The sequence below is a fragment of the Sphingomonas degradans genome (genome assembly GCF_053502645.1).
Genome location: NZ_CP177172.1, coordinates 1,302,484 through 1,360,154, shown reverse-complemented (window position 1 = coordinate 1,360,154; position 57,671 = coordinate 1,302,484). Strand labels below are relative to the sequence as shown.

General features: G+C 67.8%; 45 protein-coding genes (2 of these 45 only partly in view). 24 read left to right on the top strand and 21 right to left on the bottom strand.

Features of this window, described 5'->3' with window-relative positions:
• The 4 genes from ACG3SL_RS06005 to ACG3SL_RS05990 form a co-directional block, all read left to right on the top strand.
• On the top strand, nt 1-99 hold the end of the coding sequence (locus ACG3SL_RS06005; protein WP_448664231.1) for an efflux RND transporter permease subunit. Its footprint begins 3,093 nt before the window's first position; only the last 99 of its 3,192 coding nucleotides appear in the window; the start codon falls outside the window, past its left edge; the stop codon is at nt 97-99.
• The gene (locus tag ACG3SL_RS06000) at nt 96-1,505 is read left to right on the top strand and encodes an efflux transporter outer membrane subunit (RefSeq protein WP_448664230.1); all 1,410 of its coding nucleotides are present in this window, start codon (nt 96-98) and stop codon (nt 1,503-1,505) included. The genes ACG3SL_RS06005 and ACG3SL_RS06000 overlap by 4 nt, the downstream gene beginning before the upstream one ends.
• 123 nt (nt 1,506-1,628) lie before the next feature.
• The gene (locus ACG3SL_RS05995; RefSeq protein ID WP_448664229.1) at nt 1,629-2,606 is read left to right on the top strand and encodes a bile acid:sodium symporter family protein; all 978 of its coding nucleotides are present in this window, start codon (nt 1,629-1,631) and stop codon (nt 2,604-2,606) included.
• 41 nt (nt 2,607-2,647) lie between these two features.
• On the top strand, nt 2,648-2,911 hold the full coding sequence (locus ACG3SL_RS05990) for a hypothetical protein (protein ID WP_448664228.1): 264 nt from the start codon (nt 2,648-2,650) through the stop codon (nt 2,909-2,911).
• 198 nt (nt 2,912-3,109) lie between these two features.
• Here the strand turns inward: ACG3SL_RS05990 and ACG3SL_RS05985 are convergent, their stop codons facing one another.
• A complete protein-coding gene (locus tag ACG3SL_RS05985; RefSeq protein ID WP_448664227.1) occupies nt 3,110-3,547 on the bottom strand; it encodes a MarR family winged helix-turn-helix transcriptional regulator in 438 nt (145 codons plus the stop codon).
• 93 nt (nt 3,548-3,640) lie between these two features.
• Here ACG3SL_RS05985 and ACG3SL_RS05980 point away from each other — a divergent pair, with 93 nt between their 5' ends.
• Genes ACG3SL_RS05980 through ACG3SL_RS05970 form a run of 3 tightly spaced genes read left to right on the top strand, consistent with a single transcriptional unit; the run spans nt 3,641 to nt 7,850 of the window.
• The gene (locus ACG3SL_RS05980; RefSeq protein WP_448664226.1) at nt 3,641-4,816 is read left to right on the top strand and encodes an HlyD family secretion protein; all 1,176 of its coding nucleotides are present in this window, start codon (nt 3,641-3,643) and stop codon (nt 4,814-4,816) included.
• Complete coding sequence (locus ACG3SL_RS05975; protein WP_448664225.1) at nt 4,813-6,390, top strand: MDR family MFS transporter; 1,578 nt, start codon at nt 4,813-4,815, stop codon at nt 6,388-6,390. Before ACG3SL_RS05980 ends, ACG3SL_RS05975 begins: the two co-directional genes overlap by 4 nt.
• Before the next feature lie 8 nt (nt 6,391-6,398).
• Entirely contained in the window at nt 6,399-7,850 is a 1,452-nt protein-coding gene (locus ACG3SL_RS05970; RefSeq protein WP_448664224.1) for an efflux transporter outer membrane subunit, read from the top strand.
• Between the two features lie 6 nt (nt 7,851-7,856).
• Here ACG3SL_RS05970 and ACG3SL_RS05965 read toward each other — a convergent pair whose 3' ends face one another.
• Together ACG3SL_RS05965 and ACG3SL_RS05960 are read right to left on the bottom strand one after the other, a co-directional pair.
• Nucleotides 7,857-9,191: an ATP-binding protein gene (locus tag ACG3SL_RS05965; RefSeq protein WP_448664223.1), complete on the bottom strand. Its 1,335-nt coding sequence runs from the start codon at nt 9,189-9,191 to the stop codon at nt 7,857-7,859.
• Nucleotides 9,188-9,901, bottom strand: coding sequence for a response regulator (locus tag ACG3SL_RS05960; protein ID WP_448664222.1), 714 nt, complete (start codon nt 9,899-9,901; stop codon nt 9,188-9,190). Before ACG3SL_RS05960 ends, ACG3SL_RS05965 begins: the two co-directional genes overlap by 4 nt.
• Nucleotides 9,902-10,055: 154 nt before the next feature.
• On the opposite strand from ACG3SL_RS05960, the gene ACG3SL_RS05955 reads away from it, so the two are divergent.
• The 4 genes from ACG3SL_RS05955 to ACG3SL_RS05940 all read left to right on the top strand — a co-directional run bounded on the left by ACG3SL_RS05955 (nt 10,056) and on the right by ACG3SL_RS05940 (nt 12,476).
• The gene (locus tag ACG3SL_RS05955; RefSeq protein WP_448664221.1) at nt 10,056-10,541 is read left to right on the top strand and encodes a hypothetical protein; all 486 of its coding nucleotides are present in this window, start codon (nt 10,056-10,058) and stop codon (nt 10,539-10,541) included.
• A gap of 66 nt (nt 10,542-10,607) precedes the next feature.
• The gene (locus ACG3SL_RS05950; RefSeq protein ID WP_448664220.1) at nt 10,608-11,027 is read left to right on the top strand and encodes an EF-hand domain-containing protein; all 420 of its coding nucleotides are present in this window, start codon (nt 10,608-10,610) and stop codon (nt 11,025-11,027) included.
• 15 nt (nt 11,028-11,042) lie between these two features.
• Entirely contained in the window at nt 11,043-11,945 is a 903-nt protein-coding gene (locus tag ACG3SL_RS05945; RefSeq protein ID WP_448664219.1) for an alpha/beta hydrolase family protein, read from the top strand.
• 63 nt (nt 11,946-12,008) lie between these two features.
• Complete coding sequence (locus ACG3SL_RS05940) at nt 12,009-12,476, top strand: hypothetical protein (protein ID WP_448664218.1); 468 nt, start codon at nt 12,009-12,011, stop codon at nt 12,474-12,476.
• Here the strand turns inward: ACG3SL_RS05940 and ACG3SL_RS05935 are convergent.
• From ACG3SL_RS05935 to ACG3SL_RS05925, 3 genes are all read right to left on the bottom strand, one after another.
• Nucleotides 12,471-13,850 (bottom strand): alginate export family protein, encoded by a 1,380-nt coding sequence (locus ACG3SL_RS05935; protein WP_448664217.1) that lies wholly within the window; start codon nt 13,848-13,850, stop codon nt 12,471-12,473. The two genes, ACG3SL_RS05940 and ACG3SL_RS05935, sit on opposite strands and share 6 nt — an antisense overlap.
• Nucleotides 13,851-13,960: 110 nt before the next feature.
• Nucleotides 13,961-15,172 (bottom strand): histidine-type phosphatase, encoded by a 1,212-nt coding sequence (locus ACG3SL_RS05930; protein WP_448664216.1) that lies wholly within the window; start codon nt 15,170-15,172, stop codon nt 13,961-13,963.
• Nucleotides 15,173-15,186: 14 nt separating this feature from the next.
• Nucleotides 15,187-17,778, bottom strand: coding sequence for a TonB-dependent receptor (locus ACG3SL_RS05925; RefSeq protein WP_448664215.1), 2,592 nt, complete (start codon nt 17,776-17,778; stop codon nt 15,187-15,189).
• 421 nt (nt 17,779-18,199) lie between these two features.
• Between ACG3SL_RS05925 and ACG3SL_RS05920 the strand changes: the two genes are divergently transcribed.
• Nucleotides 18,200-19,792, top strand: a complete 1,593-nt coding sequence (locus ACG3SL_RS05920) for an alpha-N-arabinofuranosidase (protein WP_448664214.1) — start codon at nt 18,200-18,202, stop codon at nt 19,790-19,792.
• A gap of 42 nt (nt 19,793-19,834) precedes the next feature.
• Here the strand turns inward: ACG3SL_RS05920 and araD1 are convergent, their stop codons facing one another.
• Nucleotides 19,835-20,827 carry an AraD1 family protein gene (gene araD1, locus ACG3SL_RS05915; RefSeq protein WP_448664213.1) on the bottom strand — a complete coding sequence of 331 codons (993 nt, stop codon included), beginning with the start codon at nt 20,825-20,827 and terminating at the stop codon, nt 19,835-19,837.
• A gap of 136 nt (nt 20,828-20,963) precedes the next feature.
• Between araD1 and ACG3SL_RS05910 the strand changes: the two genes are divergently transcribed.
• Nucleotides 20,964-21,725: a FadR/GntR family transcriptional regulator gene (locus tag ACG3SL_RS05910; protein ID WP_448664212.1), complete on the top strand. Its 762-nt coding sequence runs from the start codon at nt 20,964-20,966 to the stop codon at nt 21,723-21,725.
• 114 nt (nt 21,726-21,839) lie between these two features.
• Here ACG3SL_RS05910 and ACG3SL_RS05905 read toward each other — a convergent pair whose 3' ends face one another.
• The 5 genes from ACG3SL_RS05905 to ACG3SL_RS05885 form a co-directional block, all read right to left on the bottom strand.
• Nucleotides 21,840-23,735 (bottom strand): NPCBM/NEW2 domain-containing protein, encoded by a 1,896-nt coding sequence (locus ACG3SL_RS05905; RefSeq protein ID WP_448664211.1) that lies wholly within the window; start codon nt 23,733-23,735, stop codon nt 21,840-21,842.
• Nucleotides 23,736-23,752: 17 nt separating this feature from the next.
• Entirely contained in the window at nt 23,753-25,318 is a 1,566-nt protein-coding gene (locus ACG3SL_RS05900) for a glycoside hydrolase family 43 protein (protein WP_448664210.1), read from the bottom strand.
• Entirely contained in the window at nt 25,315-26,388 is a 1,074-nt protein-coding gene (locus ACG3SL_RS05895; protein WP_448664209.1) for an alpha/beta hydrolase, read from the bottom strand. Before ACG3SL_RS05895 ends, ACG3SL_RS05900 begins: the two co-directional genes overlap by 4 nt.
• Nucleotides 26,389-26,596: 208 nt before the next feature.
• On the bottom strand, nt 26,597-27,604 hold the full coding sequence (locus tag ACG3SL_RS05890; RefSeq protein ID WP_448665077.1) for a cupin-like domain-containing protein: 1,008 nt from the start codon (nt 27,602-27,604) through the stop codon (nt 26,597-26,599).
• A gap of 17 nt (nt 27,605-27,621) precedes the next feature.
• Nucleotides 27,622-28,311 (bottom strand): SapC family protein, encoded by a 690-nt coding sequence (locus tag ACG3SL_RS05885; protein WP_448664208.1) that lies wholly within the window; start codon nt 28,309-28,311, stop codon nt 27,622-27,624.
• Nucleotides 28,312-28,643: 332 nt separating this feature from the next.
• Here ACG3SL_RS05885 and ACG3SL_RS05880 point away from each other — a divergent pair, with 332 nt between their 5' ends.
• From ACG3SL_RS05880 to ACG3SL_RS05870, 3 genes are all read left to right on the top strand, one after another.
• The gene (locus ACG3SL_RS05880; protein WP_448664207.1) at nt 28,644-31,532 is read left to right on the top strand and encodes a TonB-dependent receptor; all 2,889 of its coding nucleotides are present in this window, start codon (nt 28,644-28,646) and stop codon (nt 31,530-31,532) included.
• A gap of 65 nt (nt 31,533-31,597) precedes the next feature.
• Nucleotides 31,598-33,142, top strand: a complete 1,545-nt coding sequence (locus tag ACG3SL_RS05875; RefSeq protein ID WP_448664206.1) for a tryptophan halogenase family protein — start codon at nt 31,598-31,600, stop codon at nt 33,140-33,142.
• A 32-nt stretch (nt 33,143-33,174) separates the two neighbouring features.
• On the top strand, nt 33,175-35,883 hold the full coding sequence (locus ACG3SL_RS05870; protein ID WP_448664205.1) for a glycoside hydrolase family 3 C-terminal domain-containing protein: 2,709 nt from the start codon (nt 33,175-33,177) through the stop codon (nt 35,881-35,883).
• Nucleotides 35,884-35,923: 40 nt separating this feature from the next.
• On the opposite strand, the gene ACG3SL_RS05865 is transcribed toward ACG3SL_RS05870, so the two are convergent.
• Nucleotides 35,924-38,281: a glycoside hydrolase family 95 protein gene (locus ACG3SL_RS05865; RefSeq protein WP_448664204.1), complete on the bottom strand. Its 2,358-nt coding sequence runs from the start codon at nt 38,279-38,281 to the stop codon at nt 35,924-35,926.
• Nucleotides 38,282-38,453: 172 nt separating this feature from the next.
• Between ACG3SL_RS05865 and ACG3SL_RS05860 the strand changes: the two genes are divergently transcribed.
• From ACG3SL_RS05860 to ACG3SL_RS05840, 5 genes are all read left to right on the top strand, one after another.
• Nucleotides 38,454-39,593, top strand: a complete 1,140-nt coding sequence (locus ACG3SL_RS05860; protein ID WP_448664203.1) for an aldose epimerase family protein — start codon at nt 38,454-38,456, stop codon at nt 39,591-39,593.
• Between the two features lie 19 nt (nt 39,594-39,612).
• Nucleotides 39,613-41,415 (top strand): IlvD/Edd family dehydratase, encoded by a 1,803-nt coding sequence (locus ACG3SL_RS05855; RefSeq protein ID WP_448664202.1) that lies wholly within the window; start codon nt 39,613-39,615, stop codon nt 41,413-41,415.
• Between the two features lie 65 nt (nt 41,416-41,480).
• Entirely contained in the window at nt 41,481-43,421 is a 1,941-nt protein-coding gene (locus ACG3SL_RS05850; protein ID WP_448664201.1) for a sialate O-acetylesterase, read from the top strand.
• Nucleotides 43,422-43,692: 271 nt separating this feature from the next.
• Nucleotides 43,693-45,777, top strand: a complete 2,085-nt coding sequence (locus ACG3SL_RS05845; RefSeq protein ID WP_448664200.1) for an outer membrane protein assembly factor BamB family protein — start codon at nt 43,693-43,695, stop codon at nt 45,775-45,777.
• Between the two features lie 26 nt (nt 45,778-45,803).
• Complete coding sequence (locus tag ACG3SL_RS05840) at nt 45,804-46,262, top strand: c-type cytochrome (RefSeq protein WP_448664199.1); 459 nt, start codon at nt 45,804-45,806, stop codon at nt 46,260-46,262.
• Nucleotides 46,263-46,307: 45 nt separating this feature from the next.
• Here ACG3SL_RS05840 and ACG3SL_RS05835 read toward each other — a convergent pair whose 3' ends face one another.
• From ACG3SL_RS05835 to ACG3SL_RS05815, 5 genes are read right to left on the bottom strand one after another with little or no spacing between them, the layout of a single operon-like run.
• A complete protein-coding gene (locus tag ACG3SL_RS05835) occupies nt 46,308-47,324 on the bottom strand; it encodes an SMP-30/gluconolactonase/LRE family protein (RefSeq protein WP_448664198.1) in 1,017 nt (338 codons plus the stop codon).
• A gap of 4 nt (nt 47,325-47,328) precedes the next feature.
• On the bottom strand, nt 47,329-47,763 hold the full coding sequence (locus tag ACG3SL_RS05830; protein WP_448664197.1) for a hypothetical protein: 435 nt from the start codon (nt 47,761-47,763) through the stop codon (nt 47,329-47,331).
• 22 nt (nt 47,764-47,785) lie between these two features.
• Nucleotides 47,786-48,097: a c-type cytochrome gene (locus ACG3SL_RS05825; RefSeq protein WP_448664196.1), complete on the bottom strand. Its 312-nt coding sequence runs from the start codon at nt 48,095-48,097 to the stop codon at nt 47,786-47,788.
• 37 nt (nt 48,098-48,134) lie between these two features.
• Nucleotides 48,135-50,036, bottom strand: coding sequence for a pyrroloquinoline quinone-dependent dehydrogenase (locus ACG3SL_RS05820; RefSeq protein WP_448664195.1), 1,902 nt, complete (start codon nt 50,034-50,036; stop codon nt 48,135-48,137).
• Nucleotides 50,036-50,956, bottom strand: coding sequence for a cupin domain-containing protein (locus ACG3SL_RS05815; RefSeq protein WP_448664194.1), 921 nt, complete (start codon nt 50,954-50,956; stop codon nt 50,036-50,038). Before ACG3SL_RS05815 ends, ACG3SL_RS05820 begins: the two co-directional genes overlap by 1 nt.
• 153 nt (nt 50,957-51,109) lie before the next feature.
• Between ACG3SL_RS05815 and ACG3SL_RS05810 the strand changes: the two genes are divergently transcribed.
• From ACG3SL_RS05810 to ACG3SL_RS05800, 3 genes are all read left to right on the top strand, one after another.
• Nucleotides 51,110-52,420: an MFS transporter gene (locus ACG3SL_RS05810; protein ID WP_448664193.1), complete on the top strand. Its 1,311-nt coding sequence runs from the start codon at nt 51,110-51,112 to the stop codon at nt 52,418-52,420.
• Between the two features lie 70 nt (nt 52,421-52,490).
• Nucleotides 52,491-53,678, top strand: coding sequence for a CaiB/BaiF CoA transferase family protein (locus ACG3SL_RS05805; protein ID WP_448664192.1), 1,188 nt, complete (start codon nt 52,491-52,493; stop codon nt 53,676-53,678).
• Nucleotides 53,675-54,457, top strand: coding sequence for an enoyl-CoA hydratase (locus ACG3SL_RS05800; RefSeq protein ID WP_448664191.1), 783 nt, complete (start codon nt 53,675-53,677; stop codon nt 54,455-54,457). The genes ACG3SL_RS05805 and ACG3SL_RS05800 overlap by 4 nt, the downstream gene beginning before the upstream one ends.
• A gap of 21 nt (nt 54,458-54,478) precedes the next feature.
• Here ACG3SL_RS05800 and ACG3SL_RS05795 read toward each other — a convergent pair whose 3' ends face one another.
• The 3 genes in view from ACG3SL_RS05795 to ACG3SL_RS05785 are tightly spaced (at most 40 nt apart) and all read right to left on the bottom strand, a layout consistent with a single transcriptional unit that may run on beyond the window.
• The gene (locus ACG3SL_RS05795) at nt 54,479-55,966 is read right to left on the bottom strand and encodes an NAD-dependent succinate-semialdehyde dehydrogenase (protein WP_448664190.1); all 1,488 of its coding nucleotides are present in this window, start codon (nt 55,964-55,966) and stop codon (nt 54,479-54,481) included.
• Nucleotides 55,967-55,992: 26 nt separating this feature from the next.
• Nucleotides 55,993-57,222: an iron-containing alcohol dehydrogenase gene (locus tag ACG3SL_RS05790; RefSeq protein WP_448664189.1), complete on the bottom strand. Its 1,230-nt coding sequence runs from the start codon at nt 57,220-57,222 to the stop codon at nt 55,993-55,995.
• Nucleotides 57,223-57,262: 40 nt separating this feature from the next.
• Nucleotides 57,263-57,671 carry the 3' portion of a c-type cytochrome gene (locus tag ACG3SL_RS05785; protein ID WP_448664188.1) on the bottom strand. Its footprint extends 17 nt past the window's final position, so the window shows 409 of its 426 coding nt (coding positions 18-426); the start codon falls outside the window, past its right edge; the stop codon is at nt 57,263-57,265.

The following is a 57,671-nucleotide window of genomic DNA, read 5'->3' as shown; positions in this document are numbered from 1 at the left end:
ATCTTCTATGTCCTGATGCGCGGCCTGGGCGCCAAGCGGAGCGCCGACAAGACGCCCCCCGCAGAGCACCAGACCGTCATCGCCGGAGAGCCCAAATGAAGCCCGTCCTGATCGCCGCCGCCTCTGCGCTGGCCCTGTCCGGGTGCGCGGTCGGCCCGAACTATGTCTCCCCCGCCGCCAAGGTGCCGGCACAAAAGCCCTTTGCCGAGGCGAATGCGCCGGGGTTCGTCCCCGACGCGCCGCCCGCGACCTGGTGGAAGCTGTTCGACGCCCCCGTCCTCGACCGGCTGGTCAACGAAGCGCTGGCGGCCAACACCGACCTGCGCGTCGCCGCCGCCAATCTGCGGCAGGCACGCGCAGTGCTCAGCGAAAGCCGGACTGCCCGGCTGCCCAGCACCACGCTGAGCGCGCAGGGCACCTATCGTCGCCTTCCCGGTGCCTCGTTCGGACAGCCCGGTGGCAGCATCGAAGGCGAGAACTATACGAGCGGGCTGGATGCCAGCTATCAAGTCGATCTGTTCGGCAAGATATCGCGCACGATAGAGGCCAGCCGCGCCGATACCGACGCGGTACAGGCAACCTATGACCTCACCCGCGTTACCGTGGTCGCCGAGACGATCCGCGCCTATTCCGACGCATGCGGCGCAGGGCGCCAGCTGGCGGTGGCGCGCGAATCGCTGCGCGTGCAGCAGGACACGTTCGACATCACGCGCCGGCTGGAACTGGGCGGTCGTGGCACCGGGTTGAACACCAGCAGCGCGGGGTCGCTGCTCGAACAGACGCGGGCGAACATCCCGACCTATGAGGCTGCACGCAAATCGGCCCTGTTCCGCCTTGCGGTTCTGACCGGCAAGCCGCCGGCGGAATTTCCCACCGACGTGGCAGAGTGCGAAACCCTGCCCCAAGTTACCTCGCCGATCCCCGTCGGCGACGGCGCGGGGCTTTTAGCCCGTCGCGCCGACGTCCGCGCCGCCGAACGCCGCCTTGCCGCGGCGACGGCGCGCGTGGGCGTGGCAACCGCCGACCTGTATCCCAACATCAGCCTCGGCGGACAGATCGGTGGCGTCGGCACATCCGCCGATCAGGTATTCAAGAAATCGGGTCTCCAGTTCAGCCTGGGGCCGTTGATTTCGTGGAGCTTCCCCAACATCACCGTCGCCCGCGCGCGCATCCGCCAGGCCGAAGCCACGGCGGAAGGCGCGCTGGCGACGTTCGACGGCACGTGGCTCACTGCGTTGCAGGACACCGAGACCGCGCTGAGCAATTACGTGGCACAGGGCCAGCGCGTGGCAACGCTGCGTTCTGCCCGCGAGCAGGGCGAGGAAGCGGCGCGGATCGCCCGGTTGCGCTATCGCGCGGGTGCGGAGAATTTCCAGGTCGTGCTCGACGCCGAACGCTCGCTGGCATCCGCCGAGGCGCTGCTCGCGGCGGCCGAGGCGCAGCGCTCCGACGCGACGGTATCCTTGTTCCTTGCGCTTGGTGGTGGCTGGCAGACTCCCGGCTGACCGCCCGCGGCGCGGGCCCCGACCAGGCCCGCGCCGCGCTCCATCAACAATATGGGCGTCTGGCGCGAACCGGCGACAGGCTATGCGTTTGCGCCGCCCGCCGGTGCGTGACAGAGGAAACGGATGATCCGCCGAATCCTTTCGATCTTCGAACCGTTCATCCTGATGCTCGTCGGCACCGTGGTGCTGGCGTCGCTGCTGCCGCCGCGCGGGGTGGGCGTCCCCATCTTCGAAACCGCCGCCGATATCGGCATCGTCGCGCTGTTCTTCCTGCACGGGGCCAAGCTGTCGCGGCAGGCGATCCTGGACGGCGCGCGCAACTGGCGCCTGCATCTGGCGGTGTTCGCCGCCACCTATATCCTGTTCCCGCTGCTGGGGCTGGGCGTGCTCAAGCTGGGCGTGCTCGATGCGTCGCTGGCGGCAGGGATGCTGTTCCTCACATTGCTGCCCTCCACGGTACAGTCGTCGATCGCGTTCACCGCCATGGCGCGGGGCAACGTTGCCGCCGCCGTGTGTAGCGCCTCGTTTTCCAACCTGGCCGGCGTCGTGCTTACCCCGCTGCTCGTCGCGCTGCTGATGCAGAGCAGCACCGGCTCGGGCGGCGGCATCTCGATCTCCGCCGTCGAGCAAATCCTGCTCCAGCTGCTGCTGCCGTTCGTCGTGGGGCATCTGTTGCGGCCGCTGATCGGCGAGTGGGTGGCGCGCAACAAGAAGCTGCTGACCTTTGTCGATCGCGGATCGATCCTGCTGGTGGTCTATACGGCATTCGGTGCGGCAGTGGTGGCCGGGTTGTGGAACCAGGTGTCGGCCGCCGATCTCGCGTTGGTTGTCGTCGCGTGCTGCGTCGTGCTGGGGATCGTGCTCGGCGCGACCTGGGGCGTCGCGAAGTGGATGCGCCTGCCGCGCGAGGACGCCGTGGTGCTGCTGTTCTGCGGATCGAAGAAGAGCCTCGCGTCGGGCGTGCCGATGGCGGGCGTATTGTTCCCGGCCAGTCAGGTGGGCCTCATCATCCTGCCGGTGATGCTGTTCCACCAGCTTCAGCTGATCGCCTGCGCGATCCTGGCAAGGCGACTGGAAAAGGCCGCGATCGCCGCGAGCTGAGGGGCTTGCCAAGCGCCGCCACCGGGCCGAGGAGGGCCGCCATGGACCTGGATGCGCTGCTCAACCATTATTTCGGAACCGACGATCCCGACGCGATCGACGATGCCGCGCTGGCGGCGGGCAAGGAGCGGCTGGGAATCGATTTCGGGGTGGAGCGCGACCCGGCCCGGCGGTTCGCGCTGTGGACGCTGATGGAGGCGCTCGGCTTTGCGCCCTCGCCGGCGGACGCCTTTCCCAAGCACCCGCAGCTCAAGCAGGCGGCGGATGAGTATCTGAGCGCGGCGTGGCGGCTGGAGCGGGAGTGACGCGCGCGCGCCCCTAGCGAAAGACCATCAACGCCACGAGGGTAATCGCCAGCGCGCTGCCGCTGGCGCAGCACAACAGGCCGAAACTACATTGGCACAGCGCAGGCTCGTATCGCTGCATGGCACCTCTCCTTGCGCCATTCTTCGATGGTCGCGGCGAAATGCTATCACAGCCGGCGCGCCGCGCAAGCTACGGGTTTACCCGCGCTGTTCCTGGTCCGTGATCGGCACGGCCAGCTTGGCGAGGATTGACTCCAGCGCCCGGCATTCGTCTTCGTCGAGCACGCCGAAAATCTGCTCGACCAGTCCCAACCGCAGCGGCTCCACGGTCGCCAGCGCCGCCCTGCCCTGATCGGTGATCGTCACACGCTTGGCCCGGCGGTCCTTCGCGTCGGGGGTGCGCAGGACGAGATGGTCGCGCTCCAGCCCGTCCAGCGCCTCCGTCACGGTGCGCGGCGCCAGATTGAAGATCTCTGCGATGTCCGCAGCCCGCGCGGGCCCCTCGCGCGCCACCAGCATCAGGATCTTGGCGCGCGCCAGCGAAGCCCCGCTCTGCGCCATACGGCGATCGAGCAAACGGTGTATCCGCAGGAAGAGCCTGCCGAATTCCTTGGCGAGATGGTCACGGTCTATCATACTTAGGTGGGCCCTCATTATATGGTATTGCATTATGCTGCAAGTGCGAGCATTTACGCCACCACAGAGCCCAAGCACAGGAACGCCGAGTCCATGTCCGAAACGGATCGTCCCAACGCGCCAGACGGCGACAACGCGACTGCCCCGAAAGAAGATGCAGCTGCGAAGCCCTCGCCGCTAAAAAATCCGCGCGTGCGGCTGATCCTGCTCGCGATCGTCATCGTGGCGCTGGTGCTCGGCGTCCTGTGGTACACGCGCTACCAGAGCTTCGGGAAATACCAGCAGGCGACGAACGACGCCTATATCCAGAGCGACGCAGTGATCGTGTCGTCCAAGGTTGGCGGGCAGGTCGAGCGCGTGTTCGTCACCGACAACCAGCAGGTGAAGGCCGGCCAGCCGCTCGCCCAGATCGACCCGCGCGACTATCGCGCCCAGACCGAACAGTTCGAAGCGCAGATCGGCGTGGCCCGCGCCAATGCCGAGGGCGTGCGCGCCCAGATCCGCGAGCAGCAGGCAGGCATCGAACAGGCCCGCGCGCAGCTGGCACAGGCGCAGAGCAGCCTCACCTTCGCCCAGGGCGAAGTCGCGCGCTATACGCCCCTCGCCGCTTCGGGCGCCGAGACGCGCGAGCGGCTGTCGCAGCTGCGCGACCAGGAGAAGCAGGCCGCGTCGCAGGTCGCCGCCGCCCGCGCCGCGCTGTCCGCGGCCGAACGCCGCGTCGGCACGCTGCAGGCGCAGATCGGCCAGGCGCAGGCCCAGGGCCGCGCCGCCGAGGCCCAGCTTTCGGCCGCGAACGTCAATCTGGGCTCGACGATCCTGCGCGCGGCGATCGACGGTCGCGTCGGCGACAAGACGGTGCAGGCGGGACAGTTCATCCAGCCCGGCGTGCGGCTGATGTCGATCGTCCCGACCCAGAAGCTGTATGTCGAGGCCAATTTCAAGGAAACCCAGGTCGCGCTGATGCGCCCGGGCCAGCCCGTGACGATCAAGGTCGATGCGCTGGACGGCGTCGAGATGCACGGCCGGGTCGAGAGCTTCTCGCCGGGCACCGGCGCGCAATTCTCGCTGCTCCCGCCGCAGAACGCGACCGGCAACTTCACCAAGATCGTCCAGCGTATTCCGGTGCGCATCGCGATCGACGCGGGGCCCGAGGCGCGCAAGCTGCTGTTGCCCGGCATGTCGGTGGACGTCAGCGTCGATACGCGCTCGGCACGCGGCGCGCGCGAACAGATCGAGCGCGAGCAGAAAGCCCGCACGGCCGGCAAATGAGCGCCGCAACCGCCCCCGCCCCTGCACGGGGCAAGCCACAGGCCGGCGCACGTCCCCAGAACGCCGATTTCGGCGCCTGGCTGGCCGTCGCGGCGGGCAGCCTGGGCGCGCTGATGGCGACGCTCGACATTTCGATCGTCAACTCCTCGCTCCCCACCATCCAGGGCGAAATCGGCGCGAGCGGGACCGAGGGGACGTGGATCGCCACCTCCTATCTGGTCGCCGAAATCGTAATCATCCCGCTCAGCGCCTGGCTGGAGCGCGTGCTGGGGCTACGCACCTTCCTGTTGATCGCAGTGACGCTGTTCACGGGCTTTTCGGTGCTGTGCGGCGTCTCGACCTCGCTGTCGATGATGATCGTCGGGCGCGTGGGTCAGGGGATCACCGGCGGCGCGCTGATCCCCACGGCGATGACGATCATCGCCACGCGCCTGCCGCCGCACCAGCAACCGATCGGCACGGCGATGTTCGGCGTCACCGCGATCCTGGGCCCGGTGCTGGGTCCGCTGATCGGCGGCTGGCTGACCGAGACGATCAGCTGGCATTATGCGTTCTTCCTCAACGTGCCGGTCAGCGCGATACTCATCACGCTGCTGCTCGTCGGCCTGCCGCACCAGAAGGCGAAGCTGTCCGAACTGCGCCAAGCCGACTGGCTGGGCATCGCCGGCCTCGCGCTGGGGCTGGGCGGGCTGACCGTGGTGCTCGAAGAGGGCCAGCGCGAGCAATGGTTCGAATCCGCGCTTATCATCCAGCTGAGCGTGATGACCGCTTTCGGCTTCATCCTGCTGCTGGCGGGACAGTTCTTCGCGCGAAAGCCCGTCATCCGTATGAAACTGCTGCTCGATCGCCAGTTCGGCAGCGTGGTGGTGATGGGGCTGGTGCTGGGCGCGGTGCTGTATGGCACCTCCTATGTGATCCCGCAGTTCCTGGCGATCATCGCCGATTACAACGCCCTTCAGGCGGGGCATGTCGTGTTGCTGGCGGGCATCCCCAGCCTGATCCTGATGCCGTTCACGCCGTTCCTGATGCGCTATATCGACATCCGCATCGCCGTGGCGTTCGGGCTGATGGTGATGGCGTATAGCTGCTGGACCGATACCGTGCTGACGGCGGACTCGACGGGCAGCGCCTTTACCGAATCCCAGCTGCTACGCGGCGTCGGCACGATCTTCGTGATGCTGTTCCTCAATCAGGCGGCGATCCGCTCGGTCCCGCCAGAGCTGGCGGGCGATGCCTCCGGCCTGTTCAACGCCGCGCGCAATATCGGCGGGTCGATCGGGCTGGCGCTGCTGGCGACGGTGCAGGACCAGCGCAGCTATTTCCACGCCCGCCGGCTGGAGGAGAGCCTGTCCGCCAATTCGGTCGGCGTACAGGATTACGTCGCCGGGCTGACCCAGCAATTCGGCAGCCAGGCCGCCGCGCTCCGCTCGCTGGGCGGCACCATCCAGCAACAGGCGCTGGTGATGACGTATAACGACATGTTCTGGCTGCTCGCGGTCGGCATCGTCGTCGTCACCCCGCTTGTCCTTTTCCTCCGCCCGCTGCCGCAAGGCGGGCCGATCGTCATGCATTGAGGAACGCCATGCGCACGCTCGCTCCCTTCGCCACGCTCGTCCTGCTCGCAGGCTGCACCGTCGGCCCCAACTATGCCGGCGCGCCCAAGCCGCTGGCGGCGGGGGACGCCCCCGCGACCTTCGCGCGCGGCGCCAATGCGACGACGGCACAGGCCCCCGTCGCCGGGCGCTGGTGGACGACGCTGGGCGACGCCCCGCTCGACGAGTTGGAGACGCGCGCCCTCGCCGCCAATCCCGGCATCGCCGTGGCGCAGGCACGGATGCGACAGGCGCGCGCGGCGGTGCGGCTGGAGCGCGCCAATGCGCTGCCCGGCGGGGCCGCGTCGGCACGCTATGTCCATGCCGAGATTCCGGGCGTGGATCTGGGCAGCCTGACCGGCTCCCGCGAGGAAGGATCGAGCAACGAGTCCCCGACCTCGCTCGACTTCTACAACCTCGGCTTCGACGCGAGCTGGGAGATCGACTTGTTCGGCGGCCAGCGGCGCACGGTCGAGGCGGCGCGCGCCAGCCTTGCCGCAGCCGAGGCCAATGTCGCCGATACGCAGGTCCAGCTGACCGCCGAAGTCGCGCAGGCCTATGTCAATCTGCGCGACCGCCAGCTGCGGCTGCAACTGGCCAAACAGGCCAGCGAGATGCAGCGCCAGATGCTGGAACTGACCCGCCAGCGCCGTGCGCAGGGCGTCGCCTCGCAACTCGAAGTCGAGCAGCTGGAGGGCCAGGTGCGCAGCACCGATGCCCAGCTGGTGCCGATTGGCGCGGAGATCGAAGCCTATCAGAACGCACTGGCGGTGCTGACCGGCGCAGCGCCGGGCACGCTGGACGCGATGCTCGCGACGCCCGGCGCGATCCCGCTGCCCCCCGCCGCGGTCGCGGTCGGCGATCCCGCCGCGCTGCTCCAGCGCCGCCCGGACATCCGCGCCGCCGAGCGCCAGCTGGCCGCCAGCACGGCGCGGATTGGCGTGGCGGAGGCGTCGCGCTTTCCCCGGCTCAGCTTCATGGGCATCCTCGGCCTGGGCGGCACCTCGCCCTCGGCGCTGACCAATCTCGACAATCTCGCCGCGCTGGCGATGCCGACGCTGCAATGGAGTTTCCTCGACTTCGGGCGCGGTGCGGCGCGCGTGCGTCAGGCCGAGGGCGCCCGCGACGAGGCGGAGGCGACCTATCGCCAGGCCGTGCTGCGCGCGTTGCAGGATGCCGAGGATTCACTGTCGCGCTTCGGACACCGGCGCGAAACGCTGGCGTCGCTGGCGCAGGTAAAGGCGGCGGCGGATCGTGCCGCCGCGCTGATGCAGCAGCGCTATGGCGCCGGCACCGCGACGCGCACCCAGGCGCTGGATGCCGAGCGCAACCGGCTGGCGGCGGAACAGAACGTCATCGCCGCGACGGCGGGGCTCACCACCGATTATGTCGCGTTGCAAAAGGCGCTGGGGCTCGGCTGGGACGCGCCCGCGCAACCCTGAAGGCCGTCAGGCGGGATAGCGCACCACGACGCGAAGCCCGCCCTCGGCCCGGTTGGCGAAGCTGAGCGACGCGCCGTCGCGCACCGCCAGCGCGCGGACGATGGCAAGGCCCAGCCCCGCCCCGCCCGCATCGCGATTGCGCGACGGGTCGATGCGCCCGAACGGCTCGCCCAGCCGGACCAGCGCCGCCTCGGGCACACCGGGGCCGTCGTCCTCGACCACCAGTTCCACACCCGCCCCGCTATCCTCGGCGCGCACCATTACGGCGGTGCCATGGCGCAGCCCGTTGTCGATCAAATTGCCCAGAATGCGGCGCAGCGAGAGCGGCGCGACGCGCACCCATAGCGGCCCCGCCGCCTCGAATGTCACCGCATCGCCCAGTTCGCGCCGGATCGCGATGGTCGCCGCGCATTCGGCGGACAGGTCGATGGCGGCTGCCTGCACAGGCGCTGCCTCTCCTTGCGCCAGGAACAGCGTGTCGTTGAGCAGCGCCGTCATCTCGTCCAGATCGCGGGCCGCCCGTTCGCGATGGAGGGGGTCGTCGATAAACTCGGCGCGCAGTCGCAGGCGGGTGAGATAGGTGCGCATGTCGTGCGCGATGGCCGCCAAAATCCGCGTGCGCTCGTCCATCAGCTCGCGGATGCGCGTCTTCATTTCGTTGAACGCCGTCGCCAGCCCCCGCACTTCGCGCGGCCCCGCCACCGGCAGGTCGGGCGCGTCCAGCGTCGCGCCAAATCCACGCACGCCCTGCGACAGCCGCACCAGCGGGCGCGTCGTCTGGCGGATGGCAAGCATCAGCGCCGCGAGCACCAGCAGCCCGCCCACCGCCCCGATCGCGGCACGCCCGCGCATATAGCTGCGGATCACGGCGGAAGGCCGGCTGGTCAGCACCAGCACGTCGCCGCCGCGCAGCGCGATCGACACCCGGACCGGCGCGAACAGCCTTCCCGGGCGCGGGCTGGTGCCAAGCAAGCGACCGAAGCGCGGCGTGCGGCCCTGCACCACCACCGCGCGCCCCGCCAGTGCGCCGGTGAAATGTGCCGCGATCCGCGCCAGCTCCGCATCCACCGGGGCAGCGCCCGCTGGCATCGCGTGCGCCAGCCGCACGGTGTAGAGCGACGCATCGAGCGCATCGACCAGCGCCGGGCGATCCGCCGCCGGCGTGCGTTCCAGCGCGGCGGCAATCGCGGCGGCCTGCCCCGGCAGCGGCAGGTTATAGGGACGCCGCGCGTCCCCCCGCGACGGGAGCGCCGTCACGGCATAGACGAGCAGCTGCAACGCGACGAAGCCGACCAGCAGCACCGCGAGGATGCGCAACGTCAGGTTCGAGGCAATGCTCATGCCCGCTCGACTCCGCAGGCCAGCTGGTAGCCGCCACCGCGCACCGTCTTGATGATCGTCGTGCCGGCGGTGTCGCCCAGCTTGCGCCGCAGTCGGCTGAGCTGCACGTCCACCGCGCGGTCGAACGGCCCGGCGCTGCGCCCGCGCGTCCAGTCGAGCAACTGGTCGCGATTGAGCACGCGCTGCGGGTGCAGGACAAACGCGAGCAACAGGTCGAACTCGCCCCCGGTCAGTTCGACGCTCTCGCCCTCGGGGCTGGTCAGCGCGCGCGCGCCGCTGTCGATCACCCAGCCGGCGAAGCGGTAGCGCTCGGGCACGGGGGTGGCGGGCAACCGGTGGCGGTCGCGCGTGCGGCGCAGGATCGCGCGCACACGGGCGATCAGCTCGCGCGGGTTGAACGGCTTGGGCAAGTAATCGTCGGCACCGATCTCCAGCCCGATGATGCGGTCGATGTCGTCGCCCTTCGCGGTGACCATCAGCACCGGCACGTCGCCCTGCGCGCGCAGGCGGCGGCACAGCGACAGCCCGTCCTCGCCCGGCAGCATGACGTCGAGCACCACCAGGTCCACCCGCTGGCGCTGGTGCAACTGGTCGAACGCCGCCGTGGTCGGGCACCCCTGCGCATCGAAGCCCTCGCGCCTGAGCAGCGCGACGACCATCGCGCGGATTTCATGGTCGTCCTCGACCACGGCGATGCAACTGCTGTCCATGCTGCCGATCTGCCCCTTCCGCGCGGCGGTGGGAAGATGGCGACGAAGGCTGTTACACTCCGTTACCGTTCGTCACCGGGGCGACGCACCCGGCTTACCGACGCGGGGCATTTGCGTTGCCAGCGGCACACGCCGCCTGTGAGGGAGTAGAAAGATGCACCACAATGTCCTTGGCCTGATCGCAATCGCAGCGGCTACCGCCGCGCTGTCCCCCGCCCTCGCCGATGCCCAGGTGCGGCGCGGCCATGTGTTGAGCGTGCAGGGTGCCGGCGGGCGCGGCTTCGTCCAGACCCGCTCGGTCAGCCGCCAGCGCGGCGCGGCGCAGGTCCATCGCAGCGTGCAAACCAACAATGGCCGCGGATACCAGACCTCGCGCAGCCACACGCTCGCCCCCGGCAGCTACGCCGCCACGCGCAGCGCCCAGACCAATGACGGGCGCGGCTATACCACCGCCCGTGCCGCCAACTGGAGCGAGGGCAGCTACACGGGCAGCCGCACGACGACCACCAATGCCGGCACCAGCTTCGGTCGCGCTACCAGCGCCGTCGCCAATGGCGATGGCACCGCCAACTATACCAGCACCGTGACCGGGCCGAAGGGAGCGGTCCGCACGGTCAGCGGCACGACAGCCCCCCGCTGATCGTGCCGGGGCGACCGCGCTGCGTTCCCCGGCGCGGTCGCCCGCCCCCCCTAAAAGGAGATTGCCATGATGAAATCGATACTCACCGCCACCCTGTTGCTCGCCACCGCCAGCCCCGCGCTGGCGCAGCGCATGGGCGGCGATCCCTTTGCCGATGCCGATGCCAATGGCGACGGCAGGATCACGCGCGCCGAATATGCCGCCAGCCGCGCCGCCCGGTTCGACAAGATGGACCGCAACAAGGACGGCGTCGTCAGCCGCGACGATTTCGGCCGGCTGCGCAAGTTCCGTCCGCAGGCCGGCGAGATGCTGGACCGCATGATCGAGGGTGCCGACGCGAATGGCGATGGCAAGGTGACGCGCGCGGAAATGGCCGCCGCGCCGATGCCGATCTTCGACGCCGCCGACGCCAACAGGGACGGCGTGGTCGATGCCACCGAACGCGCCGCCGCGCGCGATCGGATGCAGGCTGCGCGCAAGCGCTGATCGGAAAGGCCCGCCATGTTCGCCCTTGCCCTGTCGCTGCTGGCCCCGGTCACCGCCCCGGCACCCGCCGCGCCCTTCGTCACTTGCGACGCATCGTGGCACGATGCCGCGCGCAACCGCGACGTGCCCGTGCGCATCCGCATCCCGGCAGGCACCGCGAAGGTGCCGGTGATCCTGTTCAGCCATGGCCTTGGCGGGTCGCTCGACGGTGGCACGCTCTGGGCCGAGGCATGGGCCGGGGCCGGCTTCGCAGTGGTGAATCTCCAGCATCCCGGCAGCGATCGCTCGATCCTCGGCACGGGCGGGCTGCGCGCCGCCGCCAATGCGACGCAACTGATCGCGCGCGTCGACGACGTCCATTTCGCCCTCGACCAGCTCGGCCAGCGCCGCCGCGAGGGCGCGTGCGACCTGACCCGAATCGACCTGGCGCATATCGGCATGTCGGGCCACAGCTTCGGCGCGCACACGACCCAGGCGATTGCCGGCCAGCGCTTTCCCGGTGGCCGGATCGCGGCGGACAGCCGCGTTAAGGCGGCCCTCGCCTTCAGCCCCGCACCGCCCCGGCAGGGCGACGACAAGGCCGCGTTCGGCGCCATCGCCATCCCGTTCTTCTCGATCACCGGCACGGCAGACACCACCCCCGCGCTGCCCGGCGTGTCGGCCAAGGACCGCGAGCGCCCGTTCGCCGCAATGCCGCCCGGCGGCAAATATCTGATGGTGCTGGCAGGGGCGACTCATGCCACGCTCAGCGGGACCGTGCGCTTTGGCCGTGGGCCGTCGGACGCGGACCGCGATGCCGTGATCGGCGCAAGCACGCTCTTCTGGCGCTGGACGCTGCTGGGCGACACAGCCGCACGGCGCGCGCTCGACGATTATGCCGCACGCCTGCCCTCCGGCGCCCGGCTGGCGCACAAATAGGTGCATTGCGATATGGCAAAGAGTCTGTAGCTTAGGGGCAGCGTTTGAGACCGGAGGTCATCCATGCTGCCCGCCCTGCTTCTGTTGCTCCAGGCCGCACCCGAGCCCTCGCTGCCAAGGCAGTGGGCCGAATTCAGCCGGGCGGGCGCGCTCAGCCATGTCCGCGAAACCGTCGCCATCGCCACTGCCGACCGGCAGGGAGCCACGCAGTTTCGCTACAGGCTTCGCCTCACGCGCGAAACGCTTGGCAAGCCCAACGAGGTACGCTGGGCGGACAGTGCCGAGTGCCCCGCCATTCACGCGGTTATGGCGAAGATGCGCGACATCAGGATGCCCGCGCCCGCGCCCTTCGGCGTGCCCGGCGACAATGCGGTGATCGTGCTCGACGGTGTCGGCTACAGCCTCACCGCCCCGTCCTCCGACGCCGCTGGCGCGCTTACGATACGCTCCAATATGGGTTCGTCGCTGGCGGCGTGGGTCGATGCGTCGCTGTCGCAACTCGCCCCATGCTGGAAACCCGCAACGTCATAGCGTCAGCAGTACCGCAAAGCTCAGGTACAGGCTGTCCGGCGTGTGCGGCGCGTTGGGCGCGTTGCGCAGCACGCCGCGCTTCAGCAACCACGCGCCGTTGAACTCGCCGCGCAGCCGCGTCGGCACGATCCACTGGCGAAAGCGCCCCTCGATCTGGTGCCCCGCAAAGCTGCCCGAGCGCCCCGTGGCATCGCGCACGCCGGACGTGGCGAAGCTGTCGGTGCGGTCGGCGAGCCACATCAGGCGATAGGCGAGGAAGCCATCGTTGCGCTTCGACGGCGTCACTTCGGTGCGCAGCCCCAGCGTGGCGATATTCGCCCGCCCGATCGCGCTGTAAATGCCCGACGGCGCCAGGTCGGCGCGGCGCATCCCGTACAGCGTGTCGAACCGGCCATTGTCGCCGCCCGGTCCATCGCCCGAGGCATAGTCCCCCTCCACCGACAGGCGCGGCTTCCACCCGCCCGCCAGCGTATAGCCAAGGTCCGCATGGCCGAACCAGGCTGCGACCTGCTGCTCCACCGCCCCCGCCGCCGTGCCCGCACGCGCGCTGCCGAACTGGTAGATGCCCTCGACCTCATAATCCCAGGCGCGCGGCGCGGGCTCGCGCAACACACGCACATCGATATTCTGCAAATGCCGGTCGCGAGTCGCCACGCCGGGGGCATCGCGCTCCTTGAACCCGAAATAGCCTAGCTCGATGCTCGTCGCGCCGAACGCCCGGTCCTTGGTGACCATCCCGCCCCAAAGCCGGGTGTCGCCGCTCTCGCGATCCAGCGCCCAGCGATTATGGACCACGTCGTCCCGGTCTTCGGGCAGGCGCGTCTGCGGCAGGACGTAGAGCAGCGTCGCCGAAACCCCGCCCGCCAGCGTGAGGTCGGTGCGCACCCCGGTATAGCCGCTGGTGGTGTTGCGGTAATCATCGGCGGCGATCAGCCTGCGCGACCCGATATTGAGCATGAACCGCCCGACCTGCACCGTCGCGCTGCTCTTTGCGCCAAAGGGCGCGTCGAGATCGAGCGCGGCATAGGCCTGCACCGGCTCGAACGTATTGACGTCGTTGGCGCTCACCACGCCGTTGGGATCGGCGTCATACACGCGGCTGTCGTACAGCTCGCCGCCAATGCGCACCGGGCCGGCATGATACTCGGCGGCCAGCGTCGTGCGGATCGCGACCAGATCCTCATGCTCGGGAAAGCCGGGCCGCACTTGTCCCGCGATCGATTCATACCGCACCCGCACCGACGCGGAGATCGTGAGCGCGTCCGAAGCATCGTCGGGACGGGCGCCCGTTTGCGCCGCTGCCGGGGCGGCGAACAGCATCGCCGCCGCCCCGCACCAGCGCGATCGCGCCCTGCCCGTCGTCACCCGCTTCATCGAACGCCCCCACGGGCGCAACGCGCGCCCATGGCAAAGCGGGGAGCCGCCCTGCCGCAGCCCCCGCTAGTCCTTTGTGCCGGCGATGCAAGCCGCGTGCGCGGCGTCGCTCAGCGTTTCAGCGCCGCCGTGAACTGCGCCAGCGTGCAAAGACCCGGCTGTCCCAACGCCCGGCAGCCCGCGATCGGCATGACCGTGACATAGGGATCGGCACCGGTCAGCGGGGTCAGCGCACGGATCTGGTCGATCGTCTGCGCCCGGTACAGCGCGCGGACATAGAGCCGCCCGCGCGCGTCGCGCAGGCGCTCGAACACGATTGCCCCGCCCGGCGCGGGATCGTCCGCCGACAGCCCCGGCACGCTCCAGTGCAGCCCCAGCAGCCCACCCAGGCTCGCGACATTGGTGTCGTGGCCCGAGATCATGGTCACCGCGTCCCCCTCGGGCCGCGCGACTGCGTCGGCGATCAGCGGCGCGATCAGGCCCAGATTGGCCTTCGCGACCAGCCGGGGCCGGGCGAGGATGCGAAACTCCACCGCATGCAATTCCGCCAGCGCCGCGATGTCGGCGGCGCTCGCCCGGCCCCAACCGACCTGCGCCATCGGCTTGCCATCGGCATATTGCAGCAACAGGATCTGCGCCGCCGTCGATGCGCGATCCAGCGCCCCGGTCAGCTTGGGGCGCTTGTGCGGCGTCACCGGAGTCAGCCCGGTCGGCTCGCGCGATACGCCGCACGGGCCGATCGGCGCGCCATCGCACAATATCGCATCCAGCCGCGTCAGCAGCGGGCGCAGCCGCGCCTCTTCCGCCGCAAGGCCGCGCGGGCCGAGGCCGGCCAGCACGGCGCGCCGCGCGGCGGCGGGATCGAATGCCACGGCCTGTTCGTCGATCGGCGAGAAGAGGGGGTCGGGCACATCCTGCGGCTTGTGCTCGATCGGCACCACGCAATCGGGCGACAGCGTGGCGAGATAGTGCTGCGCGGTCGCGATGGTGCGCTGGTCGCTGTCCGCCACGATCCGCATCCGCGCACAGCCGCCCTGCGGCAGCACGCCGGCCGCGATCCACTGTGCCCGGTCGTAGCTGCCCAGCAGCCGCACCGCCGCCGCGCCATTGGGGGTCAGGTATCCCGGCGGCACCGGCCAGCTCGGCCACGCATCGCGCGCCGTGCCCTCGGGCATCGGCGGCGCCTTGGTCGGCGGGCGGACGCCGTGGCGCATCAGCACCACGACGCGGTCGGCCTTGAGCCCCGCCGGCGGCGCCGGTTCGCGCGCGGCCAGCGGCGCAGTGGTGGCGAGCAACGCCCCGGCAAGGATCAATCGACGCATCGGTTCCGGTCCCTCTAGAAGTGCAGCTGCGCGCCCCAGCGGAAGCTGTAGCCGTACCGCTCGCGCTCGATAAGCTGGTTCTTGCTGCCGACATAGCGCCGCCACGGCGCGTCGGTGAGGTTCAGCGCCTGGCCGAAGAAGGTCAGTTCCGGGCTGACCTGATAGCTGAGGTTGAGGTCGAGCTGGCCGTTCTTGTCGGTATACTGGTCGTCCGCCGCCGTCGCACCCAGCGTGTCGAGATAGGGCGAGCGATAGGAATAGGCGACGCGCGCGGCGATGCCGTATTTCTCATAGAACACCTGTGCCGTGCCAACGTCCTTCGATTGCAGGAACAGCGGCAAGTCGCCCGTGCGCGGCGTGGCACCGGGGATCGTCCCCTCGCCATGCCCGGTGATGTGCGCATAGTTCACCGCAAAGCCCAGTCCGCTCAGCGCGCCGGGCAGGAAGGTGAAACGCACCTGCGCGTTCGCCTCGATCCCGCGCACATAGGCGACATCGACATTGCCCGGCTGGACCACGTCGGCGCTGGCAAAGGTCTGGCCGGCAAAGGTGCCCGCGACGTTGATCCGGGTGCCGGTGTAGATCGGGTTGTCGATCCGCTTGTAGAACGCACCAACCGACAACAGCCCCTGCCCCGGCAGGTAATATTCGACCGCCGCGTCGAGGTTGACCGCCTTGTACGGGTTCAGGTCCGGGTTGCCGAGCGTCACCGTCGGGCGCGGGCTGGTGGTGGTGTCGACCGAAACATAGGGCGACAGATCAGGATAGTTGGGGCGGCCGATCGCGGTCGTCGCCGCGCCGCGCAGGACCAGCCGGTCCGCCATGTCGAAGCGCGCGTTCAGCCCGGGGAACACGTCGGTATAATCCTTCGCGCCCTCGACATTATAGCCCTGGTCCAGCGTCGATGCGGCCGTGATGAGCTTGCCCTTGGTCCGGTCGCGCGTGTGCTCGACGCGAACACCGGGCACCAGCGTCAGGCTGCCGAACTTGAGCGTCGCCATGGCATAGCCGGCATAGATCTGTTCGCGCACGTCGTAATCGTTCGCCAGGCTGTTCGCGCGCGAACTGGCGGTGTTCACCGTGACCGTGCCGGGATTGGCGGCCAGGAACGCCTCCGCCGCGTCATAATCGACGCGCGCGGGGAAGCTGTAGTCGCCATTGTAGAAGCTCTGATCGCCCAGCCGCGCGACCGACGCATAGGTGAAGGTGCGGCCGCTGGTGAGGCTGTAGGTCCGGTAATCGCGTTCGTTGGTCTTGTGCCGGTCGAGGAACTTGGCACCGACCTTGACCGAGGAATCGCTCATGCCCAGCGGCAGCGTGTAATCGATCTTGCCCTGCCACAGCGTCTCGACGGCGTTGCGGTGGTCATAGTTGACGCTGTTCAGGCCGTAAGCCGTCGGGTTCGTCCCCGGCTGCACCGTCGGAGTGAAGAAATAGGGCGTGTCGGACACGTCGTAATTGACCGTCAGCGCCGAGCCCCCGGTGCGGAAATTATACTCCGAGCGCAGCGGGTCTTCCTTCTGCGCGCGCGTCCACGCACCCGCCAGGTCGAGCGTGCCGCCCGCCAGCGCGAAGCTGCCGCCGCCCTGCACCGACTTGGTGTTGTCCTTCTCGATCCGGCGCCGCACGCGCATGCTGCCCCGGCCCTTGAACGTGCCGGTCGTCGCGGTCTGGTTGGTGAAGGCGGACTGGTTGTCGATGATGAACTGGTCGCGCGTCTCGTTATCGTCGAACTTGGAATAGGTGCCGCGCAGGAACAGCTTGGTCGTGTCGTTCGGGCGCCAGTCCAGGTTCAGCACCGCGCCCTTGCGCGTGCGGGTCAGGTTGTAATCGCGCAGCGCCGCCGTGTCGGGCAGCACATAGCTCTGGTTCGCGCCGGTGCTGGCGGCGGGCACGCGCCACGCGCTCGAACCCTGGAAATTCTCCGATTCGATCGGACGCTTGGAGTAGTTGAGCGCCAGCACCGCGCCGAACTGCTGATCGGGACCGAAGCGGCCACCGACCTGCACGTCGCCTTCATACGGATGTTTGCCGTTGAGGTGCGCCCAGCCATATTGCGCGCGGGCGTTGACGAAGAACGGCTTGGCCTGATCGAACGCCGTCAGCGTCTGGATGTTCACTTCGCCGCCGATCGCGTTGGCGTCCTGATCGGCGGTGAGCGACTTGGTGACGATCACGCCGTTGATGAGCGACGAGGGGATGTCGTCCAGCTTCACCTGACGGCCATCGGGCTCGGGCGCGGGCAGCGTCAGGCCGTTGAGCACGACATTGACCAGATTGGGGTTCACGCCGCGAATGATGACATAGCGCCCCTCGCCCTGGTCGTTCGCGACCGACAGGCCCGGCAGGCGGCGCACGGCCTCCGCCACGTTCTGGTCGGGCAGCTTGCCGACGTCGTTGGCGTAGAGCGCTTCGGTGAAGTTGTTGGCGTCGCGCTTGGCGTCGATCGCCTTGCGTTCGCCCTGCAGCGTGCCGACCACGACGATGTCACCCTGATCCTCGGCGCCGGTTGCGGGCGCGGGATCGGCGGAGACCTGTGCCGCGGCAGGTGCGGCAAAGAGCAGCGCGAGAGGCACGCCGCAGAGCAGCGTCGAACGCAAAGTCATGGATAGTCCCCTTTCACCGGCATTGCCCGGTTGCGGAGCGGCCTTTGCGCTCGCGATGCTGCACTGCAGTGACGAAGTTGTTACGGATATGCGACAAACACGACGGCGCCGACCCGCGCTTGCGTTTACCCCTACTATACACCCGACCAGCATCGCCTGCGGCCCCTCCGAACAGCCGCTTGACGGCTCAACTTGTCGGACTATTGTCGGGGCGAACGATCCTCGGGCGGGGCAGCCCTATACAGGGGACGTCGAGGGAGGATGGATGGGCCAGCATGAAACCGACCCCGTGCGTCCTCGCGACGCCACTCCCCGGCGCGCGCTGCCGGCCACGGTCGATCGCTTCCCCTTTCCTGCGAACGCCCGGGCCCGCTGACGGCCCGGCGCCGCGATCCTTCCTGCCATTCGACGGAGAACACCGATGCTGAGACGCCCGCTTCGCCTAGCCGCTGCCGCCGCGCTGCTGCTGTCCACCACTGCGCCGGTCTGGGCGCAGACCTCCGCCGGCGCGCCGATCGCGCTGACGGTCGATGCGGGCAAGCCGGGGCCAAAGATCGATCGCAACATCTTCGGCCAGTTCGCCGAACATCTCGGCACCGGCATCTATGGCGGCGTATGGGTGGGCAAGGATTCGCCGATCCCCAATGTGCGCGGCATCCGAAAGGATGTGGTGGCGGCACTGCGCGCGATCCGCGTCCCCAATGTCCGCTGGCCGGGCGGCTGCTTCGCCGACGAATATCACTGGCGCCACGGCATCGGCCCGGCGGCGAACCGGCACAAGACGATCAATTCCAACTGGGGCGATGCGGTCGAGCCCAACACGTTCGGGACCGACGAGTTCTTCGACTTCATCGACCAGATCGGCAGCGAGGCCTATGTCTCAGTCAATGTCGGCTCGGGCACGGTCGAGGAAGCCGCCGACTGGATGGCCTATATGACCGCCGACCCCAACACCACGGCGGGCAAGGAACGCGCCGCCAACGGCCATCCGGCGCCGTACAAGGTAAAATATCTGGGTATCGGCAACGAAACCTGGGGCTGTGGCGGCTCGATGACGCCCGACCATTATGTCGATGTGATGAAGCCGTTCGCCCGCTTCGTCCGCAACTTCAATCCCGCCCAGACCGGCACCGAGACGATGCAGCGCATCGCGGTGGGCCCGGACGGCGAGGATACCGGCTACACCGAAGCGGTGATGAAGGCGTACAAGGGCCATAACTGGGCGTGGAGCATCGAGGGGCTGTCGCTCCACAGCTACACCACCGCCGGCTGGCCGCCTGCGCTGGCCAGCGAGAATTTCGACGAGGCGGCCTATGCCCGGCTGGTCAAGGCGACGCTGGCGATGGACGGCATGATCGCAAAGCACTCGGCGATCATGGACAAATATGATCCCGAGAAGAAAGTGCCGCTGGTCGTCGACGAATGGGGCGTCTGGCTGAAGCCCACGCCGGGCACCAATCCCGGCTTCCTCCAGCAGCAGAACTCGCTGCGCGACGCGATCATCGCCGCGCTCAACATCAACCTGTTCGCCCGCCACGCCGATCGCGTCAAAATGACCAACATCGCGCAGATGATCAACGTGCTCCAGGCGATGATCCTGACGGACAAGGACCGCATGGTCCTGACCCCCACCTATCATGTGTTCAAGATGTACCTGCCGTTCCAGGACGCGACCTTCGTGCCCGCCAGCTTCGACGCCGGCCGCTATGTCCAGGGCGACATCGAACTGCCGCGCGTCGATGCGATCGCGGCGCGCGACACCAGTGGCAAGCTGTGGGTGGCAGTGACCAACCTCGATCCGAACAAGCCCGCCACGGTGAAGGCGTCGTTCGCCGGCGTGCGCGCACGCGGCGCGACGGGCCAGGTGCTGACCGCGCCGCGCGTGGACAGCGTCAACACCTTCGACAAGCCCGATGCAGTGACGCCCCGGCCCTATACGGCCAAGGCCAGCGGCGACGGCGTGACGCTAGAGCTGCCAGCCAAGTCGATCCTCGTCGTCCAGATCGACGGCTGAGGAAGCAGGGGGATGGCCGCCACGCCATCCCCCTCGCCCAGATCAGAGCGCGCGAACCTCGACCGTCTCGGCCGCGCTGCGGGCCAGCGGGTTGCGCAGCGGCAGCGTGAACGGCGCCGCCGCGATCTCGAACACATCGCCCGTCTCGGTGTGGATGCCGTCGCTGAACGACAGCGTGGCGGTGCCGAAGAAGTGGACGTGGACGTCGCCCGGAACGCGGAACACCGGGTATTTGAAGTGGTGGTGTTCCAGATTGGCGAGGGTGTGCGACATATTGTCCTCGCCCGACAGGAACGGCTTTTCCCACAGCGTCTCGCCATCGCGCAGGATACGGCTGGTACCGCGCACGTCCGCCGGCGGGGCCCCGACCAGCAGCTCGGGGCCGAGTGCCGCCTGCCGCAGCTTGGAATGGGCGAGCCACAGGTAATTGTGCCGCTCGGTCACATGGTCGCTGAACTCGTTGGCAAGGCAGATGCCCAGCCGGTGCGGCGTGCCGTCGGGTCCGATCAGGTAGATGCCCGCCAGCTCCGGCTCCTCGCCGCCATCCTGCGCGAAATCGGGCATTTCCAGCGCCGCGCCCGGATCGACCAGATGCACGCCATTGCCCTTGTAGAACCATTCGGGCTGCTGCCCCACCTGCCCCGGTGCCGGCTTGCCGCCCTCGACGCCTTCCAGGAACATCCGCATCGAATCGGTCTGGTGCGCGGCGGCGGCGGCATCGCGGTGCATCTTGTCGCGGCCCTCGGCGGAGCCAAGGTGCGTCAGCCCGGTGCCGGTCAGGATCAGGTGGGCCGGATCGGCATGGTCGATCGGCGCGATCAGCGTGCCGGCCGCCAGTTCGGCCTCCAGGTCCACCTGCCCCTCCAGCCCGCACGCATCGACCGCCTCGGCCAGCGAGACGCCACGCTCGATCGCCTGCAGCGCGAGCGTGCGGACGTCGGGCATACCGACGACGAAGCGCGCATCGCCATCACGCGCGGCAATCACGCGCCGCGTGCCGTCCGCCGCGCGATGCTGCAAAAGCCGAAACACCATAACTTGCTCTCCCGATGCCGACCGCCGCGGTCGGCCTATTTAGTCCGACATATTCAGCCGATCCGACAAACGCAATCATGCGTTGCTTGGCATCGCCCGGCGGATCGGGCATGGCGAAATGACAGGAGCAGACTGAATGCCGACCGATAACGACGCGCTGCCCGCCGCCGACGACAACACCACCGCACCGCTGACCCGCACGCCCAAGGGCTCTGGCCGCCGCCTGCGCGGCGCCGTGGCGCATTATCTGGGCACCGCGATCGTATCCGGCCAGATCGCGCCGGGCGAGCGGCTGACCGGCGAAGTCGAGAATGCCGAGGCCCTCGACGTGTCGCGCAGCGCCTATCGCGAGGCGGTGCAGGTGCTGACCGCCAAGGGGCTGGTGGAGAGCCGGCCCAAGGCGGGCACGCGGGTGCTGCCGCGCAGCCGCTGGAACATCCTCGACCCCGCCGTGCTCGCCTGGGCCTTTTCGGGCGAGCCCGACCTGGATTTCGTCCGCGACCTGTTCGAACTGCGCGCGATCGTCGAGCCCGCCGCCGCGCGGCTGGCGGCCGAGCGGCGCGACAAGGCCGACATCCGCGACCTGAAGGGCGCGCTGGTGCGGATGCGGCGCTACACCCTCGCCACCGAGGAAGGCCGCGCCGCCGACCGCGATTTCCACGACATCCTGCTACGCGCCACCCACAACGATGCACTGGTCGCGCTCAGCGCCAGCATCGGCGCCGCCGTCAACTGGACCACCCAGTTCAAACAGCGCGTCCGCGCACTCCCACGCGATCCCGTGCCCGATCACATGCGCGTGTGCGACGCCGTGATCGCGGGCGACCCCGAAGCCGCAAGCGCCGCGATGCGCACGCTGGTCGAACTGGCGCTGGAGGACACGCGCACCGCGATGTGAGCGTCCGCGCGCGTTCGCCTCGCGGTGCCGGCCCGCTCCCCCACCCGGCCACCCAACGGCAGTATTCTATGGGTGGCCGGGTGGGGGAGCGGGCCGGCACCGCCAAAAAAACATTCAACGCCGGAGCGCCGCGTCCCCCCACGTCACCGGATCGGGAAAGCGCGTGCCCTGCGGCGTGCGCGCGACCAGTTCGATCAGCTTTACACCGCGTATATCGGCCGACAGCGCCACCGGCGCCGCGCCGTACCGGACCGCCTTGGCCTGCGCGAGCAGCTTGCCGTCGCCATAGATGGCAAAGGTCACCGGCTGGCTGCGGTCGCGCGCCGAATCGTCGATCCCCACGGTGGCGCTGAACCGGGCAAAGCCCTGGTTGCGCACTTCCAGCCGCGAATTGGCCAGCGCGCCGATGCCGGTGTCATAGCGTTTGCCGGCCAGCGACAGCATTGCGCCATAGGGCGTGCTGTCGGCCTGCGATCCGCCCCAGCCGCCATAGCGCGGCCGCTCGCCCGTGCCGCGCGTGCTCATCCAGGGCAGGATCGCGCGGTGGATCAGCGGCTCCGCTTCGGGCACGACCACGCCGTCCACCGCCGGGTTCACGCGCCCCGGCTGTTCGGACAGGTACACGCCGTCCGCCAACCGCCGCGTCCCACGCGCCTTGAACACCAGCGTCTCGCGCGCGCCCAGCTGGAACTTGTGCTCGCCGCGAAAACGCAGGCTGGCCCCGCTCCACAGATCGGTCAGGTCGATATCGGCATCCGCCAGCAGCTTCAGATGGCTCGCGGTCAGCGTCGCGGCGAGCGGCGCCGAGGTGCGGTTGAGGATCGCCACTGCCTTGTTCCCATCGGCCAGCGTCTTGACCAGGATCGACACGTCGTCGCCGTCATAGGCCAGCACGGCCTGGTTCCCCGCCGCATCCTGATCCAGCGCGATGATGCGCTCGTTGCCGAGTATGTCGAGCAATTCGCGCGGCGCCTTGCGCAGGTCATAGCCGATGAACAGCGGCGCATTGACCATCGCCCACAGCGTGAAGTGCGAGCGCGCCTCGACCAGATGCTTCTCGTCGAAATCGCCGCTGCCGACGAACAGCATGTCGGGATCGTTCCACGATCCCGGATGCGCATAGAGCGGGCGCCGGATCACGCTGTCCAGATTGTGGAGCATCCGGCTCCAGGTGGGAGAAATATCCTCGCTGGTGCGCGAGATGCTGCCCACGTCCTTGGACCAGGAACGCGAATCGGCGGCGCCCCAGATGCAGATGGAGAAGAGGAAGTCGTTGTCGGGATTGTGCCGTTCCAGCGCCTGCCCGACCTCGGCATAGAGCCGCCGGACCGCCGCGACATCGGTGCGCGCGAGCGAATCCGCGTCCACCAGCGGCGCGAAGGCGCGGTACTGGCCCGACAGCACCTTGGGATCGGTGGCCGGCAGCCCCCTTATGCCGCATCCGTCGACCTTGATCAGATCGAAGCCCCATTCGGCGAAGTACAGGCGGATGTCCTGGTCGACATGGCCGTACAGCCCCACTTCGCGCTCCGCCACGCTGCCTTCGGGCTGGTTGGGGAAGGTGGACGTGAACACCTGGCCGCAGCTGTTGCGCCCAATGTCGGAATAGATGCCGGCCTTGAGCCCCATGGCGTGCAGCCGATCGGTCAGCGGGCGAAAGCTCGTGCTGCCATCCGGGGTTGCCGCCGAGGGGAAGGTGGCGGTGCGGATGATCATCCGCCCGTCGCTGGTCCGGCGCTTCAGCCACCAGCCATCGTCGATGTCGATATAGCGATAGCCCTTCGCCGCCAGCCCGGAATCGACGATGATCTGCGCCGATGCCATCAGCTTGGCCTCGTCAATGTCGCTGGTGAAGGCGTTCCAGCTGTTCCACCCCATCGGCGGCAGGCTCGCGCTGCCGCGCGTATAGCCGGTCCAGCGCCCGGTCGGGTCGAGCGGGCCGGCATGCGCCGCCAGCGGCAGCATCGCGGTTGCGAGCAGGGCGGCGATGCCCCGTTTGATCGGTGTCATGCGGTGTCCCCTGCGGATCACGGCTTGCCCGGAGACAAGGTGAAGGAATCGACGTCGAGATAGCCGGTGCTCGGCTGCGGATTGAAACACGAGATGGCGAACTGCTCGCCCTGGAACGTGCCGGTGCGCCACGCGAACGCCAGCGGGAAGGCCCCGCCCAGCGGCGTCCAGCGCGCGCCGTCCAGGCTGTACGACAGCGCGCCCAGATCGGTCGTGAAGTCGGCGTCCACCGCCACCCACAATTGCGACCCCGCAATCGGCTGGCGCGCGACGCGCAGGTCGGTCTTCGGCCCCTGATCGGTGCTTTCCAGCACCGACATGGCGAGGAACGGCTTGCCGTCGGCGCCCCGGCTCGCCGCGATCGTCGCGCTATACTGGCCGAACGTGCCGAAGCCGCAGCGGTCGCCGGCACGGACATGGCTGATGTCCATCTTCACCACCGCCCGGCTGCGCGGCCCCTGCCCCTTCTGGGTCAGCGTGTTGCGCGCGCTCCACAGCGTCGGCGCGGTGGTGGCGCGCAGCCGCAGGAAGCCGGGGCGCTCGGTCAGCGACCAGCGGGCATTGTCGGGATTATGGTTCCACTGCCACTGCATCCCCAGCGTAGGCTGCGCGAAATCGTCCGAGGTCGCAGGCTCGGCAAAGGGGAAGCCGGCGATCGGCTTGCGCGCCCGCTCGGGCACGCGACCCGGCGCCTCGCGCGTGCCCCAGACCGGCCAGTCGTCCTCCCAGAATACCGGGCTGAAATTGGTCATCCGCCCGATCGATCCCGCATCGACCATGACGAATCCGAACCAGTTGCCATCGGGCAAGTCGACCAGCGCACCCTGGTGCCCGCCGGTCTTGTCGTCGATCTGGTTGCGCGTCTCCCACGGGCCGAACAGGCTGCGCGCGCGCGACACCGTCATCCCCAGCCGGGGCGGGATCGAATTGAAGATATAATACCAGCCGTTGCGCTTGAGGATCTTAGATCCCTCGGCGCCGCGAATATAATGGATCTTGCGCGCATCGGTGACGCGGGCAAGATCCTTGTCGAGCGTCAGGAGCGTGATCGTCCCGTCCGCCGTGGTGGACGTGGCGAGATAGCCGGTGCCATCGTCATCGAGGAACAATGCCGGGTCGAACGCCTCGCGGTCCAGCTCGTGATATTTCCACGGCCCTTTCAGGTCGGGGCTGTAATAGATGCGCGTCTTCAGCCCGACCGGCGTGACCGCGATGTAGAACATGCCGTCGCGGTGGCGCAGGCTGGCGGCGTACAGCCCGTGGCGATAGCCGTCGCCGTTCTTGAGATCGTATTTCTCGGTGCCTTCCAGCCGATCGGCGACATGGCTGTACAGCGTCCAGTTCACCAGATCCTTGGAATGCAGGATCGTGATCCCCGGCACGTTGGCGAAGGTGGTGGAGGCGAAATAATAGTCGCTGCCGACGCGGATCACGTCGGGATCGGGATAGTCCGCATAGAGCACCGGGTTGCGGAACGTGCCGTCGCCCTGGTCCGAACGCCACACCTGCGCCGCCGCCGGCGACGCGATCGCCAGCGCCGCCCCGATCCACAGCCCGCGCCGGATTGCCGCCCCTGCGCTCATCGCCGACGCTCGAACACCAGGTTGCGGCTGAAGAACGGCATGACAAACTCCTGGAACCGCGTTGCCACTGCGCTGGTGTGGTCGCCGGCATAGATTTCAAAGCTGTTGGGCACGCGGTAGCTGTCGAGCACGGCATGCAGCTTCTGCGCGTCGAAGCGCAGCCCGTCCTTGTCGCCCACGTCGATGGCGATCGCGCGATAGCGGCGCAGCGCGCCGATATACTGGTCCACGAACGACAGCGGCGCATTGGCCGCCCATTTGGCGACCACATCGGCCTGCACCTTGCCGTCCTTCACCGGCAGGTCGAGGAACAGCGGCGGGTTCGCCGGATTGGGCGACCATGCCGCCGCCGTCGCCAGCTGCGCACGCTCGCCCCAGCCCAGCTTGGTCGCTTCCTCCAGCGACTTGACTGCTTCCAGCTTCGCCCCCGCCTTGGGATCGAACTGCGCCGGGTCGCGCGCAGACATGCAGCACGGGCTCATCATGTACAGCGCGCCGAACACGTCGGCGTGCTTCATGCCGATCCGGCTTGCGCCGTAGCCACCCATCGAATGCCCCACCAGCCCGCGGCTCTCGCGCGTCGGCAGCGTGCGGTAATGCGCGTCGACATAGGCGACCAGATCGCGCGAGACGAAGGTCTCGAAATCGCCGGTCGTAGCCGAGCTGGAATACATCGACCCGTTATGGATGGTCTTGCTGTCGGGCAGCACGACGATCATTTCCTTCGCGCCCTTGGCGAACGCGCCTTCGATCGTCTGGGGAACATGGATTTCCTTGCTCCACTGCTCCGCACCGATCGAATAGCCGTGCAGCGCATAGAGCACGGGATAGCGGCGGCCCGGGTTCTTGGCATAGCTGGGCGGGAGCATCACGATCACGTCGCGATCGGCGGTCTCGCCCTCCAGATTCCCCTCGATCGCAGGCGAATGGACCTTGATCCGCTGCACCGTCATCGGCGCCGCGCCCGCGACCGGCGCGGGCACCCCCGTCGCCACTTGCGCCACGGCGCCGGGCGCTCCGATCACCAGTGCCAGCGCAGAGAGCGCACCTATCCCGTGAAACCGCCGCATCGCATATCCTCCCCCGTCGCCTTTGCGCGACCTGGGACTATTTTGTCCGTGTATTCTGGCGCCAAGTCAACCGATTCACCGCGCGAAAGCGGCGGCGCAACATCGCCGGAACGCCGCTGGCATCCGCCTTACTACTGATTTCGCTGCGAATTATCTACAGAGCCCACTTCTCGCCCTGCCAGCATTTAGGCCGAGTAAACCCTGCCCCTCATCCCCCGCGCAGCAATTGCATCACAAGCGCGCGGATGCGCCCGTAATTCTGGCGCAGCGGCCCCAATATCCCGTGCCGGCTTTCGGGCAGGTGCGCGAGCGGATGCCCGTCCGGCCGGAACACATAATGGTCGAACAGCGCCGCCCATGCCGCACGTTCGGGCGCCGGGCGCTCGGCAACGGCGATCATCGCCAGCATCATCGCGGTATAGGGAGCATCGGGGCCCGCGCTGAACGCATCCCACCAGTAATTGACCAGGATGTTGACCGGCGCCGTCGCCTCCACCTGATGCCACCACAGCTTGGGCAGATAGAGCGCGTCGCCCGGCTCCAGATCGACTACCAGCGCGCGCGTCCGCGCCGCCTCGAACCGGGGATAGCGCGGATCCCCCACCGGCGCCCCCGCCGCCAGGCTCACCGGGCGCCCCGCCATCGTGAAGTCGATCGGCCCGACATACAGGTCACGCACCGCATCGGGCGGATACAGCGTGAACCGACGCCGCCCCGCGACGACGCAGGCGACATTGTCATAGGTGTCGTTATGGCACGCCACCTGCGATGCGTTGCCCAGCCACAGGCGCGGCGCCACCTCGGGCGGCAGCGCCGGCGTGCGGTTCTCCTCCGCGAAGCCGGGCAGGAAGATCGCGGTCTCCAGCGATCCCATGTACCAGCTGGGCCGCGCGGGATCGGCGGCGCTGGCCAGAATATGGTCGAGCGCGCCCAACACATCGGCGCGCACGCGATCGAAGTTGAAGCCCTCCAGCCCCTCGGCATAGCTGTACCGCCCGGCAATCGACGGATCGCCGACAAAAGCCTCGGCCTGCGCACCATTGGCGAAGCGCGCGATATAGTCGCGTAAGGCCGAGGGCGAGGTGCCGGCGGCGCGCACCACCGGCCAGTCCCCACACGCGCCGCGGAACAACACCGGCAGGCAGGGGCTCGCGACTTCGCTGTAGAACCGCGCGCGGTCGAGGAGCGCGCCGGGGTCGCCCTCACGCACCGGCATCGGGGGCTCGCCCTCGGTCACAACGGCGCCGTCAGCCGTTCGTTGCGGCGGCGCGCCAGGACAGAGACCTGGTTGAGCGAATAACTCATACATATCACCGCTTCGAGATAGCCCGATCGGAACAGCGCGACGACGTCCGAATCGTCCAGATCGTTCAGCGCGTCGCGACTGACGGTGTACAGCCCTTCGAGCGTCAGCGCCGCGCCGTCGTCGAACTGGAGCGATATATCCACCGGCTCGATCAAGTTGAGGCGCAGTAATGCCTGGATGAAGCTGCGAGTCGCATCGACTCCCACCGATAGCTGCGCCATCGTGCGCTGCACCTTGCGGAGTGCATTGCTCGGCGTACCGTCCGCCTCGAACAGCGCGACCGCCGCCCCCGCCGCAAAGCGGGGATGCGCGGGGTCGATGGCGAGATTGTCCTCGACCATGAAAAATCCCTGGCGTTGCAGGTCCAGCGGCTGGAACGCCGCCCGCCCCTGCGCCGCGCCGTCGACCAGCGTTTCTCCAGGTTGGAAGCCGAACATTGCACCGGCATAGAATTCGCCGTTAACCGGGCTCTTGGCGAAAAAAATCGGGCAACTACTTGCAGCGGCTGGAAACTCTCCAACCGTTATCATCACGAAATGGGGATGCGCGACGCCGGAATCGATACGCATCTGCACGGCGCGGTGCACTTCGGTGTTCAGTATTTCAAGCTGCTGCATGCATCCATCCCCTTGTTTGCGCCCAATCTGCGCGGTGCCAGCCCCCGGAACAAGCCCGCCCATGCCCGGGCCATCGCCTTCCGGACCCGCAAGTGCGGGAAATTTGCCACATGTTCCGGCCTTTTTTTACGCCGACAAATTATTCTTGATAGCGCTAACTTCGAGCAGTACGCTTGCCCCAGACCGAGCAATAGACTTCGGATTCGAGAGGATGTTTGCGCGCACCGAACGAGCATTTCGGGCGCCTCGAAATCTGTGAGCACGGTTTGAACCAGGGTGGACACGGGGGAAATCGCCCGGCCATCCGCTCGACCTGAGGGGGCCTGAACGACATGATCGTCACCATACCGATCGACACCAAATTCCGCGGCAGCAAGCTGCTGCTCGCGGCCGCATCGAGCGCGATTGCGCTCTCCATCGCGACGCCTGCGGCTGCGCAGGACGCCGCACCCACCACCGTGGCGCCGCAGGACGAGGAAATCATCGTCACCGGCATCCGCGCCTCGCTCCAGCGCAACCTGGACATCAAGCGGGAATCGTCGGGCGTCGTCGACGTCATCTCGGCGGAAGACATCGGCAAGTTCCCGGATTCGAACGTCGCATCCGCGCTTCAGCGCCTGCCCGGCGTCGCGATCCAGCGCTCCGGCTCGCGCGGCGACGCCACCGGCGTCAGCATCCGCGGCTTCGGCGGCGACTTCGTCCGCACACTGAACGATGGCCGCCAGCTCTCGACCGCAACCGGCGGGCGCGGGGTGGACTTCACGACGGTGGGCGCGGACTTTGTCGGCCGGCTGAGCGTGTACAAGACGCCCGATGTCGAACTGTCGACCAGCGCGATCGGCGGCACGATCGACATTTCGCTGCCCAAGCCGCTGGATCGCGACGGCTTCGTCCTCGCCGCGTCGGCTTCGGGCTCGATCCAGTCGCGCGACAAGGGCATCGTCCCCACCGGCGGCCTGTTGCTGTCGAACACCTTTGCCGACGGCACAATCGGCGTGCTGGGCAGCGTCGCCTATTCGCGGCGCGACACCGAATCGAACCAGGTGTTCATCCCCGGCTGGATCGGCCAGCAGGGCGGCGGCCGACTGGGCCTCTATAGCTGCCAGCTCACCGCCACGTGCACGCCCGCGCAGATGACCGATGCCAATCGCACCGGCACCGCCACCTGGGCACCGCAGCAGCAGGGTATCAATCAGCAGTCGACTCAGGACAAGCGCATCGACGGTCGTATCGCCGTGCAGTGGCAGCCGAGCGACGACATCCTGCTGACAATCGACGATAATTACAGCCGCCAGACCGTCTCCAGCCAGACCTATGGCTATGCGGCGTGGTTCAACGGCAGCGACCTGCGCAACGTCAAGGTCGACTCCAATGGCACAGTCGTCGACTTCAACCAGTTCGGCACGCCGATGGACTTCAACGCCAATCGGTCGAGCAACGTCTATGAATCGAACCAGGTCGGCGCGAACCTCAAGATCGACCTGGCGGAGCATCTGAAGTTCGAGGCGGACGCCGCCTTTGCACGCGCCACCCGCAACCCGGGCGGCGGCGGCTATAACGACAGCATGGACATCGGCTATGGCGGCACCAATGGCGCCACCACGGTGCTGGGCGCCAACACCGGCGTCACCATCCTGGGGCCGAGCAAGGATTACGTTCCGCAAATCCATGATGTCGGCCCGGCGGGCAATGTCAGCCGCTTCCTGGACACGACGGTGGTCGGCTCGCACGTGATCGTTCGCGGCACCAATTACAATTACGACACGCTGCGCCAATTCCGGGGCGCCATCGGCTGGGAAAAGGACGGCTTCATGGCGAAGCTGGGCGGCCAGTATATCGACGATACGCTGTACCAGCAGAACGACAGCACCTTCACGAACGGCGTGTTCGCCAGCCGTTCGGGCTATGGCACTTGCTCGGGCCGCACCGGCGGTTCGTCGGGCGGCATCTGCCCGCTGCCGGCGGGCGTGTACCAGGGGACGGTCAGCACCAGCGGCTTCATCCCGGGATATTCGGGCAATCTGGCGCCGGGCTTCTTCGTGTATGACCCCTATGCCGTCTACAAGCTGCTTGAGGCGAGCGGCGGATCGGTGGCGCCGTCGCTCGATCCGGGCAGCAAGCTGAAGGTGCACGAAAAGACCTGGGCGATCTGGTTCAAGACCAAGTTCGAAGCCGAGATCGCCGGGATGCCGTTCACGGTGGCAGCGGGCATCCGCAACGAAACCACCAACCTGGAAACGCAGGCCGTGGGCCGCCGCGTGCTCGGCCTCTCGATCCCCGCAGGCGATCCCACGCTGATCCAGCCCAACCCGGCGCTGGGTCCGAACAAGGACGGCTATTCGGCAACGACCGATATTTCGCGCAAATCGAACTATAGCTATCTGCTGCCCAGCATCGATGCGAAGCTCCAGATCACGCCGAACCTCGTTCTGCGCGCGGACGCGTCGCGCACGTTGACTCGCCCCGCGCTCGCCAATCTGCGTCCCACGGTCACGCTCGGGACGCTGCGCGTGGGCAGCCTTTCGGCAAGCGGCGGCAACCCCGATCTGAAGCCGTATCTGTCCGATAACTTCGATCTGGGCATGGAATGGTATTACCAGCCCAACTCGTACTTCGCCGTGAACGCCTATATGAAGCACATCACCAACTTCATCGTTGGCGGCGTGACGCGGGGCCCGATCGACGGCGTGATCGATCCGAGCACCGGCCAGACCGCGGTGTTCAGCATCAATGCCCAGATCAACGGGCCCGAGGCGACGGTGAAGGGCGTCGAAGTGGCGTTGCAGCATGTGTTCGGCAACAGCGGCTTCGGCTTCAGCGCCAACGCCACGCTGCCGAGCACCAACCGCAACTATGACGCGTCCAATGTCTCGGGTGGCAGCTTCACGATCACCGGGCTTGCCAAGTCGGCGAATTTCGTCGGTTTCTACGACAAGAACGGCTTCCAGATCCGTGGTGCGGTGAACTGGCGCGACGAATATCTGTCGGGGCTGGGCCAGGGCCAGGGCGGCGTCTATGGCGCCGAGCCGGTCTATGTCGATGCGCAGATCCAGATCGACGCATCGGCCAGCTATGACATCACGAAGCAGTTCACGGTCTTCGGCGAAGTCACCAACATCAACAATTCGACCTACAGCACGCACGGGCGCTTCAGCAACCAGGCGCTGGATATCTGGTCCTATGGTCGCCGCTTCACCGGCGGTGTCCGCTTCCGCTACTGATACCCTGACCTGACCGGGGCCGCCTGCTACAGCTGGCGGCCCCGGCTTTTTATTCGCAGGTTCCGATGGTTTCTCCTGTCCGCAATATCGTTATCGTCGGCGGTGGTACTGCCGGATGGCTTACCGCGGGCATCATCGCCGCGCGGCATAAGGGCCGCATTCCCCATAATTTCACGGTCACGCTGGTCGAATCACCCAACGTGCCGATCATCGGCGTCGGCGAAGGCACCTGGCCGACGCTGCGCTCAACCCTAAAGAAGATCGGGATTTCGGAGACCGATTTCTTCCGCGAATGCGACGCCTCGTTCAAGCAGGGCGCCCGCTTCGCCCGCTGGACCACCGGCGCGCCCGACGATGGCTATTACCACCCGCTGATGCTCCCGCAGGGGTTCGCCCAGGTCAATCTGGTGCCCCACTGGCTGCACGACGGACAAGGCGCGAGCTTTTGCGACACCGTCTGCCCCCAGGGCCGCATCTGCGACGATGGCCTCGCGCCCAAGGCGATCACCACGCCCGAATATGAAGGCGCGGCGAACTACGCCTATCATCTCGACGCGGGCAAATTCGCTCCCTTCCTCCAGCGGCATTGCTGCGAGAAGCTGGGGGTGCGCCACTTGCTGGCTGACGTGCAAAGCGTCAACCTCGCCGACAATGGCGATATCCGCAGCATCACCACCGAACAGGCGGGCGAGATCGAAGGCGACCTGTTCGTCGACTGCACAGGATTCAAATCGCTGTTGCTGGGCGAGACGCTGGGCGTGCCGTTCAAGCCGTGCGGCGACGTGCTGTTCTGCGATTCCGCGCTGGCGGTGCAGGTTCCGTATGACAGCGAAGACAGTCCGATCGCGTCGCACACGATCTCCACGGCGCAATCCTCGGGCTGGATCTGGGACATCGGCCTGCCCACGCGGCGGGGCACTGGCCATGTCTATTCGAGCAGCCATATCTCCGACGACGAGGCCGAGCGCGAGCTGCGCGCCTATCTGGGCGTCGGGGACCGCGACCTGTCGGTGCGCAAGATCAGCATCCGATCGGGCCACCGCGAGATTTTCTGGAAGCGCAATTGCGTAGCCGTCGGCCTTGCCGCCGGGTTCCTCGAACCGCTCGAGGCATCGGCGATCGTGCTGATCGAGCTGTCCGCCAAGCTCATCGCCGAGCAGATGCCGGCGTGCCGCGAAGTGATGGACGTGCTCGCCGCGCGCTTCAACGCGACCACCCAATATCGCTGGGGCCGCATCATCGACTTCCTCAAGCTCCATTATGTGCTGACCCAGCGCGACGACAGCGACTTCTGGCGCGACAATCTGCGCGCGGAGTCGATCCCCGACCGGCTCCAGGACCTGTTGCTGCTGTGGCGCTATCAATCGCCCTGGTTCCATGACGAGTTCGACCGGATCGAGGAAGTCTTCCCCGCCGCGAGCTATCAATATGTCCTGTACGGCATGGGCTTCCGCACCGAAGTCGATCCCGATGCCGTCGCGGTCGATGCGCGGGCGGCTGCGCGCGCGGTCCGCGAAAATGCCGCCCATACCGAGCGGCTGCGCGCCGGATTGCCCGGGCATCGCGCGCTGATCCGCAAGATCGTCGAGCACGGGCTCCAGCCGATCTGAACCACCTGCCTGCTTCACCGAGGGGACCAAGAATGACCAAGCGATCGCCGCGCGCCACGATGCGCCGCCTGTTGATGCTTGCCGGCGCCGCGCTGGTCTGCGCGCCGCTGGCCGCGCAACAGGCTCCGGACCAGCCCAAGGGCACCGTATCGCCCGACCGCGTGCAGGCCGATCGCATCGCCGCCGACCTGGTTGCCAAGATGACGCTGGACGAGAAGCTGGACCAGCTTCTGAACGTGGCCCCCGCAATCGAGCGTCTGAACATCCCGGCCTATAACTGGTGGACCGAATCGCTGCACGGCGCGCTGGGCGCGCTGCCGACCACCAACTTCCCCGAGCCGATCGGCCTCGCCGCCACGTTCGACGCGCCGCTGGTCGGCGATGTCGCGGGAACGATCAGCGCCGAAGTGCGCGCGCTCCACGATCTGTCGCGCGAGACGGGGCGGCTGGGCCGGATCGGCACCGGGCTGGACACCTGGTCCCCCAACATCAACATCTTCCGCGATCCGCGCTGGGGGCGCGGCCAGGAAACCTATGGTGAGGACCCCTATCTCGCCGCGCGGATGGGCGTGTCGTTCGTCCAGGGGATGCAGGGGCCCAACCCCGACCTGCCCAACGTGATCGCCACGCCCAAGCATTTCGCGGTGCACAGCGGCCCGGAATCGACGCGCCACAGCGCCAATGTGTTCGTCTCGCGCCACGACCTGGAGGACACCTACCTCCCCGCCTTCCGCGCCGCGATCGTCGAGGGCGGCGCGGGTTCGGTGATGTGCGCCTATAACCGGATCGACGGCCAGCCGGCCTGCGCCAGCGACCTGCTGCTCAAGGAGCATCTGCGCGGCGCATGGGGCTTTACCGGCTATGTCGTGTCCGATTGCGATGCCGTGAAGGACATCAGCGACAACCACAAATACGCCCCTGACGCCGCCGCCGCCGTCGCCGCTGCCCTGCGCGCAGGCGTGGACAATGAATGCAACGGCGCGACGCTGAGCGACACCGCCGGGCTTGGCGAACGCTATCGCGAGGCGTTGCAGCGCGGGCTCATCAGCCAGGAGGATATTGATCGCACGCTCGTCCGCCTGTTCTCCGCGCGCTATCGCGTCGGCGACCTGCCGGGGATACGCACCCCCGAGGCGAAGGCCGCCCCAGCCGCGCGCATCGGCACCCCCTCCAACGGCACGCTGGCGCTGACCGCTGCGGAAAGGAGCCTCGTGCTGCTCAAGAATGACGGCACCCTGCCCCTGCGCCCCGGCCTGCGCATCGCCGTGATCGGCCCGCTGGGCGACGCAACCCGCGTGCTGCGCGGCAATTACTCCTCGGCGCTGTCCGCCCCGCCGATTTCGGTGGTGGACGGGCTGAAGCGCGCCATGCCCTCCGCGAAGGTGACGCATGTGCCGTTCGGCCAATCGTTCACCGATGGCGACCGCGTGCCCACCGCCGCGCTGCGCACGCCGGACGGAAAGCCCGGCCTGCTCGCCCGCTATTACAATCCCGTAGAGACGCCGCCCAAGCGGTTCGCCCCCGGCACGTTCGGGCCCGCGGTGGCAAAGATGCGCTATGCCGATGCGCCGGTCGTCACCCGCACCGAAGCCGATGTCGCCGCGCGCAGCCTGGACCTGGGGCAGGTGTCGGATCACCACCGCGTCGTCTGGACCGGCTTCCTCGTGCCGCCGGAGACGGGCAACTATCGGCTGGGCATCACCGGCTTCAATGGCGAGATGAAGCTCGACGGCAAACCCTTTGCCGATCTGCGCAAATCCGGCTGGGGCGCGCTGCCGACGCTCAAGACCATCCGGCTGGAAAAGGGCAAACGCTACCCGATCGAGATCACCTCGGAATCGCACGGCCTGTCGGGCATCGACCTGGTGTGGAAGCGCGTCTCGACCGACGCCGATGCCGAGATGAAGGCGGCGGCGGCGCAGGCCGACGTGCTGGTCGCCGTGGTCGGGCTGACATCGGACATGGAAGCCGAGGAATCGCCGGTCGAAATCCCCGGCTTCAAGGGCGGCGACAAGACCACGCTCGACCTGCCGCCGGACCAGATCGCGATGCTGGAAAAGGCGAAGGCCACGGGCAAGCCGATCGTGCTGGTCGCGATGAACGGCAGCCCGATCAACCTCGCCTGGGCCAAGGACAATGCGGCGGCGGTGGTGGAGGCCTGGTATCCCGGCCAGTCGGGCGGGCTGGCGATCGCCAATGTCCTGTCGGGCAAGGTCAACCCCGCCGGGCGCCTGCCGCTGACCTTCTACAAGAGCATCGACGACCTGCCGCCCTTTGGCGATTATGCGATGACCGGGCGCACCTATCGCTACTTCACCGGCACCCCGGTTTATCCGTTCGGCTATGGCCTCAGCTACACGAGTTTCAGCTACACGCCGCTCAAGGTCGAGCCGGTGCGCGGCGACGCGGCGCAGGGCCTGCGCGTGACGACGCAAGTGCGCAACACCGGCAGCCGCGCCGGAGACGAAGTGGCGCAGCTGTACCTGAACTTCCCCGCCGATCCCGGCGTACCGCGCATCGCCCTGCGCGGGTTCCAGCGGATGACGCTCAAGCCCGGCGAGACGCGGACGGTGCGGTTCGACCTCTCGCCGCGCGACCTGAGCGCGGTGACGGTGGCGGGCGAGCGTCAGGTGATGGCCGGTGCCTATCGCGTCTCGGTCGGCTCGGGCCAGCCCGATACCGGGGTGCCGGCGCAATCCGCGCCCTTCACCGTGAAGCAGCCGCTGGCGCTGCCCAAATAAGCCCGTCGCCCCGTCCGCACGGCGCGGACGGGGCGCGGCTCTATCGCGCCAACTCGGGGCCCGTCAGCCGGACCGGCTTGCCCGGCTTCAGCGCCACCGTCACGGCGTGCTTGCCCAGCCGGACCGTGCGGGTGGCAGCAATGCCGCTGGTCAGCGTCGCCGTGGCAAGCGCCCCGTCGCGCCACGCCAGATCGACTCGGCACGCCCCCCGCGCGCGCAGGCCGGTGATCGAGCCGGCCCGCCACACGGCGGGCAGCGCGGGCAGCAGCAGGATCATGTCCCCTCGGCTCTGCATCAGCATCTCCGCAATCGCGGCGGCGCCGCCGAAATTGCCGTCGATCTGGAACGGCGGATGCGCGTCGAACATGTTGGGATAGGTACGCCCCGGCCCCAACAGGAAGCGCAGGATGCGATGCGCATGATCCCCGTCGCCCAGGCGCGCCCACAGGTTCGCACGCCATGCCGTTGCCCAGCCGGTGGATTCGTCGCCGCGCAATTCCAGCGATCGCCGCGCCGCCGCCGCCAGCGCGGGCGTGTCGTCCAGATTGATCTGGTGGCTGGGGTACAGGCCGTACAGATGCGAGACATGGCGATGCTGCGGCTCGGGCGCGGCGGCGTCCCAATCCTCCTGCCATTCCTGCAACTGCCCCTGCGCGCCGATCTTGTCAGGTGCCAGCCGGGCGCGCAGGCCCTGTATCTGGCTGGCGAATGCCGCATCGGTCTCCAGGATCGCGGCGGCCCGCGCGGTCAGATCGAACAGGTCGCGCAATATCTGCATATCCATCGCCGGCCCGGCACAGATCGACGCGCCCTTGGGGTGCGCGTTCTCAGGCGAGAGCGACGGATTGGTCACCAGCGCGCCGGTGCGCGGATCGGGTTGCAGCACATCGACGAAGAACAGCGCGGCACCGCGCATCAGCGGATAGACCGACCGCAGGAAGGCGAGGTCGCGGCCATGGTCGTACCGATCCCACAAATGGGTGCACAGCCACGCGCCGCCCAGCGGCCACAGCCCCCATTGCGGCCCGTCGATCGGCGCGGTCGCACGCCACAGATCGGTGTTGTGATGCGCCACCCATCCGCGCGCGCCATACATGTCGCGGGCCGTCCGCGCCCCGCTTTCGGCCAGCTCGCGCACCATCCACACCAGCGGCTCGGTACATTCGGCCAGCGCCGTGGGCTCGGCGGGCCAGTAGTTCATCTCGGTATTGATGTTGATCGTGTATTTGGAATCCCAGGGCGGGCGCACGCTGTCGTTCCAGATACCCTGAAGGTTCGCCGGCTGGCTGCCCGCGCGCGAGGAGCAGATCAGCAGATAGCGGGCATAGCGGAAATACAGCGCGGCCAGCGCCGGGTCGTCGCTCGTCTCGCTGGTACGGATGCGTTCGTCGGTGGGTCGATCGGCGGCGGCGGTAGTGCCCAGGTCGATCGCAACGCGGCGATACAGCGCGCGGTGGGCAGCGGCGGTATCGGCGGCGATCCGCGCAAAGGACATGGCCGATGCCTTGGCGATCTGTGCGCGCGTCGTCGCGGTCGGATCGCCACTGACATCGTCGTAGCGCCGATAGCTGGTCGCCATCGCGATGAGCAACGTCACCCGATCGGCACCGCGCACCGCGACGCGCCCCTGCGCCGCCGTAACCGTCCCGCCCGTCGCCAGCACGCGCACCCGCGCCTCGAAGCGCAGCGCGCCGGCAATGCCCTTGGCCGCAAGGTTGGTCCCCGCCAGCACGAGTTGGTCGCCGCTCGCCGTGACGCTTGCCGGCTGCGGCGACGTCATCGACACGTCCAGGTCGATCGCCCGGGCACGATCCGCCTCCAGATGGACCGCGATCACCTGCTGCTCGGGCGACGCGACCACGCGCCGCGTGAACACCCCCCTGGCGGTCTCGAAACGCGTCGTCGCCAGCGCGGCGTCGAGATCGAGTTCGCGGTGATACCCCTCGGCGCGCTCGCCCGTGACGCCGGGCATGTCCAGCACCAGTTCGCCCACGGTCTGGTACGGCATCTGCTGCAGCGGCTTGGCCATCAGCTTGGCGCTCGCCAGCGCCTGCGCCGCGGCATAGTCGCCCGCGAAGATCAGGCGGCGCACTTCGGGCAATGCCGCGCGCGCCTCGCTATTGACCGGGTTATACGGCCCCCCGCCCCACAGCGTGTCTTCGTTGAGCTGGATGCGCTCGTGCGCGGTTCCGCCGAACACCATCGCCCCGATCCGCCCGTTACCAACCGGCAGCGCCTCGACCCATTCGCGCGCTGGCTGGCGATACCACAGCCGATCCTGCGCGGGTGCCGGCCGTCTATCCGTGGGCTCGGCATGGCTCGTTACCGAGAGCGCGGCGGCTGCGCCCACCGCCCCACCGATCATCGCGCGCCGTGTGACTCCTTTGGCGTCGGTCATCCTTGCTCTCCCTCTCACGCGACCATTTGCGGCGCGTTTTGCCGTTCGGATGCGAAGGGGCATCCTTCTGCATCGGCGGGCTTGCTCTTCGCTTTCTAGTCGGAGTATTGACGACCCGCGACGGCGTCAACGTGCCCGGCGAGAATCAGATAAGACGAGGGAGGAAGCTTTCATGAAACGGTGGATCATCATGGGGCTTGCCGCCGCCGGGATCGCCCAGTCACCCGCGCAGGCAGCAGACGCACAGCGCGCCGCGTTCGGCGCACTCGCCGATGGCCGCGCGGTGGAGGCAGTCACGCTGTCGAATGCCAAGGGCATGCGCGCGACGATCATCAGCTATGGCGCGATCCTCCAGTCGCTGATCGTCCCCGACAGCAAAGGCAAGGCAGAGGAAGTAACCCTCGGCTATACCGACATGAAGGGCTATCTGAAGGCGCCCAATTATTTCGGCGCGACCGTGGGCCGCTATGCCAACCGGATCAAGGGCGGCGCCTTCTCGATCGATGGCACCAGCTATGCGCTGGCGCACAATAACGGCCCCAACGCTTTGCACGGCGGCCGGCAGGGTTTCGACAAGCGACTGTGGACGATCGCGAAGATCACCAACGGCGCCACCGCCAGCGTGGTCCTGACCTATACCAGCGCCGATGGCGAGGAAGGCTATCCGGGCGCGCTCACCGTGACGGCGACCTATTCGCTCAACGAGCAGAACGAATTGTCGGTCGAATACAAGGCGACCACGTCCAAGCCCACGATCGTCAACATCACCAACCACAGCTTCTTCAACCTCGCCGGGGAAGCATCGCAGCGGGGCATCTACGACCATGTGCTCACCATTCCCGCCGAGACGACCACCCCGGTGGACGCCACGCTGATCCCCACCGGCGAACTGCGCCCGGTGCAGGGCACCCCGTTCGATTTCCGCAAGCCGACGCCGATCGGCGCGCGCATCCGCGACGGGCGCGATCCGCAGATCGTGTTCGGACAGGGCTATGACGAGAATTTCGTGATCGCCCGCACCGTTTCCGCCGAGCCCCGGCTGCACGCGCGCGTCGAAGATCCGTCGACGGGCCGCGTGATGGAAGTGCTGTCCAACCAGCCCGGCGTCCAGCTCTATACCGGGAATTTCCTCGACGGGACGGCGATCGGCCGCTCCGGCCTTGCCTATCGGCAGGGCGACGCGCTCGCGCTCGAGCCCCAGCTCTTCCCGGATACGCCCAACCAGCCGGCATTCGGCTCGGCGCGGCTGAACCCGGGCGAGACCTATCGCAACCTCATCGTCTACCGCTTCTCGACTGCCGCGGCACACTGAAGCTCAACAAGGCCCCTTCATGACCGATTCCCCCACCGCTCCCGCCAAGCTTCGTAGCCGCGCGTGGTTCAACAATCCCGAAAACATCGACATGACAGCGCTGTATCTGGAGCGCTATCTGAACTTCGGGCTGAGCCTGGAGGAGCTGCGATCGGGCAAACCGATCATCGGCATCGCCCAGACGGGATCGGACCTGAGCCCGTGCAACCGGCATCATCTGGTGCTGGCGGAACGGGTGCGCGAGGGGATTCGGGAAGCGGGCGGCATCGCGCTGGAATTTCCGGTCCACCCGATCCAGGAAACCGGCAAGCGCCCGACGGCGGGGCTGGACCGCAACCTCGCTTATCTGGGGCTGGTCGAGGCCATTTATGGCTATCCGCTCGACGGCGTGGTGCTGACCACGGGCTGTGACAAGACCACGCCGGCGCTGCTGATGGCGGCGGCGACGGTGAACATCCCCGCCATCGCGCTGTCGGTGGGGCCGATGCTCAACGGCTGGCACAAGGGCGAGCGCACGGGTTCCGGCACGATCGTGTGGAAAGCGCGTGAGATGCTGGCCGCGGGCGAGATCGACGATGACGGCTTCATCAAGCTCGTTGCCTCCTCGGCCCCGTCGACCGGCTATTGCAACACGATGGGCACCGCGACGACGATGAACAGCCTGGCCGAAGCGCTGGGCATGATGCTGCCTGGATCGGCGGCCATCCCGGCGCCGTATCGCGATCGCCAGGAAGTGGCGTACCGCACCGGGCTGCGCATCGTCGAGATGGTGGCGGAGGACCTGAAGCCGTCCGACATCATGACGCGCGAGGCATTCCTGAACGCGATCGTGATCAACTCCGCGATCGGCGGATCGACCAACGCGCCGATCCATCTGGCGGCAATCGCCCGCCATGTCGGCGCCGAATTGGACCTGACCGACTGGCAGACCCATGGCCATGACGTGCCGCTGCTGGTCAACCTCCAGCCCGCCGGCGAATATCTGGGCGAGGATTATTACCGGGCGGGCGGCGTGCCGGCAGTGGTCAACCAGCTGATGGGCCAGGGGCTGATCCACGAAAGCGCGATGACCGTGAACGGCCGCACGATGGGCGAGAATTGCCGCGACGCCGAGATCGAGGACGAAAAGGTCATCCGCCGGTTTGACGCGCCGCTGGTCGAGCGTGCTGGCTTCGTGGTGCTCAAGGGCAACCTGTTCGACGCCGCGATCATGAAGACCAGCGTGATCGGCGCCGAATTCCGCGACCGCTATCTGTCCAACCCCGACGATCCCGAAGCGTTCGAGGGGCCGGCGGTCGTGTTCGACGGGCCCGAGGATTATCACCACCGCATCGACGATCCGTCGCTGGGCATCACGCCGGAGACGCTGTTGTTCATGCGCGGCGCGGGGCCGATCGGCTATCCCGGCGCGGCGGAAGTCGTGAACATGCGCCCGCCCGCCTATCTGATCCGCGAAGGCATCCATGCCCTGCCCTGCATCGGCGATGGCCGCCAGTCGGGCACGTCGGGCTCGCCCTCGATCCTCAATGCCTCGCCCGAGGCGGCGGCGAATGGCGGGCTGGCGCTGCTGCAAACCGGCGACCGCGTGCGCATCGACCTGGGGCGCGGCACGGCGGACGTGCTGATTTCGGACGAGGAACTGGCGGCACGGCGGCAGGCCCTGCTGGATGCGGGCGGCTATCCCTATCCGGCGTCGCAGACTCCGTGGCAGGAAATCCAGCGCTCGCTGACCGGCCAACTGAACACGGGTGCTATCCTGGAAGGCGCGGAAAAGTACCAGCGGATCGCCCAGACGATGGGGCTGCCGCGCGACAACCATTAAGGCAGGAAAGCGCCGGAAACTGGGGCCGCACCGGCAAAAGCCGGGCGGCGCGACATGGGGAGGATATGTCCGCGATGACGAAGGTGCACGCACTTGCCGCACTTGCCCTGGCCTGTTCGCTGGCGCCCGCCGCCTGGGCGGCGCCGCGACTGGACGGGGTGATAACCGATCACGGCGTGCTGCAGCGCGATCGCCCGATCCTTGTCGCGGGTTCCGCCGAGCCGGGGGAGACCATCACCATCATGCTGGCCGGCAAGACCGCCAGCGCGGTGGCGGGTCGCGATGGTCGTTTCCGCGCCACGCTGGCCGCGCTCCCCGCCGGCGGGCCGTATGAGATGGTGGTGGCGGCACCCAGCGGGCTGCTGACGATCCGCGATCTGCTGATCGGCGATGTCTATCTCTGCTCGGGCCAGAGCAATATGGAGATGTCGGTCGAGCGGTCGCAGAACAGTTTCCAGGCGTTTGGCGCGGCGGACGATCAATTGCGCCTGCTCACCGTGCCCAAGGCGACGGCGTTCACGCCCCGCACCGGCTTCGACCGGCAACCGGTCTGGGCAGCCGCCAGCCCCGCCAGCGTCGCGCCGTTCTCCGCCGCGTGCTTCTACATGGTGCAGGACCTGCGCAAGACGGCCAAGGTGCCGATCGGCGCGATCCATTCCAGCTGGGGCGGATCGCGCATCTCGGCCTGGCTCGACGAACCCGGCCTGCGCGCCGCGGGCATGGGCGGCGATGTCGACATGCTGCGCCTCTATGCCCGCGACACGCTGGCCGGCAACCGGGCCGCCAGCGCGGTGTGGGAGGCATGGTGGCGCAAGCAATCGGGTGACCAGCCGGGGCGCGAACCCTGGAACGACGGCACGGCGCTCGCGTGGCAGCCGGTGCCCCGGATCGGCTATTTCGGCAATTGGGGCGTGCCCGAACTCGCCAGCTATATCGGCATGCTGTGGTTCCGCACCGAAGTGACGCTGACCGCCGAACAGGCGAAGCAGAGCGCGATCGTGTCGCTGGGCCCGGTCGACGACGCCGATCGCACCTGGATCAATGGCAAGCCCGTGGGCGGCAGCAGCAACGGATCGATGCCGCGCACCTATCTGGTGCCGCCGGGCACGCTGGTCGCCGGGCGTAATGTCATCACGGTCAACGCCGACAATGTCTATGCCAATGGCGGCATGGGCGGCCCGGCAGAGGCGATGAAGCTGAGCTTCGCCGACGGGAGCAGCGTGCCGCTGGGCAGCGGCTGGCGCTATGCGATGGCGGGCCGCCCCAAGACCAACGCGCCGCGCGCGGCATGGGACGACATCAACGGTGCGGGCACGCTCTACAACGCGATGATCGCGCCGCTGGGCTCGACCGCGCTGGCGGGGGTCGCCTGGTATCAGGGGGAGTCCGACACCGACCTGCCCGGCTATGACCGCCGCCTCGCCGCACTGATGCAGGACTGGCGGCGCCAGTCGGGCGTCGCTGACCTGCCCTTCGCCATCGTCCAGCTCTCCGCCTATGGCGCACCCGCCACCAGCCCGCGCGAAAGCGGCTGGGCGAACGTCCGCAACATCCAGCGCACCAGCGCCGAGGCCGATGGCCACGCCGCCATCGCCGTGACGCTCGATCTGGGCGACCCGCTCGACATTCATCCGGGCGAGAAGCACGAAGTCGGCCGCCGGCTGGCGCGGGCGATGCGCGGGATAGGCGGGGCCGCTGCGCCTTCAGGCCCGCGCTTCCAGAGCGTTACGCGCGGCGCGGACGGATCGGTGACGATCCGCTTCGCCGACGTGACCGGCGCACTGGCAACGCGCAGCGCCGCGCAGGCAATCGGTTTCGAGCTATGCGATACTGCCCCCGGCACCTGCCGTTATGCGGCGGGAGCCGTCGCGGGCGCTGCGGTCACGCTGCCCCCGGACGGCAAGCCGGCGACGCGCGTGCGCTATGGCTGGGCGGACTATCCGGTGGTCAATCTGTTCGACGACGCGGGGCTGCCGGCGGGCCCGTTCGAGGCGCCCCTCCCTTAATGTGGTGACGCTGCAATATCCTATAGGATAGATGATTTTGCTGTGCTAGCAGAGTCGTAAGGCACCAAGCCTTCCCGCAACGACGGGGGTGCACCGCCAGGCACGGTGCGAGGGAGAGAAGATGTCGGAGGATCGCATGCGCATCGCCGAACCACGAACGCGCTGCGCGCCCGCGCGGCGCGGCGCGTGCTGTCCCCTCGCTTCCACGCCCTGCCCCGCCCCCGCCTTCGCGGAATAAGACGACAGGCTCAGGAAGAGGACGGCACGCTCGATGGTGAGGCTCTCTAGGCGGGATTTCGTATCGACGACGGCAATGGCGCTGCTGATGGCAGGCGGCGCGCGCGCACGCGTGTTCAGACCAGGCGCGGCGCCGCCCGCCGACACCGAGTGGCGGCATTATGCGGCGGACCAGGCGAACACCCGCTATGCGCCGCTGGACCAGATCAACGCGAGCAATTTCAACGACCTCGAAGTCGCCTGGCGCTTCAAGACCGACGCACTCGGCCCGCGCAAGGAATATCAGTTCGAGGCCACGCCGCTGTGCGTCAAGGGCCGGCTGTTCCTCACCGCCGGCGCGCGGCGCGATTGCATCGCGCTGGATGCCGCCACCGGCGAGATGCTGTGGATGCACCGCCTGGACGAAGGCGAGCGGGCCCGCAACGCGCCGCGCCAGCTTTCCGGCCATGGCTGTTCCTATTGGACCGACGGCACGATCGAGCGCGTGCTGTACGTCACCACCGGCTATCAGTTGATTTCGCTGGATGCCGCCACCGGCATCCCCGATCCCGCCTTCGGCACCAACGGCATCGTCGATCTGAAGCGCGATCTCGACCAGAATGTCGATCCCGTCACCGGCGACATCGGGCTGCATTCGACGCCGCTGATCGTCAACGACATCGCCGTGGTCGGCGCCGCGCACAGCTCGGGCGACGTGCCCGCGACGCGGATGAACGTGAAGGGCTATGTCCGCGGGTTCGATGTGCGCACGGGCAAACGCATCTGGATCTTCCACACCATCCCGCGCAAGGGCGAGTTCGGCTATGAGACCTGGCTGGAAGGCCATGCCGAAGAGGCCGGGAATGGCGGCGTCTGGGCGCAGATGTCGGCGGACGAGGAACTGGGGCTGGTCTATCTGCCGGTTGAGCTGCCCACCGGCGACGAGATGGGCCTGTATCGCCATGGCAACGCGCTGTACGGCGAATCCCTTGTCGCCGTGGACGTGAAGACCGGCCTGCGGCGCTGGCATTACCAATTCGTCCATCACGGCCTGTGGGACAATGACGTGCCCTGCGCGCCGATCCTGTGCGACATCCCGGTCAAGGGCAAGATGGTCAAGGCGCTGGCCCAGCCGACCAAGCAGGCGTTCCTGTTCGTGCTCAACCGCGAGACCGGCAAGCCGATCTGGCCGATCGTCGAGCGCAAGGTGCCAAAGGGCGACGTGCCGGGCGAATGGTATTCGCCCACCCAGCCCTTTCCCACCAAGCCGCCGGCCTATGACAACCAGGGCGTCCTGCCCGAAAGCCTCATCGACTTCACGCCCGAGCTGCATGCCGAGGCGCTGGAGTTGATCAAGAACTACACCACCGGCCCGCTGTATACGCCGCCGATGCTGAGCAAGCCCGAAAAGCCCTGGGGGACGCTGTCGTCGCCGGGGCTACAGGGCGGCACCAACTGGCCGGGCGGGTCCTATGACCCGGACAGCCATATCGTCTATGTCTATTCCAAGAACACGGTGTCGCTGGTCGGGATCGTGCCCAACACCGATCCCAAGGTGTCGGACTTTGCCTATGTCCACGGCGTCACCGGCTTCACGCCGCAGGCACAGCGCGCGATGGGCGCCGGGTTCGACGGGCCCCCGCCCAATTTCCCGCGCCCCCAGCCCGGCGCCAAGGGCCCCCGCCCCGGCATGTTGAATGTGCAGGGCCTGCCCCTGCTCAAGCCGCCCTATGGCAGCATCACTGCGATCGACCTGACCAAGGGCGACATCGCCTGGCGCATCGCCCATGGCGAGACGCCGGACAATGTCCGAAACCACCCCGCGCTCAAGGGGCTGAAGATCCCCCGAACCGGGCGCGAAGGCAATCTGGGGCCGATGACCACCAAATCGCTGGTGATCTGTGGCGAAGCCGGCTTCTTCACCAACGAACAGGGCGTGCGCGGCGCAATGCTGCGCGCCTATGACAAGTCGACCGGCGAGGAGAAGGGCGCGGTGTACATGCCCGCACCGCAAAGCGGATCGCCGATGACCTATATGCTCGGCGGACGTCAGTATATCGTCGTCGCGATCGGCGGCGGCAACTATAGCGGTGAGTTGCTGGCATTCAGGTTGCCGAAAGACGCATTGCCACAGAACTAAAAAGATCGGGTTGGGAGTAGCGATCAATGCCTACCGGAATTTACAAGCGCCTGGCACTGGGCGCCGGCGTCGCGACACTGGCAATGTCGGGGCTGGTCGCCGCCGGCTCGCGGGCACAGGGCGTCGCCAAGACGGTGTGGGACGGGCTGTACACCGCCGACCAGGCGGGGCGCGGCAAGGAAACCTATACCGCGCGGTGCGCCGCCTGCCACGGCCCGTCGCTGGGCGGGGGCGATTCCGCGCCGCCGCTGTCGGGCCCGGCATTCCTCAACAACTGGAACGGCACGACCTCTGCCGATCTGTTCAACCGCATCCACGATACGATGCCGGTGGACGAACCCGGCAGCCTGAGCGGCAAGCAGGTCAGCGAGATCCAGGCCTATATCTATCAGGCGAACGGCTTTCCCGCCGGCGCCGCTGCGCTTCCCAACGATCCACAGATGATGGGCGGGGCCAAGATTCTCGCGCAGAAGCCGGGGCAGTAAGCGAACGCGGGCGGCGGATTGCCGCCGCCCGCGACGCTCCCCCGATCAGCGCCGATACAGCGGCATCTGCCCGGCAATGCGGGTGTGCAGCCGATACACGCTCTTCGATGCCGTGATGTACACGGTGCGCCCGTCCTCGGCGAAGGCCAGGTTGGCCGCAGTTTCGGGCAGCCGGATCTGCCCCAGCACCTTGCCCGCAGGCGTGATGATACGGATGCCGCCGGGGCCCGTCGTCCAGATATTGCCCGCGCTGTCGACCTTCATCCCGTCCGGCCCGCCGGGACCGCTCGGCTTGGGATATTCGATCAGCATCCGCCCGTTCGAGACGGTGCCATCCTTGGCCACGTCCCACGCCTTCACATACATCTGCGACCCGAAGTTCGACACGTACAGCGTCTTGCCATCAGGCGAAAAGGCGATGCCATTGGGCAGCGTCAGGTCGGTGATGACCGGGGTCAGCGTGCCGTTTGCATAGCGCCACACGGCATTATACGGCAGCTGCTTGCCCGGATCGGCGTCCATCTTGGGCAGGCCGAACGGCGGATCGGTGAACCACAGCGCGCCATCGGGCGCAAAGACCAGGTCGTTGGGGCTGTTGATTGCCTTGCCCTGATACGCGGTGATGAACGGCTGGGGCCGCAATTGCGCGTCGAGCCGCACGATCTTGCGCCCGCCCTGCTGGACCAGCAGCACGCTGCCGTCCTTGTCGGTCGCCATCGCGTTGGAGCCGAGATAGCTGCCCTCCGGGAAGGGATCGAGCCCGCCGGCATGGGCGATCAGCACCTCGGTCTTGCCGTCGGGCGACAGCGCATAGACCTTGTCGTCGCTCAGGTCGGAGAACCACAGCCGCCCCTCGCGCCACATCGGGCCTTCGACGAACTTGAAGCCGGTGGCGACGCGCTCGATCACGGTGCCCGGCGCGATCACGGCGTCGAGGCCCGGATCGAGGCGGGCGATTTCGGTCGGCCGGGCGGCGCCGGTCTGGGCGAGAGCCGGCACAGCGGCGGCGACACCGGCCAGCAACAGCGCCCAGGGGGCGATCCGGGAAACGATCCGCGCCATCGCCTCAGACCGCGTCTGTCAGCAGGACCAGATAGTCCTTGTTGAGCACCGTGTTCTCGATCAGCGGCCAAACCTCCTGGTGGATGTCCGAATGCACCCACCCCTGCCGCTGCTCCTCGCTCTCATAGGTAAGCTGGAAGCGATAGTTGATCCCCGCCGCCGGCGCCGGTCCACCCTGGATCACGGTGCGCAGCTTGAGCATCTTGAGGTCCAGGAACCCGCGGCCCTTGAACGTCTCCGCCGCCGGCTTAAACCGCTTGTGAAACGCATCGAGCATTTCCTGCTCGCGCTTCGGATCGATCGCCAGGTCGCAATACAGCACGATCGGCTTTCGCGCCTGTGCCGGGGCCGCGCGTACGGCGCCGGGCAGCGCCATGCCAGCGGCACCCGCAACGCCGGCGCCGGCCGCCGCCTTCAACAATGCTCTACGGTCCATCATCCCCTCCTCTTGTGCATGTTCTTCAGTGCGTAGCGCCCGCTGCATGGGCGGGCTCGGCGGGCAGGTTCTTCGCCAGATACGCCGTCAGCGTCGCCGCTTCCTCGGGCGAGACTTCGGCGCCCCGCCCGGCCATCTGCTGGATGGTCGCCGCCCAGTCGTCGGCGCTCTTGCGCTTGGCCGTGATCGTGGTCAGCGTGTGGCACGAGACACAGGCCTGGTTGAGCAGATCCAGCGCCGGCCCCGGCGGCAGCGGGCTCGCCGGCGCAGTCTGGCCACCATAGGCCACCCCCGCCGCCATCAGCATCGCCGCGCCCGCCACGGCCACTTTACCCATATTCCGCATCCGCACGCTCCCACACGCGGCCACCCGTTCAGGGCAGCGCATAGACAATCACTTCGTCGCTGTTCACCGGCGCGTTGCCGAACCCGCCGGTCGCGACCACTGCCAGATATTGCTTCCCGTCCGCGCCCGCGAAGGTCATCGGCGTGCCATAGTTCGACGCGGGCAGCTTTGCCGCCCACAGCTCGCGCCCGGTGCGCGTCTCGAAAGCGCGGATGCGGCTGTCGTCGGTCGCGCCGATGAAAGTCAGCCCGGTGGCCGTGACGATCGGCCCGCCGGCGCTCACGCGCCCGGTGTTGCGCTTGCCCTCGGGCAGCTCGTCGCTGACGCCGAGCACGCTCTGCCACACGATCTTGCCGCTGCTGACGTCGACCGCGCTCAGCTGGCCCCAGGGCGGCGCCTGGCACGGCATCTTGGTAACCGGATCCCAGAAATAGACATAGCCGTTCTTCATGTTCCACGAACCGTCGGGCTGCTGCGCAAGCTGTTGCGGCGACGCGAGGGCATTGGTGTTGACCACGTACAGCCCCGACTTCGGATCGAACGCCCCGCCACCCCAGTCGGACCCGCCCAGGCTGCCCGGGAAGAACGCCACGGCGGAGTCCGCGCGCAGCGGCTGGAACATCTTGCTCTCGACGATCTGCATGTCGGCGATCAGCTTCTCGCAGCGCGCCCGCGATTCCGGCGTGACGTTGCCCAGATCCTTCGTGCTGAACGACAGCCGCGACAGCGGTGCCGGCGCGACCGGCATCGGCTGGGTCGGCCAGGGCTGCTCGCCGGGAATATCGGTGTCGGTGGGCACCGGCACTTCCTTGACGTCGAACAGCGGCTTGCCGGTCACCCGATCGAGGACGAACAGGATCGCCATCTTGTTCATCACCGCGATCGCCGGGATCGTCTTGCCCCCGCGCTTGACGTCGACCAGCGTGGCCGAGGGCAGGTCTAGGTCCCAGATGTCGTGGTGCACCGTCTGGAAATGCCAGCGATACTTGCCCGTGGCCGCATCGACCGCGACGATCGAATTGCCGAACAGATTCTGGCCCTTGCGGTCCCCGCCCCAGCGATCGAAGGTCGGCGCGCCGAGCGGCATGTACAGCAGCCCGCGCTTCTGATCGACGACCAGGAACGTCCAGACGTTTACGCCGGAGCGCTTCTGCCAGCTATCGCCTTCCCAGGTGCCGAAGCCCGGCTCGCCCGGACGCGGTACGGTGTGGAACGTCCAGACGAGCTTGCCGGTGTGCGCGTCCCAGGCGCGCACGTCGCCCGCCGCACCGATCGTCGGCATTTCCTGCACCCGCGATCCGGTGATCACCAGATTCTTGAACACGATCGGCGGCGAACTCATCCCCAGCGGCGCGCGCGGGTTGCCGTTCATCACTTCGGGCGTCTTCATGTCGACCACGCCGTCGGTCCCGAACCCGGCAACCGGCTTGCCCGTCGCGGCATCCAGCGCGATCAGCTTGCCCGATCGCGTGCCGAACAGGATTTCGGGCGGGGCATCCTTGGTCCCCGGCCAATATTCCACGCCCCGCGTCGATGCCTGATCGCGCGCAGGGAGCGCGTAGCTCCAGCGCTCCTTGCCCGTCGCGGTGTCGATCGCGACTACCCGGCCATAGGGCGTGGGGACGTACATCACCCCCTTGATGACGATCGGCGTCGCTTCGGACGGGGCCATGCCGGTCCAGACCGGTCCGCCCTGTTCCGGGTTGGGCATCCCCGGCGGACGCTGCATCACATAGCCTTCGGGCTTCATGTGATAGGTCCAGGCGACTTTCAGCGACGTGACGTTCGCCGGCGTGATCTGGGTCAGCGGGGAAAAGCGCATGCCGCCCGGATCGCGGCCATAGCTGGGCCAGTCGCCCGCCGGCTGCGCCTGTGCAGCCCCCGCAGCGGCCAGCATCGTGGCACAGGCAAAAAATAACCGTGATTTCATTATCTCGCCCCGCGTGGTGGATTGCTTGCTTTCATGAAGGCGGCCTTGGCGGCCAGGTCGCGCGCGACGCCGATCACCATCAGCTCGAGCGGCGCAGTGCCGGTGGCGCGCAGCGCATGGGTCTGGCCCAGATCGACCGGGACCGCGTCGCCAGCGCGAATCGTCGCGCTTTCGCCGCCCAGGTCGATGCGCCCCTCGCCCGACACCACGTAATAGACTTCGCTCATGTCGGGCCGCGTCACGGCGCCGAACGACGCGCCAACCGGGATCATCAAGTGATCGACAAACGACCAGGGCGTCGAGAACACGGTCGGCCCCAGTGCGCGGCGCCATTGCACCGTCCCCTCGCCGCCCTCCATCCCCGCGACCGGGCGAAGCAGCGCGCGGTCCAGCCGCATCGTCATGAACTGCGGGATCGGGTCCAGCGCCACGCCGACGCGCGGGTCGTTAAGGTCGAAATTGTCATAGGCCTTGGTCAGCCCGACATTGATGTTCAGCCACTGCATCGGCTTGTCGGTCGGGTTGTAGATGCCATGCGCATGGCCCAGCCGATCGGGGGCCCCCGCCGGCCCCGCGACTCGCGAGGTGCGGCCGTCGATCGTATATTCGGCATCGCCGTCGAGGATGACGAACATCTCCTCGCAATTATTGTGGAAATGCTGGCCGATACCGCTGCGCGGCGCGATCACGCCGCGATGGATGAAGATCAGGTTGGTGCTCAGCGCATCGGCGCCCAGCAGCGGCGCGAACGCCATCGATCCCGCCCCGCCATGTACCGATTCGAGGTTTCGGAAGCGCGCCGGATCGGTATGGCCGATTCGTGCGGCCAGCGGCTTCGGAGCCGGACTCTCCTGCGCCCGCGCGGGCGCCATGGTGAGCAGCGGCGCGCACAAGGCGCACGCGAGCAAGCGCTTTTTCAAACAATCCTCCCTGGCTTTCCTCCCTTCAACGGCGAACCGAGGAGAGGCATTGTTCTTTGCCGTTGCGAGTGTTAGCAGCGTCCAATATCATATACAATATGATCCGGCGCACTTTCCTGCGGCGGCAAAAAGATAAGTCTGGGAGAAGAGCCGATGCGCGATCCGCGCCCCACCCGCGTCCGTGTGACGCTGATCTTCATGCTGTTTTTGCTCAGCGCGATCGCATTCCTCGATCGCACCAACATCTCGGTCGCGGGCGTCCAGATGCGCCAGGAATATGGGATCGACCAGATTCACCTGGGTTGGGTCTTCTCGGCCTTCCTGATCGGCTATGCGGCGTTTCAGGTGCCGGCAGGCTGGCTGGCCGGACGCTACGGCCCGCGCAAGGTGCTGACGCTGGGCGTCGTCTGGTGGGGCGTGTTCACGGCACTGACCGCCGCGGTGTCGCCGGCCCTCGGCAACACCGTGCTGCAACTGGTGGTGGTGCGGATGCTGCTCGGCGCGGGAGAGGCGATCATCTACCCGGCAGGCAACCAGTTCCTCGCGCGGTGGATCCCGATCCAGGAGCGCGGCAAGGCCAATGGGCTGATCTTCGCGGGCGTCGGCGCGGGCGCGGGCCTCACCCCGCCGCTGATTACCGCGATCATCGCGTTCGGCGGGTGGCGGCTGTCCTTCTATGTCTGCGCGCTGATCGGCATCGTCGCGGGGCTTGCATGGTACGTGCTCGCGCGCGACCGGCCTGAGGAACATGCCGGCGTATCCGATGCCGAGCTGGCGCATATCCGCGCGGGCCTGCCCGAAATCGTCGGCGTGCGCCCGGCGACGCCCTGGGGCGCTATCCTGTCCAGCAAGGACGTATGGGCGCTGTTCGTCAGCTATTTCGCGTTCGGCTATGTCATCTGGCTCTTTTTCAGCTGGTTCTTCATCTACCTCGCCGAAGCGCGCGGGCTCGATCTCAAATCCAGCGCGCTGTACAGCATGATGCCGTTCATCGGCATGACGCTGTGCTGTCTCGCGGGCGGCGTCATCAACGATCGCGTCGCGAAGTCGCACGGGCTGTTCTGGGGCCGCTGCGGCATCGCGATGCTGGGCTTCGCGATCACCGCCGCCTTCCTGCTGATCGGTTCGCAGGTACAGGGAACCGCGCTGGCGGTGACCGTGCTCGCCGGCGGCGCAGGGGCGATCTATCTCGCGCAAAGCTCGTTCTGGTCGGTCACTGCCGACATTGCCGGGCCGCATACCGGGGTCGTCTCCGGCTTCATGAACATGGGGTGCCAGATCGGCGGGGCGATCACGGCGTCGCTGACCCCGTGGATCGCCGCCAATTATGGCTGGACGGCTGCATTCGCGACGGCGGCGGTGTTCGCCGTGATCGGCGCCGTCACCTGGGCCTTCGTCAATCCGCGCACGCTGATCGTGCGCGACCGCGCCGCGCCGCTGCGCACCGAACAAGCGGTTGCCTGAACCACCCGGCGCCGTTCACACTATCCCCGCGCACCGAATTGCGGGACATTCTGAGAAGGAAGAAGACGACATGGCGATGCTGCCGCTCAACGGCATCCGGGTGCTGGACATTTCGCAGGTGATGGCAGGCCCGTTCTGCTGCATGCTGCTGGGCGACATGGGCGCCGATGTCATCAAGATCGAACCGCCCGTGCTGGGCGATTCGACGCGGCACTCGATGGGTTTCCGGTTGAAGGGCGAGGACAGCCCCGGCTTCCTCGCGCTCAACCGCAACAAGCGCAGCATCACGCTGGACCTGAAGGACCCCGCCGACCGCGACGTGCTGTACGCGCTGGTCAAAACCGCCGACGTGCTGGTGGAAAATGCCCGCCCCGGCGTCGCCGACCGGCTGGGCATGGGGTATGAAACGCTGCGCGCGATCAACCCCAAGCTCGTCTATGCCAGCATTTCCGGCTTTGGGCAGACCGGCCCCTGGTCGCAGCGGCCGGGATTCGACCTGATCGCCCAGGCGATGTCGGGCGTACTCAGCTCGAACGGCTTTCCCGACATGGAGCCGGCGAAGAACTCGATCGCAGTCGCCGATCTCGGCGCCGGGCTGTTCGCCACCTATGGCATCCTCAGCGCCCTGATCGGGCGCGGCAAGACCGGCGAGGGCCAGTATATCGACGCGTCGCTGCTCGAAGCCGCGATGGGCCTGTCGATCTGGGAGACGACCGAGCTATGGGGCACGGGCAAGTCCCCCACCCCGATCGGGTCGGCAAATCGCATGTCGGCGCCGTATCAGGCAGTGAAGGCGTCGGACGAATGGTTCGTGATCGGCGCGGCCAACCAGAAGCTGTGGCTGACGTTCCTGACCGTGCTCGGACGGCCCGAACTGCAGGACGATCCGCGCTATTGCAGCAACGCGCTGCGGGTGCAGAACCGGCAGGCGCTGATCGACGATCTCGCGCCCACGTTCCTGACGCGCACAGCGCAGCAATGGATCGACGCGCTGCTCGCCGCCGGTGTCCCCGCCGCGCCGATCCTCGACTATGGCCAGGCAGTGGAGAGCGAACAGGCGATTGCGCGCGAGATGGTGCAGATGATCCCCCATCCGGTGGAAGGCAGCTTCCGCGCGCTCGGCTTCCCGGTGAAGATGCGCGGCACGCCGCAGGAGGTACGCCTGCCCCCGCCGCTTATCGGCGAACATGCCGACGAAATCCGGCGCGAACTGGTCGAGCGCGGGCTATTGCCCGCCACATCGGAGGCAGCGGAATGAGCGAGCCCCGGCTGGTCTTTGAACGGGACGGTGCGGTCGCGCGCATCCTGTTCGACAATCCCCGCGCCCACAACGCGCTGACGCACCAGATGTGGCTCGACCTGCGCGATGCGGCGCTTGCCGTGGCGCAGGACCCGACGATCCGCGTCGTCACCTTTCGCGGCGTGGGGGGCAAGGCATTCATTTCCGGCACCGACATCAGCAGCTTCGCCGATTTCACCAGCGGGCAGGACGGAATCGAATACGAACGCGGCATCGACGAGTGCATGGCGGCGGTGGACGCCATCCCCGTGACGACGATCGCGGTGGTCGATGGCTGGGCAGTGGGCGGCGGGCTCAACATCTGCGCCGCGTCCGATTTCCGCATCGCCACGCCCAATGCGCGCTTCGGCTCGCCGGTGGGCCGCACGATCGGCAACTGCCTGTCGATGAACAGCTATATCCGCGTGGCGGCCGCGCTGGGGACGCAGATTGCCAAGCGCATGGTGTTGCTGGGCGAGCTGATCCCCGCCCCCGAGCTGCTCGCCAGCGGTTTCCTGCTCAAGATGGTCGAGGCCGACGCGCTCGACGCGGAAGTCACCGCGCTATGCGCCCGCGCGGCGGAGAATGCCCCGCTGACCACGCGCGCCACCAAGGAAGCGATCCGCCGCGCCACCTTCCAGAGCCCGCCCGACCTGGATGACCTGATCGCGCGCGTGTACGGCAGCAACGACTTCCGGCGCGGGGTGGAGAATTTCCTGGCCCGCAACAAGGACCTGCCGGCGTGGCAGGGCGACTGACCGCCGCCCTGCCCGCGCACCTTACCAGCTGACCGCGATGTACTTGGCCTCCAGATATTCGTGGAGGCCATGGTACGAACCCTCTCGCCCCAGTCCGCTCTGCTTGACCCCGCCAAACGGCGCGGCGGGGTCCGACACCAGCCCCCGGTTGAGCGCGACCATCCCGACTTCGAGCCGCTCGGACAGCGCCAGCCCCTTCTTCATGTCGCCGGTGTAGACATAGGCCGCCAGGCCATATTCGGTGGCGTTTGCCAGTGCGACCGCCTCGTCCACATCGTCAAAGGCCAGGATCGCCGCGACGGGTCCGAACACTTCGGTGCTCAGGATTTCCGATCCCGGCTGCACATCGGCCAGCACGGTCGGCGGATAGAAGAACCCGTCGCCCTGGATCGGTTCGCCACCGATCACGGCGCGCGCACCGCGCGTCACGGCGTCATCGACCAGATGCACGATCTTTTCCACCGCCGCCCCGTTGATGAGCGCGCCGCACTGGCTGGCGGGGTCGGTCCCGGCCCCCACCGTCACGGCCGCCATGCGAGCAGCGAACTTGGCGACAAAGGCGTCATGGACGCCGCGCTGGACATAGAAACGGTTGGCTGCCGTGCACGCCTCGCCAGCGTTGCGCATCTTGGCGATCATCGCGCCTTCGACGGCCGCGTCGATGTCGGCGTCGTCCAGCACCAGGAACGGCGCATTGCCGCCCAGCTCCATCGACGCGCTGACGACATTGTCCGCACACTCGCGCAGCAGGATGCGGCCCACTTCCGTCGAGCCGGTGAACGACAGTTTGCGCACGCGCGGATCATGCACCATCGCGCGGATCACTGCCCCCGGCTCGCTGGTGTTGATGACATTGACCACGCCGCGCGGCACGCCCGAATCCAGCATGATCTGCGCCACCGCCAGCGCCGTCAGCGGCGTTTCCTCGGCAGGCTTGAGGATGCACGTGCACCCCGCCGCCAATGCCGGCGCCATCTTGCGCGTCGCCATCGCGGCGGGGAAGTTCCACGGCGTCACCAGCACCGCGATCCCCATCGGCTGATACTGGACGAGGATGCGGTTCGCCCCGCCGGGGGCAACGGCCACGTCGCCGTTCACACGCACCGCCTCTTCGGCATACCAGCGGAAGAACTCTGCGGCGTAGCCGACTTCGCCGCGCGCGTCGGTGAGCGACTTGCCGCTTTCCAGCGAGATCAGGTGCGCCAGCCAGTCGGCATGTGCCATCATCCGATCGAAACAGGCGAGCAGGATCGTCGCGCGCTGGCGGGGCGGCGTGGCGGCCCATGCCGCCGCCGCTGCTTCCGCCGCATCGACTGCCGCCATGCCGTCGGCGACGCTGGCATCGGCGACCGAGGTCAGCACCGCGCCGGTCGAGGGATTGACCACGTCGAGCCGCTGCCCCTGTTCGGCGGCGACCCAGCGCTCGCCGATCAACAGGTCGGTGGGAACCGCGAACGGCCCGGGGTCGCCCGCGCCCGTGGGTGCAGGAAAATGCTGTGCGGAGTGCATGAAAACGAACCTTTCGGAAACTGCGCTCAAAGCGCCTTGAGTGCGTCGCGGTCGCCGTCGAACGCGGCATAGGTGATGCTGCGCATCGCCGCGAGATCGAGAGTGCGCGGATTGTTCTTGACCAGCCGGGCGGCGCCCAGCGCGCTTTCGGCCACGAAATCGCGCTGGTCTTCGGTCAGGCCCAGGTCGCGCAGCGTGCGGGGAATGCCCACCGCGCCGAGCAGCCGCGCGACGCCATCGACGAACAGCCGCGACAGTTCCTCGTCGCTGGCGTCGGGCGCGCCAAGCCCCACCGTTCGGGCCAGGTCCGCAAAGGCGGCGACACAGCTCGGCCGGTTGAACTCCATGACATAGGGCAGCAACGTCGCGACCCCGTCGCCATGCGCGGTATGCGTCAGGTTGCCGACCGGATACTGGATCGCGTGCGCTGCCGCCGTCCCCGCCGTGCCGAACGCACAGCCTGCCGCGAGCGCACCGAGCATCAGTTCCTCGCGCGCAGCCACATCGCTGCCATCGACATAGGCGCGCTCCAGGCTGGTCCAGATGCTCTTCACCGCCAGCCGCCCGAAATGGTCCGACAGCACGTTCTTGCCGACGAACACGTGCTGTTGGGTCAGCATCGGATCGGCGTCGCGCGCCAGCGTCGTGAACGCTTCCACCGCATGGGTCAGCGCGTCGGCGCCCGAACAGGCGGTCAGCCGGGGCGGACAGGTCAACGTCAGCTCCGGATCGCAGACGGCGACGATCGGGATCAGATGCGGGCTGGCGATGCCGATCTTGGTCCCGCGCTCTTGGTCGCCGACCACCGCTACGGGGGTGACTTCGGAACCCGTGCCCGCCGTGGTCGGCACCGCGATCAGCGGCAGCACTGGCCCCGGCACGGCAAACTCGCCATAATAGTCGCTCACCTTGCCACCGTGCGACAACAGCACCGCGACGACCTTCGCCAGGTCCATACAGCTTCCGCCGCCGACGCCGATCACGATGTCGGCACCGAAATCGCGCGACGTATCGACACAATCGTAGATCGATTCCGCCGGCAGATCGGGCAGCGTGCGATCATAGACAAGGCTGTCAACGCCATGGGCCGCAAGATCGGCGACCATGTCGCGCAGCACCACGTCCTGCGAAAGCCGCGCATCGGTACAGATGAGCGCGCGGGTGCCCAGACCGGCAGCGGCGGAGCCGATCGCGTGGCGCTGGCCCCGACCGAAAAGGATGGAGCGTGGAAGCCGCAGGGCACCGAAGAGAGTCATTTTGAGTCCGCGTAACTGGAGGAAAAATCAGTCCCCATGGTTATTTCTTCTTCGCGCCGCTGGGGCTGTACAGCGCGAGATAGGCGATCACGTCGTCGCGATCCTTGGCGTTGGGCAGGCCGGCAAAGACCATGCGCGTGCCCGGCATCGCGGTGCGTGGCGAAGCAAGGAAGCGCGACAGCGCGTCGCGGCTCCACACGGCCTTGGCGCCGGCCATCGCGGGTGAGTATTTGAAGCCGGCCACCGCGCCCGGCGCGCGGCCGACGACGCCGTTCAGCGCGGGGCCAAGGCCGTTGGCGGCGCCAGGGCCGACGCGGTGGCAGGCGGCACAGCGCTTGAACACCGCCTCCCCCGCGACGGCGTTCCCTGCGGGCGCGGCGGGAGCCTCCGCAACGGTCCTGCCCGGTGCCGCTGCGATCACGACCGCTGCCAAAAGCACCGACAGCGCC

What these genes read in the sequence shown, in the direction of transcription:
- ACG3SL_RS06000 (WP_448664230.1), top strand. Translation starts at nt 96, where the DNA reads ATGAAGCCCGTCCTGATCGCCGCCGCCTCTGCGCTGGCCCTGTCCGGG.
- ACG3SL_RS05995 (WP_448664229.1), top strand. Translation starts at nt 1,629, where the DNA reads ATGATCCGCCGAATCCTTTCGATCTTCGAACCGTTCATCCTGATGCTC.
- ACG3SL_RS05990 (WP_448664228.1), top strand. Translation starts at nt 2,648, where the DNA reads ATGGACCTGGATGCGCTGCTCAACCATTATTTCGGAACCGACGATCCC.
- ACG3SL_RS05985 (WP_448664227.1), bottom strand. Translation starts at nt 3,547, where the DNA reads ATGATAGACCGTGACCATCTCGCCAAGGAATTCGGCAGGCTCTTCCTG.
- ACG3SL_RS05980 (WP_448664226.1), top strand. Translation starts at nt 3,641, where the DNA reads ATGTCCGAAACGGATCGTCCCAACGCGCCAGACGGCGACAACGCGACT.
- ACG3SL_RS05975 (WP_448664225.1), top strand. Translation starts at nt 4,813, where the DNA reads ATGAGCGCCGCAACCGCCCCCGCCCCTGCACGGGGCAAGCCACAGGCC.
- ACG3SL_RS05970 (WP_448664224.1), top strand. Translation starts at nt 6,399, where the DNA reads ATGCGCACGCTCGCTCCCTTCGCCACGCTCGTCCTGCTCGCAGGCTGC.
- ACG3SL_RS05965 (WP_448664223.1), bottom strand. Translation starts at nt 9,191, where the DNA reads ATGAGCATTGCCTCGAACCTGACGTTGCGCATCCTCGCGGTGCTGCTG.
- ACG3SL_RS05960 (WP_448664222.1), bottom strand. Translation starts at nt 9,901, where the DNA reads ATGGACAGCAGTTGCATCGCCGTGGTCGAGGACGACCATGAAATCCGC.
- ACG3SL_RS05955 (WP_448664221.1), top strand. Translation starts at nt 10,056, where the DNA reads ATGCACCACAATGTCCTTGGCCTGATCGCAATCGCAGCGGCTACCGCC.
- ACG3SL_RS05950 (WP_448664220.1), top strand. Translation starts at nt 10,608, where the DNA reads ATGATGAAATCGATACTCACCGCCACCCTGTTGCTCGCCACCGCCAGC.
- ACG3SL_RS05945 (WP_448664219.1), top strand. Translation starts at nt 11,043, where the DNA reads ATGTTCGCCCTTGCCCTGTCGCTGCTGGCCCCGGTCACCGCCCCGGCA.
- ACG3SL_RS05940 (WP_448664218.1), top strand. Translation starts at nt 12,009, where the DNA reads ATGCTGCCCGCCCTGCTTCTGTTGCTCCAGGCCGCACCCGAGCCCTCG.
- ACG3SL_RS05935 (WP_448664217.1), bottom strand. Translation starts at nt 13,850, where the DNA reads ATGAAGCGGGTGACGACGGGCAGGGCGCGATCGCGCTGGTGCGGGGCG.
- ACG3SL_RS05930 (WP_448664216.1), bottom strand. Translation starts at nt 15,172, where the DNA reads ATGCGTCGATTGATCCTTGCCGGGGCGTTGCTCGCCACCACTGCGCCG.
- ACG3SL_RS05925 (WP_448664215.1), bottom strand. Translation starts at nt 17,778, where the DNA reads ATGACTTTGCGTTCGACGCTGCTCTGCGGCGTGCCTCTCGCGCTGCTC.
- ACG3SL_RS05920 (WP_448664214.1), top strand. Translation starts at nt 18,200, where the DNA reads ATGCTGAGACGCCCGCTTCGCCTAGCCGCTGCCGCCGCGCTGCTGCTG.
- araD1 (WP_448664213.1), bottom strand. Translation starts at nt 20,827, where the DNA reads ATGGTGTTTCGGCTTTTGCAGCATCGCGCGGCGGACGGCACGCGGCGC.
- ACG3SL_RS05910 (WP_448664212.1), top strand. Translation starts at nt 20,964, where the DNA reads ATGCCGACCGATAACGACGCGCTGCCCGCCGCCGACGACAACACCACC.
- ACG3SL_RS05905 (WP_448664211.1), bottom strand. Translation starts at nt 23,735, where the DNA reads ATGACACCGATCAAACGGGGCATCGCCGCCCTGCTCGCAACCGCGATG.
- ACG3SL_RS05900 (WP_448664210.1), bottom strand. Translation starts at nt 25,318, where the DNA reads ATGAGCGCAGGGGCGGCAATCCGGCGCGGGCTGTGGATCGGGGCGGCG.
- ACG3SL_RS05895 (WP_448664209.1), bottom strand. Translation starts at nt 26,388, where the DNA reads ATGCGGCGGTTTCACGGGATAGGTGCGCTCTCTGCGCTGGCACTGGTG.
- ACG3SL_RS05890 (WP_448665077.1), bottom strand. Translation starts at nt 27,604, where the DNA reads ATGCCGGTGCGTGAGGGCGACCCCGGCGCGCTCCTCGACCGCGCGCGG.
- ACG3SL_RS05885 (WP_448664208.1), bottom strand. Translation starts at nt 28,311, where the DNA reads ATGCAGCAGCTTGAAATACTGAACACCGAAGTGCACCGCGCCGTGCAG.
- ACG3SL_RS05880 (WP_448664207.1), top strand. Translation starts at nt 28,644, where the DNA reads ATGATCGTCACCATACCGATCGACACCAAATTCCGCGGCAGCAAGCTG.
- ACG3SL_RS05875 (WP_448664206.1), top strand. Translation starts at nt 31,598, where the DNA reads ATGGTTTCTCCTGTCCGCAATATCGTTATCGTCGGCGGTGGTACTGCC.
- ACG3SL_RS05870 (WP_448664205.1), top strand. Translation starts at nt 33,175, where the DNA reads ATGACCAAGCGATCGCCGCGCGCCACGATGCGCCGCCTGTTGATGCTT.
- ACG3SL_RS05865 (WP_448664204.1), bottom strand. Translation starts at nt 38,281, where the DNA reads ATGACCGACGCCAAAGGAGTCACACGGCGCGCGATGATCGGTGGGGCG.
- ACG3SL_RS05860 (WP_448664203.1), top strand. Translation starts at nt 38,454, where the DNA reads ATGAAACGGTGGATCATCATGGGGCTTGCCGCCGCCGGGATCGCCCAG.
- ACG3SL_RS05855 (WP_448664202.1), top strand. Translation starts at nt 39,613, where the DNA reads ATGACCGATTCCCCCACCGCTCCCGCCAAGCTTCGTAGCCGCGCGTGG.
- ACG3SL_RS05850 (WP_448664201.1), top strand. Translation starts at nt 41,481, where the DNA reads ATGTCCGCGATGACGAAGGTGCACGCACTTGCCGCACTTGCCCTGGCC.
- ACG3SL_RS05845 (WP_448664200.1), top strand. Translation starts at nt 43,693, where the DNA reads ATGGTGAGGCTCTCTAGGCGGGATTTCGTATCGACGACGGCAATGGCG.
- ACG3SL_RS05840 (WP_448664199.1), top strand. Translation starts at nt 45,804, where the DNA reads ATGCCTACCGGAATTTACAAGCGCCTGGCACTGGGCGCCGGCGTCGCG.
- ACG3SL_RS05835 (WP_448664198.1), bottom strand. Translation starts at nt 47,324, where the DNA reads ATGGCGCGGATCGTTTCCCGGATCGCCCCCTGGGCGCTGTTGCTGGCC.
- ACG3SL_RS05830 (WP_448664197.1), bottom strand. Translation starts at nt 47,763, where the DNA reads ATGATGGACCGTAGAGCATTGTTGAAGGCGGCGGCCGGCGCCGGCGTT.
- ACG3SL_RS05825 (WP_448664196.1), bottom strand. Translation starts at nt 48,097, where the DNA reads ATGGGTAAAGTGGCCGTGGCGGGCGCGGCGATGCTGATGGCGGCGGGG.
- ACG3SL_RS05820 (WP_448664195.1), bottom strand. Translation starts at nt 50,036, where the DNA reads ATGAAATCACGGTTATTTTTTGCCTGTGCCACGATGCTGGCCGCTGCG.
- ACG3SL_RS05810 (WP_448664193.1), top strand. Translation starts at nt 51,110, where the DNA reads ATGCGCGATCCGCGCCCCACCCGCGTCCGTGTGACGCTGATCTTCATG.
- ACG3SL_RS05805 (WP_448664192.1), top strand. Translation starts at nt 52,491, where the DNA reads ATGGCGATGCTGCCGCTCAACGGCATCCGGGTGCTGGACATTTCGCAG.
- ACG3SL_RS05800 (WP_448664191.1), top strand. Translation starts at nt 53,675, where the DNA reads ATGAGCGAGCCCCGGCTGGTCTTTGAACGGGACGGTGCGGTCGCGCGC.
- ACG3SL_RS05795 (WP_448664190.1), bottom strand. Translation starts at nt 55,966, where the DNA reads ATGCACTCCGCACAGCATTTTCCTGCACCCACGGGCGCGGGCGACCCC.
- ACG3SL_RS05790 (WP_448664189.1), bottom strand. Translation starts at nt 57,222, where the DNA reads ATGACTCTCTTCGGTGCCCTGCGGCTTCCACGCTCCATCCTTTTCGGT.